At 35.6% G+C, this 57,671-nt stretch carries 42 protein-coding genes and 3 pseudogenes (2 of these 45 running past the window's edge); 38 read left to right on the top strand and 7 right to left on the bottom strand.

What is annotated here, in order from left to right; translation table 11 throughout:
- The 3 genes and pseudogenes from BTR25_RS08110 to BTR25_RS28065 form a co-directional block, all read left to right on the top strand.
- A protein-coding gene (locus BTR25_RS08110) for an ATP-dependent nuclease (RefSeq protein ID WP_075687558.1) crosses the window boundary here: on the top strand, positions 1-1,712 show its 3' portion. Its footprint begins 61 nt before the window's first position; 1,712 of the gene's 1,773 nt are visible here — the last part of the coding sequence; the start codon falls outside the window, past its left edge; it ends in the stop codon at positions 1,710-1,712.
- Positions 1,705-3,351 (top strand): UvrD-helicase domain-containing protein, encoded by a 1,647-nt coding sequence (locus tag BTR25_RS08105; RefSeq protein WP_075687557.1) that lies wholly within the window; start codon positions 1,705-1,707, stop codon positions 3,349-3,351. Before BTR25_RS08110 ends, BTR25_RS08105 begins: the two co-directional genes overlap by 8 nt.
- A gap of 227 nt (positions 3,352-3,578) precedes the next feature.
- Positions 3,579-3,668: pseudogene (locus tag BTR25_RS28065) on the top strand (NADPH-dependent oxidoreductase); the annotation flags it as partial.
- A 493-nt stretch (positions 3,669-4,161) separates the two neighbouring features.
- Here BTR25_RS28065 and BTR25_RS08100 read toward each other — a convergent pair.
- From BTR25_RS08100 to BTR25_RS27490, 3 genes are all read right to left on the bottom strand, one after another.
- Complete coding sequence (locus tag BTR25_RS08100; RefSeq protein ID WP_075687556.1) at positions 4,162-5,007, bottom strand: site-specific integrase; 846 nt, start codon at positions 5,005-5,007, stop codon at positions 4,162-4,164.
- A gap of 2 nt (positions 5,008-5,009) precedes the next feature.
- Positions 5,010-5,789, bottom strand: coding sequence for a ParB/RepB/Spo0J family partition protein (locus BTR25_RS08095; protein WP_075687555.1), 780 nt, complete (start codon positions 5,787-5,789; stop codon positions 5,010-5,012).
- Positions 5,790-6,667: 878 nt separating this feature from the next.
- Positions 6,668-6,826, bottom strand: a complete 159-nt coding sequence (locus BTR25_RS27490) for a hypothetical protein (RefSeq protein ID WP_175596729.1) — start codon at positions 6,824-6,826, stop codon at positions 6,668-6,670.
- Positions 6,827-7,452: 626 nt separating this feature from the next.
- Here BTR25_RS27490 and BTR25_RS08080 point away from each other — a divergent pair.
- The 18 genes from BTR25_RS08080 (at position 7,453) to BTR25_RS07990 (ending at position 35,591) form a co-directional block, all read left to right on the top strand.
- Positions 7,453-9,273, top strand: coding sequence for a GmrSD restriction endonuclease domain-containing protein (locus BTR25_RS08080; protein WP_075687552.1), 1,821 nt, complete (start codon positions 7,453-7,455; stop codon positions 9,271-9,273).
- A 66-nt stretch (positions 9,274-9,339) separates the two neighbouring features.
- Positions 9,340-9,555, top strand: a complete 216-nt coding sequence (locus BTR25_RS08075; RefSeq protein WP_075687551.1) for a hypothetical protein — start codon at positions 9,340-9,342, stop codon at positions 9,553-9,555.
- Between the two features lie 90 nt (positions 9,556-9,645).
- Entirely contained in the window at positions 9,646-11,517 is a 1,872-nt protein-coding gene (locus BTR25_RS08070; RefSeq protein ID WP_075687550.1) for an N-6 DNA methylase, read from the top strand.
- 388 nt (positions 11,518-11,905) lie between these two features.
- Entirely contained in the window at positions 11,906-13,072 is a 1,167-nt protein-coding gene (locus BTR25_RS08065) for a hypothetical protein (protein WP_075687549.1), read from the top strand.
- Positions 13,044-14,942 carry a DEAD/DEAH box helicase gene (locus tag BTR25_RS08060; RefSeq protein ID WP_075687548.1) on the top strand — a complete coding sequence of 633 codons (1,899 nt, stop codon included), beginning with the start codon at positions 13,044-13,046 and terminating at the stop codon, positions 14,940-14,942. The genes BTR25_RS08065 and BTR25_RS08060 overlap by 29 nt, the downstream gene beginning before the upstream one ends.
- A complete protein-coding gene (locus BTR25_RS08055; RefSeq protein WP_075687547.1) occupies positions 14,942-15,841 on the top strand; it encodes a protein NO VEIN domain-containing protein in 900 nt (299 codons plus the stop codon). The genes BTR25_RS08060 and BTR25_RS08055 overlap by 1 nt, the downstream gene beginning before the upstream one ends.
- 186 nt (positions 15,842-16,027) lie before the next feature.
- Positions 16,028-18,448 carry an N-6 DNA methylase gene (locus BTR25_RS08050; RefSeq protein ID WP_075687546.1) on the top strand — a complete coding sequence of 807 codons (2,421 nt, stop codon included), beginning with the start codon at positions 16,028-16,030 and terminating at the stop codon, positions 18,446-18,448.
- Positions 18,441-19,943 carry a type I restriction-modification system subunit M gene (locus tag BTR25_RS08045; RefSeq protein ID WP_075687545.1) on the top strand — a complete coding sequence of 501 codons (1,503 nt, stop codon included), beginning with the start codon at positions 18,441-18,443 and terminating at the stop codon, positions 19,941-19,943. Before BTR25_RS08050 ends, BTR25_RS08045 begins: the two co-directional genes overlap by 8 nt.
- Positions 19,918-21,102 carry a restriction endonuclease subunit S gene (locus BTR25_RS08040; RefSeq protein ID WP_075687544.1) on the top strand — a complete coding sequence of 395 codons (1,185 nt, stop codon included), beginning with the start codon at positions 19,918-19,920 and terminating at the stop codon, positions 21,100-21,102. Before BTR25_RS08045 ends, BTR25_RS08040 begins: the two co-directional genes overlap by 26 nt.
- A gap of 46 nt (positions 21,103-21,148) precedes the next feature.
- The gene (locus tag BTR25_RS08035; protein ID WP_075687543.1) at positions 21,149-24,055 is read left to right on the top strand and encodes a type I restriction endonuclease subunit R; all 2,907 of its coding nucleotides are present in this window, start codon (positions 21,149-21,151) and stop codon (positions 24,053-24,055) included.
- 592 nt (positions 24,056-24,647) lie between these two features.
- A complete protein-coding gene (locus BTR25_RS08025) occupies positions 24,648-24,974 on the top strand; it encodes a nucleoside triphosphate pyrophosphohydrolase (RefSeq protein ID WP_075687542.1) in 327 nt (108 codons plus the stop codon).
- Positions 24,967-27,396 (top strand): DEAD/DEAH box helicase family protein, encoded by a 2,430-nt coding sequence (locus BTR25_RS08020; protein WP_075687541.1) that lies wholly within the window; start codon positions 24,967-24,969, stop codon positions 27,394-27,396. The genes BTR25_RS08025 and BTR25_RS08020 overlap by 8 nt, the downstream gene beginning before the upstream one ends.
- 126 nt (positions 27,397-27,522) lie before the next feature.
- Entirely contained in the window at positions 27,523-28,203 is a 681-nt protein-coding gene (locus tag BTR25_RS08015) for a hypothetical protein (RefSeq protein WP_075687540.1), read from the top strand.
- An 85-nt stretch (positions 28,204-28,288) separates the two neighbouring features.
- The gene (locus BTR25_RS08010; RefSeq protein ID WP_075687539.1) at positions 28,289-29,779 is read left to right on the top strand and encodes a hypothetical protein; all 1,491 of its coding nucleotides are present in this window, start codon (positions 28,289-28,291) and stop codon (positions 29,777-29,779) included.
- A gap of 39 nt (positions 29,780-29,818) precedes the next feature.
- Positions 29,819-31,000: a methyltransferase domain-containing protein gene (locus BTR25_RS08005; protein WP_075687538.1), complete on the top strand. Its 1,182-nt coding sequence runs from the start codon at positions 29,819-29,821 to the stop codon at positions 30,998-31,000.
- 290 nt (positions 31,001-31,290) lie between these two features.
- Positions 31,291-33,867, top strand: coding sequence for an McrB family protein (locus BTR25_RS08000; protein WP_075687537.1), 2,577 nt, complete (start codon positions 31,291-31,293; stop codon positions 33,865-33,867).
- On the top strand, positions 33,860-35,062 hold the full coding sequence (locus BTR25_RS07995; protein ID WP_075687536.1) for an McrC family protein: 1,203 nt from the start codon (positions 33,860-33,862) through the stop codon (positions 35,060-35,062). The genes BTR25_RS08000 and BTR25_RS07995 overlap by 8 nt, the downstream gene beginning before the upstream one ends.
- Positions 35,063-35,276: 214 nt before the next feature.
- Positions 35,277-35,591: an Ada metal-binding domain-containing protein gene (locus BTR25_RS07990; RefSeq protein WP_075687535.1), complete on the top strand. Its 315-nt coding sequence runs from the start codon at positions 35,277-35,279 to the stop codon at positions 35,589-35,591.
- 538 nt (positions 35,592-36,129) lie between these two features.
- Here BTR25_RS07990 and BTR25_RS07985 read toward each other — a convergent pair.
- Positions 36,130-40,947, bottom strand: coding sequence for an AAA domain-containing protein (locus BTR25_RS07985; protein ID WP_075687534.1), 4,818 nt, complete (start codon positions 40,945-40,947; stop codon positions 36,130-36,132).
- A gap of 1,084 nt (positions 40,948-42,031) precedes the next feature.
- Here BTR25_RS07985 and BTR25_RS07980 point away from each other — a divergent pair.
- The 8 genes from BTR25_RS07980 to BTR25_RS07945 all read left to right on the top strand — a co-directional run bounded on the left by BTR25_RS07980 (position 42,032) and on the right by BTR25_RS07945 (position 46,910).
- The gene (locus tag BTR25_RS07980) at positions 42,032-42,526 is read left to right on the top strand and encodes a hypothetical protein (RefSeq protein ID WP_075687533.1); all 495 of its coding nucleotides are present in this window, start codon (positions 42,032-42,034) and stop codon (positions 42,524-42,526) included.
- A 258-nt stretch (positions 42,527-42,784) separates the two neighbouring features.
- On the top strand, positions 42,785-43,201 hold the full coding sequence (locus BTR25_RS07975; protein ID WP_075687532.1) for a hypothetical protein: 417 nt from the start codon (positions 42,785-42,787) through the stop codon (positions 43,199-43,201).
- 75 nt (positions 43,202-43,276) lie between these two features.
- Positions 43,277-43,474: a hypothetical protein gene (locus BTR25_RS07970; protein ID WP_075687531.1), complete on the top strand. Its 198-nt coding sequence runs from the start codon at positions 43,277-43,279 to the stop codon at positions 43,472-43,474.
- A 239-nt stretch (positions 43,475-43,713) separates the two neighbouring features.
- A complete protein-coding gene (locus BTR25_RS07965) occupies positions 43,714-44,484 on the top strand; it encodes a hypothetical protein (RefSeq protein ID WP_075687530.1) in 771 nt (256 codons plus the stop codon).
- On the top strand, positions 44,484-45,341 hold the full coding sequence (locus tag BTR25_RS07960) for a hypothetical protein (RefSeq protein WP_075687529.1): 858 nt from the start codon (positions 44,484-44,486) through the stop codon (positions 45,339-45,341). Before BTR25_RS07965 ends, BTR25_RS07960 begins: the two co-directional genes overlap by 1 nt.
- Positions 45,342-45,426: 85 nt before the next feature.
- Positions 45,427-46,128 carry a BRCT domain-containing protein gene (locus BTR25_RS07955; RefSeq protein WP_075687528.1) on the top strand — a complete coding sequence of 234 codons (702 nt, stop codon included), beginning with the start codon at positions 45,427-45,429 and terminating at the stop codon, positions 46,126-46,128.
- A gap of 225 nt (positions 46,129-46,353) precedes the next feature.
- On the top strand, positions 46,354-46,530 hold the full coding sequence (locus BTR25_RS27485; RefSeq protein WP_175596728.1) for a hypothetical protein: 177 nt from the start codon (positions 46,354-46,356) through the stop codon (positions 46,528-46,530).
- Positions 46,521-46,910: a hypothetical protein gene (locus tag BTR25_RS07945; protein ID WP_139311198.1), complete on the top strand. Its 390-nt coding sequence runs from the start codon at positions 46,521-46,523 to the stop codon at positions 46,908-46,910. The genes BTR25_RS27485 and BTR25_RS07945 overlap by 10 nt, the downstream gene beginning before the upstream one ends.
- A 430-nt stretch (positions 46,911-47,340) precedes the next feature.
- On the opposite strand, the gene BTR25_RS28620 is transcribed toward BTR25_RS07945, so the two are convergent.
- Entirely contained in the window at positions 47,341-47,589 is a 249-nt protein-coding gene (locus BTR25_RS28620; RefSeq protein ID WP_368482975.1) for a flavin reductase family protein, read from the bottom strand.
- 29 nt (positions 47,590-47,618) lie between these two features.
- Here BTR25_RS28620 and BTR25_RS07935 point away from each other — a divergent pair.
- The 8 genes and pseudogenes from BTR25_RS07935 to BTR25_RS28060 all read left to right on the top strand — a co-directional run.
- A pseudogene (locus tag BTR25_RS07935) lies at positions 47,619-47,753 on the top strand (hydroxyethylthiazole kinase); the annotation flags it as partial.
- Positions 47,754-48,042: 289 nt separating this feature from the next.
- A complete protein-coding gene (locus BTR25_RS07930) occupies positions 48,043-48,390 on the top strand; it encodes a heterocycloanthracin/sonorensin family bacteriocin (protein ID WP_075687525.1) in 348 nt (115 codons plus the stop codon).
- Between the two features lie 168 nt (positions 48,391-48,558).
- Positions 48,559-50,478: a putative thiazole-containing bacteriocin maturation protein gene (locus BTR25_RS07925; RefSeq protein ID WP_075687524.1), complete on the top strand. Its 1,920-nt coding sequence runs from the start codon at positions 48,559-48,561 to the stop codon at positions 50,476-50,478.
- 8 nt (positions 50,479-50,486) lie between these two features.
- Complete coding sequence (locus tag BTR25_RS07920; protein WP_483295242.1) at positions 50,487-52,421, top strand: TOMM precursor leader peptide-binding protein; 1,935 nt, start codon at positions 50,487-50,489, stop codon at positions 52,419-52,421.
- Positions 52,422-52,444: 23 nt separating this feature from the next.
- Complete coding sequence (locus BTR25_RS07915; RefSeq protein WP_075687522.1) at positions 52,445-54,019, top strand: SagB family peptide dehydrogenase; 1,575 nt, start codon at positions 52,445-52,447, stop codon at positions 54,017-54,019.
- Positions 54,020-54,471: 452 nt separating this feature from the next.
- Positions 54,472-54,702: a hypothetical protein gene (locus tag BTR25_RS07910; protein WP_075687521.1), complete on the top strand. Its 231-nt coding sequence runs from the start codon at positions 54,472-54,474 to the stop codon at positions 54,700-54,702.
- Between the two features lie 406 nt (positions 54,703-55,108).
- On the top strand, positions 55,109-55,237 hold the full coding sequence (locus BTR25_RS28400; protein WP_303046819.1) for a hypothetical protein: 129 nt from the start codon (positions 55,109-55,111) through the stop codon (positions 55,235-55,237).
- A gap of 136 nt (positions 55,238-55,373) precedes the next feature.
- Positions 55,374-55,556: pseudogene (locus BTR25_RS28060) on the top strand (tyrosine-type recombinase/integrase); the annotation flags it as partial.
- A 58-nt stretch (positions 55,557-55,614) separates the two neighbouring features.
- On the opposite strand, the gene BTR25_RS28055 reads toward BTR25_RS28060, so the two are convergent.
- Entirely contained in the window at positions 55,615-56,319 is a 705-nt protein-coding gene (locus BTR25_RS28055) for a YetF domain-containing protein (protein ID WP_075687519.1), read from the bottom strand.
- A gap of 77 nt (positions 56,320-56,396) precedes the next feature.
- On the opposite strand from BTR25_RS28055, the gene BTR25_RS07895 reads away from it, so the two are divergent.
- A complete protein-coding gene (locus tag BTR25_RS07895; protein WP_075687518.1) occupies positions 56,397-56,759 on the top strand; it encodes a DUF4363 family protein in 363 nt (120 codons plus the stop codon).
- A 588-nt stretch (positions 56,760-57,347) separates the two neighbouring features.
- Here BTR25_RS07895 and BTR25_RS07890 read toward each other — a convergent pair.
- Positions 57,348-57,671, bottom strand: partial view of a DMT family transporter gene (locus BTR25_RS07890; RefSeq protein ID WP_075687517.1) — the 3' portion only. Its footprint extends 141 nt past the window's final position; 324 of the gene's 465 nt are visible here — the last part of the coding sequence; the start codon falls outside the window, past its right edge; its stop codon occupies positions 57,348-57,350.

The following is a 57,671-nucleotide window of genomic DNA, read 5'->3' as shown; positions in this document are numbered from 1 at the left end:
TTGCTAATCAGACACTAATAATAGGTGCCAATGATGTTGGAAAGACGAATTTAATTTATGCCTTAAGGATTCTGTTCGATAGAGGCCTAAGTGATAAAGATTTAGAATTACATAACAGTGATTACAATGTTTATACAAAGACTGAATCAATTGAAATTACAGTTAAAGTAACTGAAGTTAATCAGGACTGTCTAATTAGTACTTTTAAAGGGGACATAAAGGATGGTACAGTATTTATTCAATATAAAAATACAAAGACTGGTGAATTCCAAATCTTAACGGGTCATTCCGAAGAAACGTTAGAAAACAAACTATCACGCTACTATATAAAGAGATTAAATATGGAATACGTTAATACAAACCGCAATTTATCTTCCTTTATGAAAAGAGAAAAAAATCAGATTCTTGAGGATGCGAAATCAATTTTGGGAGAAGAGTTGAAAAAAATCGATGAAGTAGCAGTTTCTACTATGAAGGATGACCTAAAGATTTTAAATGAAAAGATTGATAACTTGAATTACATAAAAAGATCTTTAGAAAGTGTGAATACTGAGTTAGCAAAGTTAGCTATCCATAACGAGAACCAAACTCTAAATTTTAAAAATGCTAATTCTGACATAGACAGCTTACTTGATAATCTAGAATTAACTTATGCATCAGATGGTGAAACGCTTACTTTAGGTGGGGATGGTCGTAATAATCAAATATTCTTAGCTACTTGGGTCGCAAAACAAAAAAATAAAAAGACACTTGAAAAAGTAACCTTTTTTGCAGTTGAAGAGCCTGAAGCTCATTTACACCCACATCAACAAAAGAAACTTTCTAACTATTTACTAGAGAACTTTGAAGAACAGGTATTCATAACAACTCATTCACCACATATTGCTTCGGAATTCAGACCAGATAAAATAGTAAAGTTATATTCTAGAAACAAGAAAACTATGGTAGCAAAAGGTGGATGTAGTGAAGAATTAAAATTGAATTTTGATGATTTTGGATATAGACTAGATGCAATCACAGCAGATGTGTTTTTTGTTAATGCAGTTTTTCTAATTGAAGGTCCATCAGAAAAGCTTTTTTACACAGCATTAGCAAAAAAATTAAAAATTGATCTTGACCGTTTAAATGTTTCGATAATTTCTGTCAACGGTGTTGGATTTAAACCTTATATTAAAATTTGTTTAGCGTTAGATATTCCTTTTGTATTAAGAACGGATAACGATATTTTTAATAAGTTCAAAAAGGTATCCGATACAGAGACCATTGAATTATCATATCATGCTGGAGTATCTCGCGTTATGGGGATATATGAAGAACTTCTAAAAAATGAAGAGACTAACCCTTTAATTGAATATTGGAAAGTGAACGGGAAATACAATGAATGGGACAGTGGAGATAAAGTACCTGCAAAAGCTAACAGCATTTTACAGTATATTTCTAAAGAAATAGAAAAAGATAATATTTTTTTATCAAGTGTGGACTTAGAACATGATTTAGTAATGAGTAATTTATTCAGCTCTTTAAAAAACTATTATAATACGAGAACAGAAACAAGTACTGTAAAGAAGATGCAACAAGCTAAGGCGGAAAATATGTTAAGTTTTTTAAGTAACAAATTTGATACCCTCGATTGTTTAAAAGAGGATAAGGTTGCCGAACCTCTAAAAAGAATCCAAGCATTGGCTGAAATGGTTGTGCGTGTGAATGAATAAATCAGTCCAACCCACTAAAGAACAAGTAAGAATTATCGATGAAATCGGAAACCTAGTAGTAACTGCAAAACCTGGAAGTGGGAAAACCTTTACAGTAGTTGAAAAGATCGGAGTTATTTCTGAAGGTTTAATGGAATTCCAAGGGGTTATTGCAATCTCTTTTACTAGAAAAGCTAGTCAAGAATTAGAATTGCGTTGTAAAAGAAAAGGAATATTAAGAAGAAATCATTTTTTTGGAACTATTGATAAATTTTATATATCTGAAATAATATTGCCGTTTTCAAAAATACTTGCTGGTAAGAACATACCATTAGAAGTAAAAGATTCTTTTAGTGACTTTCCAGAGTATGAAGCATTAAAAGGACTTAAGGTGGATTTCAGGAATAAAGAATTACAAATATTATTAGAGAAATCTTTATTAGATGGCCACATTTTTTTAGAAATATGTGGAGAAACGGCATTTTTTATTATGAATAAGGTTCCAGAATGTTTATTTTACTTAAAAGCAAAATATACTCATATTTTTATTGATGAGTATCAAGATTGTGGGGAGATTCAACATGAGATCTTCTTAAAACTTGTCGATTTAGGAATTTTTGGTGTTGCTGTTGGGGATTTAAATCAGGCAATTTATGCATTTAGTAATAGATATTCAAAATATTTATTTTCATTAATGTCTGATAAAAGATTTACTCACCTAGAAATAACCCATAATCATAGATGTCATAAGACTGTCTCTGACTACTCACTAGCTCTTATGGGAGTTCCAAATATTACTTTAGAAGGTGATTCAAGGGTATTTAAGGTTAATGTAATAGGCACTGATGAGAATGTAATCAATTCAATAGAGTGTAATCTACCTATTCTGAAAGAAAAATATGGATTTAAAAATAATAGTGACTTTGCCATTTTGTGTAGAGGTAACGAAACTGCTAAAAGAGCTTCACTATTTTTAAAAACTGAAAATAAGTTATTTGTCGATACAGCACTTGATAAAAGTAATTCCTACTGGGGTATGTTGTTTAATGATATGTTAACTTCATTTTTTTTATATAAAAAGGGCTTAACAACAATCTTAGATTTTGTAGAGAGCCGTATTAATGAAGAGTATGAAAAAAAGAGGTTTGAAGAAGGATTAAAAATTTTGACTGAAATTTTTTCGTTAGAAGAAAATCAGTTGGGAAATCAAATAGACTTATTTATAAAATTCGCACATTTAACATATCCAGAACATAAAGGTGAAAAAATATGCAATGATTTAAAACGTATAGTAGAAGATGAGCAAAAGCTAGATAGTTTTAAACCTGCTACTAAAAATGAAGTAAATATTATGACTTTGCATAAATCAAAAGGTCTAGAGTTTAAATGTGTCTTTTTACTTGATGTTTATAAATGGATATTGCCACCTGAAGGGAAATGGGTTACTAATGAAGACTATACCCAATCTCTAAATCTCTTCTATGTGGGGGTTACTAGAGCTATTGAAGCTTGTTATATTATGCAGGGAACTATGAGATACAGAGCTAAGCAAAAGGATTTTTGGACAGCAGAAGAATCTCCTTTTTTATACCTGAACAATACACAGTTGCTGAGGAAAGACCTTCTTTGGAAAGATGAATTATTAGTAAAGCAAAATTGAATAGCAATTGTATAAGAGTTCATGTTATTTTAGTTTTTGCTTTGGTTCGTTTTCAAAGTGGGGGGAATAATACAAGTATTTGGTTATAATGTATTTAGCAATGACGCTTTGGCCACTGTGTGATATAGGTGATCCACCCGAAATCTACCACAGGGATTTGGGTGGATTTTATTTTGGCATTTTTTATAAGTGACATTGGGTAATGTTTTATTTATTCAAAGGAGTATTTTTATACAGCTGAATTACATCTCCCTAATGTAAATTTGATGCTTCACCAAGTTAACGCTTGGAGCGGTGCATTAAAAACATTGAGATAATAACCATAAATGATAAGTGCAAAAATCCGAATATCAGACCCTACCAATTATGGTGTCTGATATTCTTTTTTATTTAAGGAAATTCCAAAATGCTTTATAAAAAATTGTGAACCGTTGAACTCAAACTATCGGTTTTTGTTAATTGAACAAGGAGTGCCATTTTTAACAGGATCTTTTTGCTGCGCAGTACAAATCTACTATTCAATAGACTAATGTGATGTTCAACAATTGGCTTGATAATGGTATAACTTGCTCTATTCTTCTACAACTATCGCAGTATAACACAGCAAGAAATGATATTAATCTTTTAGAATATTAATGTTTTTATACAGAACCCCCCTCGTAATAGGAGGGGGAAGTAATATTAATCATTCTCAGAATAAGGAGCTGAACCGAGGTAAATTCGAGTAACATCATCTCGTCCATGACCCAATTGTTCTGCTACTAATTTACGAGATGTTTGGCGTGAAAAACCTTTACCAATAAATTCTCGTTATCTTTCTCGGGCAAAAGAATGGCGGAGGCCATGGTATGTTAGTTTTGATTGTACGATGTAATCATTATTACTATCTAATTGGCCTTGTACCGGGTCATTCTGCTCTGTAAATTTAGAACGATTATTTATTATCCAATTTTGAATACTTTTCTTAGCTTGCATATGATTGTGTCCAGGGGAAACAAAAATCTTTTCATACGAAGTATCTTTTAAAATGTTAGAGATAATCATTTTAGCTTCAGAATTGAGTGAAATATCTCTTAATATTCCGTTTTTAGTATTTCTCAAGGATAAAAATCCTTGAACTAAAGCTTCTTTAAGCTGAGTTCTAGTCAAAGCAGTACATTCTTCTAATCGGACACCACAATTCCCTGCTAGCTTAAGAGACCATACAACATCATTTCGATTCATTAATAGTGCTAGATTAATAGCAGCATTGTACTCTTTTTTATTCCAAGCACGATCTATTTGCTTTTTCGCTCGTTTCTCAACACCTAACTGATCATTTCCAACGGATAGCTGATACCTTGTTTTAGGTATCAGTTTGTGAAGTTTCCTGATTGCTGATAGATCGGTCTTTAATGTTGATATATCTATACCTGCTGCGATAGATTCTTCAATAAAGCTAATAAGATGCTTATCTTGTAAGTTTTTGAAGTTTTGAGCTCGGTATTTAATAGCGAGATGCTTACAAAAAGCCCTTAACCCATTCCTATACCGTTCTGTTCTTCTGTAACCTTGTTGATGATTAGTGTAATTAAATATTGCTACTATCTGATTCCACAGATTATTAAAAAAGGCCAGATCTTTTGCGGTAAGTTTCCAGTTGCGTTTCTGTGACATGTTTAATCCTCCTGTAGTTCGTAGTCCGTTAATAATGTTGTTAATAGTTTAATAAAATCCTGAGCATCATTTTTGCTCTCGGTATCCCTAAATTGATGGCAGTGATCGTCTATTTCCGATAAATACTTCTTGTTTTGCTTTTGAATTTTCTTCTTCAAGTCCAACCATGACAGTGCTTCTTTCACATGAGAATCTTCTTCTATATATTTGACATGATTTTCATTGATTTTAGGGAGATGGGCTAGCTGCTGATGATATTTTTTCTGAGTTTCCAAATCTTTTGTAGCAAGTTCATATCCAGCCCCCATTGTTAACTGATTACACCCCAGTAAATCCTTAAATTCATCACTTAAGTTGGATAATTTTCTATATCGCTCGAATTTTGATTTGGCGATTCCCATAGTGGTGGCTCCATCCCGTATTGTCCCAGTTTGGGACAGCTGATTAGCCTGTTCAATCAAACGTAGAATGTTCTTCTCAGTCCCACGTCGCAAGGAATTATCTGCAATCATAAATTGTACTAGTTCAGATGAACTGCCTTGAACTATTTTGCAAGAGACAGCGGGATAATTTAAGTCTTTTGCAATTCTTAATCTATTATGACCGCATAATAGAATTGACTCATCTGATATCATTAATGGTTGTAAAATCCCGTGAACTCTTATATTTTCTTTAAGTTCATTGTATAAGTGATCATTTAGTGGAGAGAAAAGCGAAAAGTTGTCCTTATGCTCGCTAATTTCCTCAACGGGTACTTCTATTACTTCATTTTTTATTTGCATTATTTTTCAGCTCCAGTTCCAATTTTCTAAAAAAGGGCATACTTAACCCACTGACAAAATGACTGATTTCATGTCTAACTCATGGTATATACCTTGGAAACTCCTTGATAAATTAGTAATCTATGAAATCTATCTCAGTCTATATATTTGTAAGTAATTAAGTACGAATGTCGACACCCGCAAATGCAAGTGGTTGATTTTTATCATCTTCCATCGACGTAGCAAATCAAATATGAACCCGAATAAACAGGTGACTAATGTCTCTGCTAAGTGCATGATTGTATCGTTTAGTGCACCACTCAATAAAACGATCCCTGCTTTTTTTTAACCGCCCAAGGAAGCGATCGGCTCTCGAATTTAAATGGCTGCCTGCAATTCCATTAACCTTACTATCCGTCAATCTATTTAAGGTCTTCATAGATTATGGATCCGATGTATAACAAAGAGGATGACTTGTCTTATCATCCTCTTAACTCCCAGAAAATATGGTTATTAGCTAAACTCTCTTTTTCAAAAAACAAAAACGGCCTGTATAAGGACATAGGTAAACACACTCAGTTCGTTGAGTACGTTACACTAGTCTTTACACAGGCCTATATGGCTGATTATCGACTTTTAAGATTATATCTTACTATCATGCATTTGCATTTTTGGCATGGTTAGCCTTGGTTTACATACAGGAACTTGTCCAGTTTTACTGCATAGCAGCAACGATACATCCTATCGTATGATAGAAATGACAATAAAAGATTAAAAGAAATGAATATACTTAAATTATATACAATACCTGACCTTAATGATAATGGTAATATACGGTATAAAGTGATGAATATAGTCTAAATTACGAGCTTATCCTACGAATTAATTATCAAATAAAATTAAATTCTTGGTTCTTCATTTTCGTCATAGAAGGTTTCAAAATGAGTTAGTATGGTATGGAATAATCTCTTTTCAAATTCTTCATTTACTGTATAGATGCTTACAAGAAGGCTTACTTTATCAATTAAAGCTTCTTTACTTATATTTCTATCAATCATATATTCTACATCCTCATATAGTTTGGGATATTCCGCCTCAATAATCCTAGAGAGATTTTTAAACACTACGTTTTTACTTCTCTTATCAAGATCATCTCTAAATTTCGGGAATATGTTCCTTTTATTGTCGTGTTTCAAAATGCTTCACCTTCTTAGTTGTTATTTAGAGTTAGCAAACTCTATAAAAGGAGATTAATTGAAAGTTAGGGAGGTGTCGAATTGGTCAAGGGGTAGGATTTTGTAATTTGGCTAAGGAACAAAGACAATAACAGGAAGCTTTCCAGAAATGGGCATTCAGATGTTTGATGTAAAAAATATCCACAAATAATATTTTCCGTTATAATATAGTTAGCAGTGAAGGCGTTCACTGTGGGATATAGGTAGTATCCACCCGATTCACTCTTCCACAGGCGGTCGTCGGGTGGATATTTTTTTATTTTGAGTTAATTTATGTATTTCTGATTATCATTTTTTTGGTGGCTAGGTAGTCTTAACATTACATATGACTGTTCTAGTTATTAGTTTGGTTACAATTGAATAAAAACATGAGTTATGCAAAGATAGATTATGACAGCTAATCCACAAATGAAGCTTGATAAACAAAAATGTTATAGAGGAGGATTTTCATGGGGAGCACGTTTAAATCCAATGATACGCCAGTTTCTGAAATATTACGTTCTATTGAAAAAGGTATAATCCAATTACCTGATTTCCAACGAGGTTGGGTTTGGGATGATAATCGAATTAAAGCTCTAATAGCGAGTATCTCAAATTCATATCCAGTTGGAGCATTAATGTTCTTAGAATATAGTGAGGGCGGAAATGTTCGTTTTAAATATCGTCCTTTTACAGGTGCAACTGCTATACATAATCCTGAAGTATTAGTTCTTGATGGACAACAAAGAATGACATCAATCTTTAATGCATTGTTCTCTAGACAGGCGGTATTGACGAGAACAGATAAAAATAAAGAAATAAAACGATTTTATTATTTGGACATTGAACGTTGCTTAAATAGTACAACTGATCGAGTCGATGCAATTATCTCAGTACCTGAGGATAAGATTGTTCGTTCAAATTTCGGAAGAGACATCGAGCTTGATTTAAGTACTAGAGAAAATGAATGTAAAAACAATATGTTCCCTCTAAATATTGTGTATGATCCTATTGAAGCTCAAATGTGGATGAATGAATATCAAAAACACTACAATTACGATCCTATTATTTTAGCAAAGTATGCACAATTTTTTGCGGAAATATTGGTACCTATTCAAAGTTATAAAGTTCCGGTTATCACTTTGAGTAAAGATACCCCTAAGGAGGCAGTTTGCCAAGTATTTGAAAATGTGAATACGGGTGGTGTCTCGTTGACTGTTTTCGAGTTAATAACAGCAACCTTTGCTGCAGATAATTTTGAATTAAGAAAAGACTGGGAGAAACGATTTAAGAAATTAATCGAAAAGTCTGCCTTATCAGTTTCAAACCAAAAAGAAGCAATATTGTCAGTAGTGTCATCAACGGACTTTTTAACTGCTATAACATTACTGCATAGATTTTACATTAAAATAAATGGTGGAGAAGCCATCAGCTGTAAGAAAAAAGATGTATTAAAACTTTCTTTATCTGAGTATCAGCAATATTCGGATGTACTGACAGAAGGTTTTATTCAAGCAGCCAGCTTTTTAAAAGAACAGAGAATATTTTCAGCAAGAGATTTACCATATAGTACACAGTTAATACCTATGGCTGTTATATTCTCAATTTTAAAAACAAGAGCACAAGATAGTACCATAAAAGAAAAAATCTCAACTTGGTATTGGTGTGGAGTATTCGGTGAAATGTATGGTGGTGCTAATGAAACTAGGTATGCTAATGATGTAGGTGGAATGATAGATTGGATTAATGGTGGAAATGAACCAGATACTGTACAAAGAGCGTATTTCCAACCTACGAGATTATTATCACTACAAACCAGATTAAGTGCGGCGTATAAGGGTGTTATGGCATTAATTCTAAAAGAAGGATGTCTAGATTTTATTAGTGGCAGTGCAATGGATTTTACAGTTTATTTAGATGAAAATACAGATATTCATCATATATTCCCTCGAGCTTATTGTGAAGCGAAGCAATTTAATAAAAACAAATGGAACTCAATCGTAAATAAAACGCCATTATTCGCAAGAACAAATCGTATCATAGGTGGAAATGCACCAAGTGAATATCTTATAAAAATTGAAAAAAGCAATCATGTAGATCGTTTAAATCTGGATCATTATATTAAAACTCATAAAATTGACGTAAATGATTTGAGAAACGATAACTTTGATGAATTCTTTATAAAGCGTGCTAAATCATTATTAGGATTGATTAGCGAAGCAATGTCAAAACCAATTTCTAATTTAAATGGAGAAGATATAATAGCTGGTTTTGGTGGAACGTTGGATTAATGGAGGACTAATATATAGATGTTACTTGATTTCATCAAGCTATAAATAGGGGATAACAGTATACAAATGACTACAAGGATGGCTGAAGTTTCATTTATTAAAGGAAACTTATGTTATCAGGTATTAATCTTAAGAATCCAATTGTACTTTGAAGCCTGTGCCATTAGAGAACGGGGAACAGGCTCTTTTTTATTACATTTTAAAGCTGAATTTATAACAACAACACATTTAGTAACATTATTACTAAATGTGTTGTTGACATATTACTTAGTTGAGTTATAATCTAATTAAGTATTTAATAGCTTTTTTACAAACGATTTAAATTAGTAATTAAGTTACTAAGTTGATAGTAATTATAAACGAGGTGTTTTTATGAGTTTAGACAATTTATTCTGGAACTTCAATGATTTAAATAGGAATGTTTTGAGTCCTACTGAAATGAGAAAGGTAAATGCTACATTATCTGCTTTAAAATTATTGTGTAGTAAACGAGAAAAGTTTAATTTACCAGCTTCTTGCAGTATTGAACATATTTTGAGAAGTCAGAATGATGTTAATGATGCATTAATTTTTACGTTAAAAACTATTGAAGAACATGTTGATATTTTAAGAGATGTATTTGAGCAATATGAGGCCTTTAGAAAAATCAATAGTAATGTTTTGCTGAAATTTCTATTTGAACTTGAAAGTGTGCAAATTAAAGATGAGGAATGGTCATCGATATCTGACTTCTTATTTGACTTCAATGAGAATTTTCGAACTCCCAACACTGTTAATGATCTTGGTGTTCAAATTTTAAATATAAGAGGTGGAGAACTATATGATGGTACATTAGGCATCGGGGGTTCACTTGTGTGCGCATACCGAGTTGCGAAAAGTAAAGGTTTAGACCTCCATCTATATGGCCAAGAAATAAGCAAGGAAACATGGTCGTTAGCTAAATTAAATTTGCTTATAAATGATGTTGATAATGTAGAGGTTGAATTAGGTGATACACTGCTTAACCCTCAGTTTACTAATGGGAATTCACTTAAGAAATTTGATTATGTATATATGAACTACCCATTTGGAATGAAATTAAGTAGACATGAATTTCTAGAATATGATTCATACAATAGGTTTGTTTATGGACCAGTGCAAAAGAGTAGCGGGGACTCTGCGTTTATCCAGCATGCTTTAGCTTCTTTAAATAATGAAGGAAGAGGCGTACTAGTTGTTACGAATGGTGTACTATTTAGGGCTACAGAACAAACGCTTCGAAGAAATTTATTATCAGCAGATTTAATTGAAGCGGTAATTGCACTCCCAGAGAATTTATTTGGGTATACAGCAATTCAAACAAACCTTCTGGTAATTAATAAGAATAAACCACAACAACGTAAAAATAAGGTTCTATTTATTAATGCAGTTAATGAATTTGGAGAAGAAAGAAAAAAGCGAGTTCTAAAGGATCAAAATATAAAGAAAATTAGTGAAGCCTACCTAAAAGGTACCGAACATGAGAAGTTTAGTAAGTTTGTAAATCTACCCGAAATTGATAATTCGAATTTATTATGTAGTCGCTATGTAGAAGATGATGAAGTTATAACAGATGAGTTTGGAAAAGTGACAGTTTATCGAGAACAACTTGAAAATCTTCCTAATTTACAAACTTTAGGGAATATAGCTAAAATCTATAGAGGGATTAATCTTACACCTAAGCAAATTGAAGAAGGAGAAGGACCTTACAAAATAATAAATTTAAGTGACGTTGAAAATGGGGTTGTTCTTGCTGATGAGATTATTCCTTGTAATATTAATATACAAAAAGGCTTAGATTCTTATGTCGTAGAAGAGGGAGATATTATTATATCTAGTCGAGGAGCAAATATAAAAGTTGCTATAGTTCCTAATCATGCTGGAACACTAATACTATCCCAAAATTTCCTTGGTATCCGTGTTGGTAAGGAAACAGATTCACATTATTTAAAAGCCTTTTTTGAGAGCCCAGTTGGACAGTTTTTACTTACTGGGATTCAATCTGGAACTAGTATTAAAAACATCAATGCAAAGGATCTCAATGAAATAAAAATTCCTTTTCATACTATAGAAGAACAAAAAAAGATTGGGGAAAAGTACCGGATGTCTGAGTATAAATACTTAGAAATACTGAAAAAAGCTAAAGAAGAACAATTAGAAACATTATTAGAGATATATCAAAATATGGGTATAAATCAATCAATGAATTTAARTAGAGCAAAATAAAAAGTTATAATTTTGTTGATAAAGGGATTATAGGAGGCTTCGAAAAATAGAGGCCTCTACTCGTTCATTTGTAAATAATAATTTTATTATTKAATTGACAGCCGACTTAGTAATTGGTATACTAAGTTAAAGAAATACAGTGCATATACTTAAATGAAGAGAAGCAAAGGAAAAAGCTATATTTTTTTACGGCACGAAATTTAGTAATCTATATACTAAATTATAGATAAAGTTTTACTAATAATTTTGTAATATTGTTAAATACAATGCATACAATTAAATGAAGAGAAGCAAGGGAAAAAGCAATATTTTTATACGGCTTATAACTTAGTAACAAAAATACTAAGTTGTTAGTATATAAAATTAAATGGAAAAGGTGGAATGTATTATGTTAACAACTATTAATTATGAGCGTCAGGATGAGATATCACGTTATATTTCAGAAAACGAAAATGCATTTGTTGGAACTGAATCACATCTTATACTGGGTAAGATTCAGGAACTTCCTAAATATGARGTTCCAGTGGAGATGCTTTATTTTAATGAAACCAACGGTCGAATATTTACTGCTAAGCAAATGATGGAATCAAAATTAGGATTTATTTTAGATAGTAAAAATCCAGCCCACGAAAAGTATTTTATAGAAATGTTATTACCTAATGAAGCTGATACTACTCGTTTAATGAATAATATGAAAGAACTAGGGCAACATCTAGCTGGTTTAATTATGCCTGACGGTAAACTAATTAATGGCAATAGGCGTTTTGCAACGAAGAAAAAGTTGAATCAAAGAACAATGATTGTGTCAATTCTTCCATCAACACTTACAAGGAAAGAACTATTTGAAATAGAATTTGGTTTACAGGTAGCAGATGATTTTAAGAAAGAATACACAGGAATTGACCGACTTTTTATGATTAGAAAAGGTTTAGAAGTAGGCAAAACAGTTAATGAAATGAAACGTGATTTTGGTGTGAGCGCTGCGGAAATACGAGATGCGGAAATTACTATTGAAAAAATTGATATGTTTTTAGAACACTGCGGACGCGAAGGACAATATAGTGCAGTTTCAAATATGTTAGAGCATTTTAAGGATTTTGTGAAAGAACTAAATAAAATCGAAAAGATTGATGAAGATACTTTTGAAGTTGAGCAAGTTTTTTGTAACTTAATGGAGTTAAATCTAGATAAAAAGGAGAATGTGGTTGCGCATAGAGATATTCGTGATACTTTGTATTATGCTGCATTTGATGAAAGAGTAAAAGAGGCATTGACACGAAATCTTGATAATGAAGATGCTACAGAAGAAGATATTGTAACAGATCTGTCAATAGCAAAATCTCTAGCTATGGCTCGAAAAGATAATGACAATATATTAAAAACAACCTATAAACTAATTAGCCAGATTAAGGGGGTAAATGTGAAAAATTCAACGTTTGACTTTGAAGAGAATGGTTACGAAAAATTAATTCAAGCATTAGACCAGTTAAAATATGCTACAAAAACATTTGTTGCGGAGGTGCAATATGAAGCTAATGACCGACTTAATGATTAATGTAATAGACGATTTGCTATACCTGGATGCTTCTAACCATCTAGGTATAACAAAAGGGGTATTTGGTAGTATGTTTAGGAATGCTGGTTTAATCCTTAATAAAGAAAAACAAATATATCACGCAGATATGAATTTATTAAAAAAAGAAAAACTTATAACCCTAAAAGAACGGCTCTATTCAAGAGGCTACAATTTACAATGTGAAAATGACTTATTAATTGAGGCAGAGCAAGCCCAAAGAAATATAGTAGATGATATAAGTCGAATAGATACAGGAAAAGAAATAAAGCAGAATCCTACGTTAACAAAATTAAATTTACCTTTCTTCACTCGAAAGTTAAAGGATTTTCAGGAAAATGTAGTAAAACACAATATAGCCGTAAAACATTGTGCAAACTTTTCTTGTCCAGGTTCAGGTAAAACAACAATGATATATGCCACTTTTTCACATTGGAAGTATGTAGAGAAATCCGTAAATAAGCTTCTAGTAATTTGCCCCATTAATGCTTTTGAAGCGTGGGAGACAGAGTACAAAGGTTGCTTCGGTTACTTCCCAAAAGTGGTCCGATTAAATGGGGCAAATAGACATTATGGCTATAAACATCATAGTAAATTTGAGTTATTTACCATTAATCATTCAACATTATGTAATGATATAGACAAGGTTATTAGACTATTAAAGAATGATAACTTCATGGTTGTGATTGACGAGAGCCACTATGTTAAAAGCTTTTCAGGGGAAGCAGCCTGGGCTAATGCTGTTTTAAAGATTTCCGAGTATGCAAAGGTTAGATTAATTGCTAGTGGTACTCCTGCACCAAATAACGAAAAGGATTTTTGGAGCCAATACACCTTTTTATTTAGTGGAGAACATATTCTTGGAAATAGAAAAAGATTTCAGGAAGAACTTAATAACGATGCAAGAAAGAGAGAGATGATGAGTGTCGTTAATGCGTTAAGTCACAGAGTTACAAAAGATGATTTAGGTTTACCACCTTATAAAATTAATAAAGTAATAGTTGATATGGAACAGGTACAGAAAAAAATCTACGATATGGTCGCAGGAGAATTATGTGAGGAAGTCCTTTTAATGAGTCACAGTGAGGCCCAAATTTATTTGGAGTGGAGAAAAGCAAAAATGATTCGTTTAAGGCAGATATCCTCAAACCCAGCTTTATTAAAAAATAATGTAACTGAGTATATAGGCAAGGAATTTAAGAATAATGGAGTTTCGCTCACTAATTATATTGAAAATTATTATGATTATGAGTTGTCTTCAAAAGTAACTAAGGCTATTGAAATTGCTAATAGACTATTAAAAGAAGGTAAACGTGTGTTAATTTGGAGCGAATTTGTAAAAAACATTATTGACCTAGATAAGTACTTTACAAATGCTGGTGTTAAGTCTTTCAAAGTATATGGTGATATACCTAAAGAGGCTACAGACGAAGTTGGTGATCAATTAACACGTGAAGGTCAGATTGCAAGCTTTAAAGAAACAAAGGCTAGTGTATTAATTGCTAACCCGCAAACAATGGCCGAAGCAATATCGTTACATCGAGAATGCCATGCAGCTATTTATTTAGATAGAAGTTTTAATTGTGCCCACTGGATGCAATCGAAAGATAGAATTCATCGTGTAGGACTTCCGAAAGATATATTAACTGAATATTACATTATCGAAAACGAAGGTACCATTGACGAAGTCATTGATAAGCGTCTTAATTTAAAGGAGGCGAAAATGAATCAAATATTAAATAGCGAAGTCCCAGTAGCAACTGGTGAATTTAATGGTAAAGATTTTGACGAAGATGATGACTTTGAATCAGTATTACAACATATCCAAAAGAGTAGAGGGGTTGTTGTCTAATGAAGATATTTAAGGAGATCAACTGGGGATTACAAGAAGTTAGGAGGTATAAATCTAAATATGGCTCAGATATTCGTGAGCCATATTTAGATAAAGTTCTTAAAGATAGCTTAATCTTTAGTAATAACAATATAATTTCTAATATGTTGAAGTATCATTTTATAATTATTGATAATGGTAAGGTGGCCTTAACAGAGACTGGAGAACAGATGACCAAATATACCAATGATAAATATGAGTTATCAGATAAGCAAAAAGGTCTTGTTACTGGTATTTATATCCAAGTTAATACCAATCTAGCAAAGCAGTGGTTTTCTTTATTTGTGAATACAGAAAAGTGTATTGAGAGAAGTACTATCGAAAAGTCAATGCTACAATATACAGAAGATATGATTAGCCTTGAAATTGCTATACAGGAAAATGATTTAATCTTTATTAATAAGGATTACTATCAACTAGTTGATTTGCACATAAGGAAGGGTATTACTGAAGCTGAATTATTTACTATACTTGAGAATAATAAAAAGCTAGGCGATTTAGCAGAACAGATAGCTTTGGGATACGAAAAGAATAGATTTAATCAAATGTGTGAAAATTTATTAGCAGAAAAAGTCCAATTAATTTCAAAATCAAATGTAAGTGCTGGATATGATATTATATCTTTCAAAGATACTAAATCACAAACTCATGATGCGTTTATAGAAGTGAAATACTTTAATAACAACCATTTTTATCTGAGTCAAAATGAATATAAGACTGCAGAATTACTAAAGGAAGATTATTATCTTTATCTTGTTAATACGGATTCAAAGGCAATTAAAATAATTAGGGACCCATTTAAAAATTTAGAGAATTTAGCTAAATCAATAGAAGTAGTATGTACAAAATATACATTATGATGGCTAGGAACCCAAAAACTCATTTTTGGTTCCTAGTCTTTTTTTAATAGATGTCTTTTATTTATACTAATAAGTATGGGAGTATTAAACTTCCAAGGCTTGGAATCCAATAGAGTAAAAATACGTGATATAATTAAACTGATTATAAGTAAAAGGGATTTATAAGAAGTAGATGGGGTGTAATTTATGTTAGGAGCAATAATTGGCGATATTGTTGGATCGCGGTTTGAATGGAACAATAATAAAACAAAAGAGTTTGATTTTTTAACATACAAATGCTTTGTGACTGACGATAGCATTATGTCTTTAGCGATTGCTAAAGCTATTCTTGACTGTAAAGGTGATTATCATAACTTAAACGAACTTGCCGTGTCTTGTATGCAAGAAATTGGACGTCCATACCCCGATTCCGGGTATGGTGGAATGTTTAACGAATGGATGTATTCTGATAATCCTCAACCGTATAATAGCTTTGGTAATGGAGCAGCCATGCGTGTAAGCGCATGTGGTTTTGCTGCCTCGACGTTAGAAGAAGCAAAACAACTATCTAAGAAGGTAACCGAAGTCACTCACAATCACGCAGAAGGAATGAAAGGAGCAGAAGCTACCACTGTTGCGATCTTTCTTGCGAAAACTGGAAATAACATACTTGAGATCAGAGACTTTATTAATGATCATTACTACCCAATGAATTTTACCCTAGATGGTATTCGTGAATCATATGAGTTTAATGAAACTTGTCAAGACACCGTACCTCAAGCGATTATGGCATTTCTTGAGTCTATTAGTTTTGAGGATGCTATTCGCAATGCTATTTCTATCGGTGGCGACAGTGATACACTAGCAGCCATAACAGGTGGAGTAGCAGAGGCTTACTATGGCATTCCTACAGATATTCGGAAACATGCACTCACTTTCCTTGACGAGCGTTTAATGAAAATTCTAATAGACTTTGAAAATGTATATGCTCCAAAGATAGAGACAATAAATGGAGACAAGTCAGTCGCCATCAAAAAACCTAAAAATGGTAAAAAGGTAAACACCGGAAGTAGAGAAGAAATGATCGCCTCAGCTGTTGATGTGGCTGATGACGATTTGAACATGAGTTTTGCTAAGAATGATAAGACATCAAGCCAAACATTATTCTCCCACCTTTATGAGTGCTGCAATATCCTTCGTGGCCCTATTAACCAAGATGAATATAAAAGCTATGTAACACCCATTTTGTTCTTTAAACGGTTATCAGATGTTTATGATGAAGAAACGGCAAAAGCACTTGAGGAATCTGGTGGAGATGAAGAATATGCTTCTTTCCCAGAAAACCATAGTTTTATTATTCCAGACGGTTGTCATTGGAACGACGTACGTGAACAATCTGAAAATGTTGGAAAAGGAATTGTAGACGCAATGGTTGGCATTGAACGTGCCAACCCAGACACGCTCTTTGGTGTGTTTTCTAGTTTTGACGATGCGAATTGGACTGATAAGAACAAATTATCAGATGAACGCTTGAAAGACCTTATTGAACATATGTCCAAAATCAAAGTTGGCAATAACAATTATTCATCCGATGTGATGGGTGATAGCTATGAATACTTAATTAAAAAGTTTGCAGACCTTTCAAAGAAGAACGCTGGTGAATTCTATACACCTCGTTCGGTTGTTAAACTAATGGTTAAAATTCTCGATCCGCAACCAGGGGAGTCCGTATATGACCCAGCCTGTGGTACTGGTGGAATGTTAATCGAAGCCATTCGTAATATGAATAATGATAGAAGAGCTTATGGTAAAATCTACGGCCAGGAAAAGAATCTTGCTACTTCCGCCATTGCAAGAATGAACTTGTTTTTGCACGGGGCTCGTGATTTTAAAGTAAAACAAGGGGATACCCTACGCTCTCCAGTATTCCTTCATCGTGGTGGACTACAAACTTTTGATTGTGTAATAGCTAATCCACCTTTTTCTTTGAAAAAATGGGGAGCAGATCAATTTGCTTCAGATGTATATGGAAGGAACCTATGGGGGAGTCCAACAGATTCCAGTGCCGACTTCGCGTGGCTGCAGCACATGGTTACATCTATGGATAAAAACAATGGTCGATGTGCAGTTGTGCTACCACAGGGTGTACTGTTCCATGGAGGAAGAGAAGGGGAAATACGGAAGCAACTGATTGAATCAGACAAATTAGAGTGCGTCATTTCTCTTGTCAGTGGAGTATTTTATAGTACAGGTGTGTCAGCTTGTATTTTAATACTAAATAACAATAAGCCTTCAGAACATAAAGCTAAGGTTTGTTTTATCGATGCTTCGAATATCTATACAGCACAGCGGGCACAAAACATTATGACAGAAAGAAATGTTGAGGAAGTATTTGAACTTTATCAAAATTATGAAGATGTATTGGAAAAGGTAAAAATAGCTACTATTGAAGATATTAGGGTAAAAGACTATTCACTTTCAGTTAATAGTTTTATCGAAAAAGCTCTACAGGAAACTATCTCTCCTAAAGAAGTGAAAAATGCATTCTTATTAGCGTTAGATGAAGCAATCGAGGCAGAAGAGAAATTTAAAAGATTGTTAGTGGAAGGAGGATATATCAGTGAGTAATCGGATTACACTTGATGAACTGAAATCATATCTATGGAAATCTGCAGTCCTTCTTCGTACACATATTGATGCAGGATCATATAAACAATATATTTTTCCTCTTATGTTTTTTAAGCGAATTTGTGATGTTTATGATGAAGAATGTTCAGAGATTTTGAAAGAATATGACGGGGATGAAGAAGCCCTAGAATGGGAAGAAAACCATCGATTCATTGTTCCAAAAGGATCCCACTGGAAAGATGTCCGCTCTGTATCTGAAAATGTTGGAGTTGCAATTGTCAATGCCTTTCGTGCAATTGAAAAAGCAAATGTTGAAAAATTACATGGTGTCTTTGGTGATGGTGCTTGGACTAATAAAAACCGTCTGCCCGATGAATTGCTGAAAGATCTAATTGAGCATTTTTCTTCCAAAACGCTTTCTATGGAAAACTGTCCTGAAGATGAACTGGGACAAGGCTACGAATATTTGATTAAAAAGTTTGCGGATGATAGTGGCCATACAGCTCAAGAATTCTATACGAATCGAACAGTAGTACATCTAATGACAGAGTTGCTTAAACCACAATCTGGTGAAAGTATTTATGATCCGACATGTGGTAGTGCAGGAATGCTTATATCATCAATTTCTTATTTGAAACAAAAGGGGCTTGAATGGAGAAATGTAAAGGTCTATGGGCAGGAAATAAATGCACTGACATCTGCTATTGGTCGAATGAACCTATTCCTTCATGGAGTAAAAGATTTTAACATTGTAAATGATGATACATTAAAGGATCCTGCGTTTGTCGAAAATGGTCAACTGATGCAATTTGATTTGGTTCTTGCTAATCCGCCTTACTCCATTAAACAGTGGGATCGGGAAGCTTTTTCGGCGGATAAGTATGGACGTAATTTCCTAGGAACGCCACCACAGGGCCGTGCTGACTATGCGTTTTTTCAGCATATATTAAAAAGTCTCAATCATGAAACTGGTAGATGTGCGATTTTATTCCCTCATGGTGTTTTATCTCGTAATGATGAAAAGGATATGCGAGAAATGCTTGTAAAACAGGACCTAGTTGAATGTGTTATTGGGATTGGTAAGAGTTTGTTCTTTAACTCTCCAATGGAAGCCTGTATTGTTATTTGTCGTATGAATAAAGTACCTTCACGTAGAGGGAAAGTATTATTTATTAATGCAAAAAATGAGGTTACCCGAAAAAATGCAGAAAGCTATCTTGAAGAGGAACATATTCAAAAAATAGCTGAAACATACCGTGATTTTTCTGAAATGGAAGGTTTTTCAGCAATAGGTACAGTAGAACAGATTTTATTAAATAATTCTTCATTAGGCATACCGATGTATATAGCAAATTCTACAATTTTGAGTGAAGACTTTGAGGGTACAATTACTGACAATATCAGTGAATGGATGATAAGTTCACACTTATATAAAGATAGTTATTCGAAGTTGAGGGAGTACATTGGAAATGAAACAGGTGAGAAAAATGAATAAGGTGCTTTTAGGAGAAGTTGTTAAAAGAGTTAAGGATAAGGTAGACAAAAATAATACAGATTTAGAGTATTACATCGGTGGAGAACATTTCGATAATGGTGAAGTTAATATTCTCAAAAAAGGAAGGATTCAAGGAAGCACAATTGGACCCGCATTTCATATGCGCTTTAAGCCTGGCCATGTTTTATTGATGTCAAGAAACCCCCATTTACGTAAAGCGGGTGTTGTTAACTTTGAAGGTATTTGTTCAGACGTTAGCTATGTTTGTGAAACTAAGGATGAATCGATTTTAAAACAAAGTTTTTTACCTTTTCTTTTTCAAACTGATCATTTTTGGGGCTTTGCGGAAGCAAACAAAAAAGGCTCAACTAACTTTTTCTTAAACTGGTCGGATTTTGAGAGATATGAATTTAACTTACCAGATATCAAAGAACAGGACAAGTTAGCTGAACTCTTATGGGCAGCAACAGGAACTAAGGAAGCATATAAGAAGTTACTAAAATTAACTGATGATCTTGTTAAGGCCCAATTTGTAGAGATGTTTGGCAATCCTATAACAAACCCACACAAGTGGGAAATGGTAGAGTTGTCACATTGTTTAAATGACATTGAAAGTGGAAAAAGCCTTAGATGTGACAACCATAGTAGAATTAACAATAACCCCGCAGTGTTAAAACTGAGTGCAGTTACTTATGGAGTGTTTAATCCAGATGAAAACAAAGCCTTACCAGAAGAAAATTTATTTTCCGAAAAAGTTGAAGTTAAAAATGGAGATTTATTATTTACACGAAAAAACACATATGATTTAGTAGGAATGTGTGCATATGTTTACGATACACCACCGAGATTAATGATGCCAGATTTGATATTTCGCTTAAATACGAAAGATATTTGTAATAGGATTTTTCTATGTCAACTAATTAATCATGATTTGTTTCGAAATAATATTAAAGAACTAGCGAGTGGTACTGCTGGCTCTATGCCAAACATTTCTAAAAAGCGTTTATTGAAATTAAGGATTCCATTACCACCGTTAGATAAACAAAAGCAATTTGCCTCCTTTGTAAATCAAAGTAATGAGTCAAAAATTCAATTACACCAAACTATCTCTAACCTTGAAAGTACAATTAAATCTCTTTTGCAAGAACATGTTGGTTAAAGGTATCTTATAACCCTTTATATAAATCTATCTCGGAGGTGAAAACATGTTTACTGAACACGATTTCGAAAAGATGCTAGTTGAAAAAATATGTAACAATGGTTGGAAATACATTCCTGCTGAAGATCTTCCGCGCCAACATTCTGATGTAATGGTTGAGCCTATGGTCCGGGAGGCACTTATTCGGCTCAATCCTGAAATTTCTGAGGATCCAACGCGCGCTGATGAGGTGATCTATAAGCTGCGTACGGTCATTCTATCTGTGCAACCACATAACTTAGTTACCCAAAATGAGTTATTCAAAAAGTTAGTTTTTGAAGAAAATTCATATCCATTTGGTAAAGATGGAAGAATGGTCCCAATCCGTTTCTTTGGTACGCTTACAAAAGAAAATATGGCTCTTAATGAATATGTTGTCACCAATCAATGGGTCTTCCCCAAGGAAGATGGCGGGAAGAGACTGGATATTGTATTGCTTATTAACGGGTTCCCAATTGCTATCGGTGAGCTGAAAACACCTACTAGAGGTGCTATCACATGGATGGACGGGGCTGGGGATATTTCTGCCTATGAGAAAAGTATTCCCCAAATGTTTGTGACAAATGTTTTTAATTTTGCCTCCGAAGGAAAGCATTATCGTTACGGTTCTGTTTGCATGCCGATCAATTTATGGGGCCCATGGCATACTGCTGAAAATAAGGCTGAAGGCACACTTGCTGATGTTGAACGCAGTATTCTATCCATGATTAAACCGGAAATCATCATGGATGTTTTCCAATTCTTTACGATATTTGCTACGGACAAGAAGTATCGGAAATATAAAATCATTTGTCGCTATCAGCAATTTGAAGGGGCAAATCTAATTGTTGAACGTGTGAAAGCAGGCTACCCAAAAAAGGGTCTTATTTGGCACTTCCAAGGGAGTGGGAAATCACTTCTTATGGTATTTGCGGCACAAAAACTTCGTATGATTCCAGAACTGAAAAATCCTACTGTTGCTATTGTGGATGATCGAATTGACCTTGAAACTCAAATTACTGCTACCTTCAATGCTTCTGATATCCCCAATTTAGCGAGTGCAAGTAGCAAAGAAGATCTGGTTAGCTTTTTCAAAGGGGATATGAGAAAAATCCTCATCACCACTATATTTAAGTTTGGTGAAGTGGATGGTGTTCTTAATCAGAGAGATAACATTATTTTAATGGTAGACGAGGCTCACCGAACACAAGAGGGCAATTTGGGAGAAAAAATGCGTATGGCATTACCGAATGCATTTTTCTTTGGCTTAACTGGTACGCCGATTAACCGTATTGACAAGAATACCTTCTACACATTTGGAGCAGAAGAGGATAAATCCGGCTATATGAGTCGATATTCATTCTCTGATTCAATTAGGGATAATGCAACTCTACCATTACATTTTGAAGCGGTCCCAGTCGATTTACACATTAATCAAGAGGTGGTTAATTTAGCTTTTGATGAATTGACAAAAAACCTGACAGAACAGGAAAAAAGTGAACTCGCTCGTCGTGTTAAGATTGAAGCAGTCATGAAATCACCAGACAGGATTAAGAAAGTCTGTAAACATATTGCCAAACATTTTAAAGAAAAAATTGAACCTAGCGGATTTAAAGGACAAGTTGTTTGTTACGATCGTGAATGCTGTTTGTTGTATAAGAAAGAGCTTGATAAATTACTAGGTGAAGAAGCAACAACAATTGTCATGGATACAAATAATGACAAAGAAGATAAATACAAAGCATTTCGCCGAGATCGTGATGCAGAAGCGAAACTTCTCGACACCTTTCGAGAAAAAGATAGTCCGCTTAAACTTGTAATCGTTACGTCTAAACTTTTAACGGGTTTTGACGCACCTATTTTACAAGCCATGTATCTAGATAAACCTATGAAAGATCATACACTTTTACAAGCAATATGCCGTACTAATCGCATATATGGTTCTGATAAGACACATGGACTCATTGTTGACTATATTGGCATATTTGACAATGTTGCAAATGCTCTTGATTTTGATGAGAAAAGTGTTCAAAAGGTCATTACAAATATTGATGACGTCAAAAATGAATTACCGAAACTTATGAAAAAGTGTCTTCAATATTTTTATGGAGTTGATCGAACGGTTGAAGGATGGGAGGGGCTTGTTGCAGCACAAGAATGCCTTCCTACAAACAAAGAAAAGGACCAGTTTGGAGCAGATTATCGGGTACTCAATCGGGCATGGGATGCACTTTCTCCAGATCAGTTTTTAGTTCCATATAAATACGATTATTTATGGCTCACCAAAGTTTATGAATCGGTAAAACCAACAAATGGTACAGGTGCACTCATTTGGGCAGCTCTTGGTTCAAAAACAATCGAATTGGTACATGAAAATGTAAGTGTATATAAGGTTCATGATGACTTAGACATTTTGCGTCTGGATGCGGATATTATAGATGAATTTCTTGAAGGGCGCAAGGATCCGAACAAAGCGGCTAAGAGAATTGAAATTAATCTTGTTGCCCGAATTCAAGAACATGGAAAAGACCCAAAATTCATTAAATTAGGCGAAAGACTCGAAGAAATAAGAGAAAGACATGAGCAAGGCTTAATTACTAGCGTTGAGTTCTTAAAAAGACTTCTTGAACTTGCAAAGGATGCGGCAGAAGCAGAAAAAGAAACTGTGCCCGAAGAAGAAGTTGATAAAGGGAAAGCAGCCCTTACAGAACTATTTAATAGTGTGAAGAATAGGAATACTCCTATTATCGTTGAAAGAATCGTAAATGACATCGAAGATATTGTGAAAATTGTACGTTTCCCAGATTGGCAAAGTACAACAACCGGTAAGCAAGAAGTTAAGAAAGCTTTGCGTAGTGTAATATGGGTGAAATACAAGATTAAGGATAAAGAATTGTTCGATAAATCATATAGTTATGTAGAGATGTACTATTAATAATTAGAATAACTTTACAATGATTAAACATCCAATCATTTTACACAAATTTTACACATTAACCCCATAAAAGCTTACTATATAAGCTTTTATGGGAACTATTCGACCCCGACCACCGGTATCGAAGTAGTTTGAAGAAATAAAAAAGAACTAGTAAGTGTTCAGTTTAATTAGCTGGGCACTTTTTTTTTGAGGAGATTTATTTGAAATCAATGATAAACCTATAAATGGAATGTTGTATAATTATATTATAAGATAAAGAGCTAGAGGGTGTTGATAGGTTTAATGTGGAAAGTTACTAAGTAAAGTGATTCTAAAAGATATATAATTGCTTGGAGCTGCTAAACCACCCTATGAAAGTAATAACTCAGTACTTATGGAGGGCATCGTAAAAGCAAGATCTACGGAACAATGAATTGTCCAGCTGCGATTCGTGTAATAAATAAATGTGATAAGTATAATACCGAGTGTTTTTTGCAGATGAGGAAACTGCTATCACTGCAGGATTCAGACCATTTGTTGTATGTCTCCCTGAAAAGTATGTGATGTAGGAAAATCAAAAAGATAATACTAAAAAAGGAGCTGTAATTTTATGCCAGTATATAACAAACTTGTTCGAGACAGAATTCCAGAAGTTATTGAAAACACAGGTAAGAAATTTTCAACACGACTACTAGAGAATGAAGAATACATAAAAGAACTAAAAAACAAAAGCTTTGAAGAACTTAATGAGTACATAAATACAAACAATGATAAAGATGCCATTGAAGAACTGGCCGACCTGTTAGAAATAATCCACGAACTGGCCGAGTACCATGGTTCCTCTATCGAAGAAGTCGAAAAAGTTCGCCAACAAAAAGTAGAAAAGCGTGGTGGCTTTAAGGACAAAATCTTCTTAATTGAGGTTGAGGATGAATAAGGTTCAGTTAATTACCAAAGAGTTAGGCGGACATTTAATAGTGAAGATAGAAGGGGCAGTAACTGTCTGTATTCTGTCTTCTTTTGTCATGAAATCTGGGGTAAGTTACCTGAAAACAGCCTTAAAGCAAGCGGCTCTAAATGGGGCAGATATCAAGATTTGCACTGGTGACTATTTGTATATCACGCAGCCTGAGGCTCTAGATGAGTTACTAGCTATTCATGATAAGATTGAAGTACGAATTTGGAAAAGCAATGGAACTTCTTTTCACCCAAAGGCTTATATATTCCAGTCCACAGAACATGATGTACTGTATATCGGATCGTCTAACCTCTCTAGATCAGCCTTATATCATGGTGTTGAATGGAATGTAGCGGTTAGTGATGTGAAAGAAGTATTTGACGAAGCACAAGCCGAGTTTTTGAAACTCTTTTATGCTGAACAAACGGTTCCCTTAAATAAAGAAACACTGGAAGAATACAAGGTGAATTACGATAAGTATCATCAGAATCATCCTAATTTCGCAAAAAAATGGAGCGAGCTAGAAGAACTAGAATTGATGCTTCCTTCTAAAAAAGAAGACCCTAAACCAGCTGAGATAATCATTGACCCACCAGTGGACTATGGGATTATCCAACCAAGATTTGCTCAAATTGAGGCCCTTGAGGAGTTAAACAAAACCGTAGAAGAAGAGTACAATAAGGCATTGGTTGTAATGGCTACCGGGTTAGGTAAAACCTATTTGGCGGGCTTTTTCTCTATGAATTTTAGTAAGATTCTCTTTATTGCTCACCGGGAAGAGATACTCTATCAGGCAAAAGAGTCATTTAAGAAAATTATGCCTGATAAACAGTATGGTATTTATAATGGAAAACACAAGGAAAGTAACGCTGATGCCATCTTTGCTTCAATCTACACCTTAAGTATGAAAACCCATCTAGAACAGTTTCATCCGGATGAGTTTGATCTTATTATCATTGACGAATTCCATCATGCTGCTGCTGACTCTTACCAAAGGTCATTAGATTATTTTAAACCAAAGTTTCTACTAGGGATCACAGCAACACCAGATCGGAACGACAACAAAGATGTGTATGCCATTTGTGATGGCAACGTTGCTTTCAGACTTGACTTCTTAGATGCCATTGAACGGAAGTGGCTGGCACCTTTTAAATATTTTGGGGTTTATGATGATACGGATTATTCTCAGATTACCTGGTTAGGCAATCGCTATGACGAAGAGGAATTGCTGCAGGCACAATTAAGAGACGGCTTGGCCCTTAAGATTCTTCGTGCTTGGGAAGAGAAAAGACAGACCCGAACATTAGCCTTTTGCTCATCGATCCGACAGGCAAATTTCCTATCCCATTACTTTAATCAGCATGGATATCAAACGGTCAGTCTGCACTCACAGCAGGTAGATGTCAGTAGAAGCCAGGCAATCGCACAGCTGCAAAAGGGTGAAATCGATGTGATTTTTACGGTTGACCTATTTAACGAAGGTGTCGATATTCCGGCTATAGATACACTATTGTTTGTTCGTCCGACGGAATCCTTAACAGTTTTCACACAGCAAATCGGCAGGGGGCTTCGATTACACCCTGGTAAAGAAGCCTGTGTGATTATCGACTTAATCGGAAACTACCGTAATGCTGACATTAAGCTAAGTTTATTTGATACCAATCCAAGTGAGGGGAAGCCGCGGAACCATCTACCATCGGTGCCACAGTACTGTGAACTAGATTTAGATATTAATGTCATCAACCTTTTACAAGAAATGATGCGTAAGCGGCAACCTCGGAAAGAAAAGCTATATAATGATTATTTTGAACTCAAACGTGAACTAGGCAGAAGACCTACGTATTTGGAATTGCACCTAAAAGGAGCCTCAGACTCACCTCAATATAGACAAGAATTCCAATCCTATTTTGGTTTCTTAAAATGGGCCGAGGAGTTATCAGAGACAGAAGCTGAGGTCTATAGTCGATACGGAAATTGGTTTGCAGAGGTTGAAAGAACGGGCATGACAAAGAGTTATAAAATGGTTGTACTGCTTGTTATGCTAAAGCGTGGAAAGGCAAAATGGTATGAACCGATCACATCAAAGGAAACAGCACCATTTTTCCATCACTACCTAATGGAAAAAGAACATAGAAAACGGATTGATTTCTCTGATAAAGGTGCCAAGAAATTGTGGGATTATGATGAAAAGGGAGTTAGCAAACTGATTGTCAATATGCCAATGACGAAGTGGAGTGGCAGCTCAAAAGGGTTAATCTCCTATGAAAATGATGTGTTTCGATTAAACTTTGATGTTGTTGGGGAAGATGAAGAAATTCTTTATCATTGGACAAAAGAAATATGTGAATATCGCCTTCATTATCATTTTGAGAGGAAGGGCAAACAAACCATTATCCATTAATACGGATAATGGTTTTTACTATCCGCAAGAATGTATCATAACTATAGATATTCAGAGTATGTTCACCATTTGGGGAATAATAAGCATCATATTAAGATCATAATAACATTTTATTTGGGAGGAATTATGAAACAAAGTAAATACTCGATCTCGGAATATTGGAAGTCAAAAATTAGTCAGAATGAGCGTTTTTGGAGTGGATTATTTGAAAATCAACCGATTCATCAAGATTCAGTTATCATCAGTCCAGTAATATTAAATTCTTATAGCAATCAAGATGAAGTTGCTTGGGCAGTTTATCCAAATTCACAAAGTGTCCTCGGTTTTATTAAGTTTATTTATTTACCTACAGCTTATATTGGTTTAATTAAACAGGATCTGAATAGCAGATATTATTTTCAAGAGGATTTAGGTCTGATATTGGCAGAATACAAAGAAGAATATCCTGATAAGATCGATTTGCTCTCAAAAATGGAATCGTATTTCTACGACTTGGATAACATCTGGGACAATAGTAACAATGTATGCCTGGAGAAGTTAAAGGAATGGACCATTCGGTTTAACGAGAGTTGGAACGAATTGAGTGGTGTTTCTCTAACTTTTAATGTATTCGGATCACCGAAAGAAGCAGCAAATTTCATCGTTGCCACATATGAAGAAGATTTAGGAATTGAGTCATTAGTAGATGATATTGGATTGACTAAAGAAGAATTTCTAAAGGTGGCTGATGATGATATTTTTCATAATGAGTTTTTGAATAGGAAATTTACTGACATATTAACCAACAGATTGAATGTTACCTTTTAAGAAGGATTGTAACTCACATAGAAATTAATTTTCAAAAGTTTATGAATAATGTTAGAAAAGTTTTGGAAGAAATGGAGTATTTCAGATGTCAAAAAACAAAAAGAAGAAAAGCAATCACAAGCAGCAGGAAGCAGCGCCTTCAGTATCAAAAGTGGCAAAGCGGTACATTAAAAATAATATTATTGGAGATTATGGTCTTTACTCATTTGGAACCTGTCCCTCATGCAAAAAAGGAAATGCACAATTAATTGCTGATGCAGAAAATGTTCCTATTGTTCTTTTTATTGAAAACCTGTATCAAGTAAACTCTTTTGATTATATAGATTGTGAAATTTGTGAAACACGATATTTTCCTAAGTTTATGCAGGTTCGAAATATGGATACACAAGAAGTGATATTAAATGATCCTTTAAAAAATATCGGTAAGAAACAAGAAGTTTTTCCTTCTAATGATCCAACCGATTCGATGTTAAATAATCTCATCGAAAATCAAGAGTTTTTCAACACTTTTATTGATATTTGTCTTGAGTATTATGACAGTATTATTAAAGAGTTAAAAAATGATGAAATAAAGGCTGCACTTGAAAGGATGAAACCCGATGCCATCTTACCAAGTAATGCAAGTTTATTAAGAAAATATGTAAAGAACTTTATTCTGGAACAGGATGAAAAGGTTCAATTTCTACAACAGGTATGCCAGGAGTTTTTATTAGAGCTGTTTAGAAGGAACCCTGTTAGTGGTTGGGTGACAAATAGTTTCATTAGTGAGTATGGTTTTCATCGTTTATTTATTGCGCTTGCCTATGCACCTCTTCCACTGGAATTAGAGATACACCGATATCGAGCCCTTCGTCAGTTGCAAGAAACTAACGCGAAACCTTTTGATAAGTTGGCTGGCACTCTTCCTCATATTCCTGTTGTTTTATCCATGATGAGCGAACAGGAGTATTGGAGCAGCACAGCGACCAAGTTTGAACAGGAAAATGAACAATTAAAGGCACGTCTAAAAGAATTAGAAAGTAAGTTAGGTACCGCTTATGATCAAATTGAAAGAAACAAGCAAATCACTGAAAGATCTGAGAGAAGCTTAGAAGATATCCAAAAAATAAAAGAATTAAAAGGATTTATTAATGAGTTAAAAGAAGAGCTCGATCGTTTATACAGTATCGTTGAGAAAGAAGAGGTCCATGATGCAATAGAGGAAGAAGTCCAAGTGATTGAGGATAAACCGGAAACAGACTTTAATCCAAACTCACTATCCATGCTTCAAGACAAGACTGTTGCCCTCATCGGGGGAGTTCGAACAAAAGAACATCAAAGTAAAATTGATTCCATTACTATTCTCGCACATGACGGTAGGAAGCTCGATCCCACCTATCATCAAACCATTCAGCAGGCAGATATAATCATTCTTATTACAACCTACTGTAGTCATGAGACTATGTGGCTGACGAAGGCAACCGCTTTGGCTAACGATAAAGTTATATTATTTGAAAAAAACATCAATGTTCCCTTGCTATTACAGAAAGCAAACGAATTTTTAATGAAGAAAGAAAATGTCATTTCAAAAGATTAGTTCGCACAAAATTCTTTAGATTAAATTGGAGCGTACAACATGACAAAAGAGACAAAAAGGAAGAAACCGAGCTTAACAGCCTTTTTCAAAAACTTGGGAATAAAAGAGTTCAAAAGTGAGCACGGCTTCTGGAAGCACGTCACAGAGATTGACCCTGTATTAGCAAAGGAACTGGAACCTCTCATCAGCCGTGAAAGAAAAGGGAATCTATATGATGTGAAGAACGACACTTTACTGTTCAGTTTAGCGGTGGAATCGTGGACGTTTTCCTTCCATAAAGCGTTCCTCAAATGGGTAAACAATCAAAAACAACTCCGCCCACAGCGAATTTTGGAAATCGGATGTGACAACGGTCTGTTGTCATGCTGGTATGCGACTCTTTTTCCAGAGGCTGAAATAATCGGAATCGATCAGGGCAGAACCGTAATTCAACGCGCAAAAGAATTATCCAATCAGCTAAATTTACATAATGTGACCTTTTATCAAATGGATTTTAAAGAAATAACCGGGCACTTTTCAGAGAATGATTTTGATCTCATCATTTCTGTCCGGTGCTTTCATGAAATCATGGGGCCTTTACCTATTCCTCAATATTGGTCACTCCCAGTCTATTTGGAAAAATATCCGATATTTGGTGATAGTAGTTATGTAAAGCCATTGCATACCTTATTAACTGAGGATGGAACATATCTCTCTTGTGAAAGATTAGAAAATCCTGCTGATGTGGGGAAGTGGGCAAATGTGCTGAAAGAAGCGAATCTGCATGTGCAATGGGAAGAGAGCAATGTGATCACCTATCATGAATTAGGTTCACACAAGCGGTCTCCTGCTATCTTAACCACCAAACGGGACTTAGGGATGACAACCTGGGAAGGAATGGAACTCCTTTATACAAAGGGCAATCCAATCACGTTGGAGGTTGGAACCTCCTACAGCGGTGCACAGGCTGAATTTGCCTACCAACGACTGGGTAAGAAATCGTTCCATTCTGGTATACATTTAAAAATGGAGGACCACTGGTATGTGTTCCGATTTGAAATTTGGGAGACCGAAGAACTGCTACTTGTTTATAGTTACGGTAACATGGGGCATCGTCATTTAAACATTCTTGCTGCCGGGACATATAAGGATGCAGAACTGTTACGGGAAGAGGCATTAGGACAGTTCAGCCATCTAGGGTCGGTTACACCGTACGACAGTCTGGAAGAGCGGCCAGTGTAACATGTGCAACATAAACTAGTAACTACTGTCTTTAATATTTATTTGAAATATATATAGGATCCCCTCCAAATAAACGGACTGGGGATCTTTACTTTATGCCACTTACCAATTTATACAAGATGATTTTTTAGTTTGAATTCACCTATAAACAAGATTAATATCTCTTGAGACATATAATGCGGTGTATTACCGACTTGCAGAATCTAAAATAAGGTATTCCTTTAATCCTTTCATAAATTTCCAATAAATTCTATAATAAAAGCAAATGATTTATACGGAGGAAACAATAAATGAAACTCCAAACATTACTGGATAAGGGCTTACAATACAGTGTTGATCGTAATATGGTTGAAGATAAAGAAAATGGAAGGCTTTCATTTATTGAGAGGTTTCCGCTAGAGTCGCTGTCTAAGTTGACAGTTGAAGAATACGCTGATACTAAAACAAAGGATAGTTTTATCTATTGGCTAGAGCGAAAGCATATATTAGCAGGGATAGGTGGAGGTAATTCTGCTAAGTTTGGCATATATCGCGCTCAAAATGGGGAGTATTGCAAGGGCTATGGAAAACACAAAACAGTTCTAGAAGGGGAAAAACTCCAAGAAGAATTTAGGTTATTAAAAGAAGGCATAGGAAAGGCAATAACCCTTGCAAAAGAAGATAGAATTTCAGAGATAAAATCAGTAGAACTACCCCTATTTAATATGGTTTTATTAAAGATATTGAACATTTATGTTCCAGAAAAGTTTTTTAATGTTTATTCTCCACCAATTTTGCTTGAGCTTGGTAAAGAATTAGAAATATCAAGTGAATTGCTAATACCACAGAATTCCATAGAGTTAAATTATGAAGTGCTTATTCGCCTTAGAAGAAAAGAGCCCTTTACAAATTGGTCTAATCAAGGAATTGCTTTCTTCATATGGGATACATTTTCTGAAAGAGACAAGTCGTTGGACGATAATGTGCGAYACTGGCTCATTGGACATACATATGGAGAACGGTCTATTCAAGAATACTTAATTCAAAACAATTATATAGCTGTTGGATTTCTTAGCGAGGATTTATCTCCATATCTAGGAGAAGAAAATATTGATGAAGTCATAGAGGAAAAAGAAAAAAGTCCAGGAGGACAAAAGGCACTAAAACAATTCTTTTCTTTAAAAGAAGGGGATTTTGCTGCATTAAAATCTAGCTTTACTCGAAAAATAGATGGCAACACAAAATCTGTCCTTAGGATTACTGCAATTGGAAAATTGAAGGCGGATGCATTTGATGGATATAAATATTCTGATCAATATGGACACCTATTACCAGTTGAATGGCTGAATACAGAAGAAAACGAGTATATAGGTTATGGTGGTTACCGTAGTACAATTAATGAAGTGAAAAACAAAAGTGCTATTAACATGGTGTTTATGCAAGGGGATGGAGGTCGAGATGAATCTATGGAAGTAGAAATACATGAGGATAACCTTCCGAAGAACTATGTCCTTTATGGACCTCCTGGTACAGGTAAGACTTACCATGTTGTAGAGCAGGCTCTTAAAATCATGAATAAAAAAACATTTGAAGAGCTGGAAGTGAATGGACGTGAAGCACTACAACAGGAGTTTTCCCGGTTAGTCAAAGAAGAGAAAATTCATTTTATCACCTTCCATCAATCATACGCCTATGAGGATTTTATCGAAGGATTGAAATCCGATGGGAAAGGAAATTTTGTCCCTACCGATGGAATTTTTAAAAGGGCCGCAATTGAAGCGATGTACGAAGGAATACAAATGAATACCAGTGATTTTACTGAAGAAGTAAGGTTTGAACAATTTTACAATTACTTGGTAGTGAATGGTATAACGCAAGCCATTGAGTTTGAATCCAAAACTGGCGGGAAACTTATTATTTCACATATTTCAGCCAATGATAACTTAGTTATCACCAGTGAAGATGCGAAAACCAATTCCATCGTTTCAAAAGAAAGGTTATTACGAATATTCCGCTATATGCAATTACATAGTATTGATTGGAAAAATAATGTTAGCTTTATTCATGATGCCATTGGTGGTTCAAATCAAACCAGGTATTGGGCTGTATTAAATTGGATTTTAACTAAAATGGAGCAAGAAGTGGAAGAAGATAGTATTGTAATTGAAGGTGATGAAAAAAAGGCAATTGTATTAAAGGCATTGGCTGAAATGAATTCTTTTGACTTTACAAATGCAAAAAGGCATATACTTGTTATAGATGAAATGAACCGTGGAAATATCTCAAAAATTTTTGGTGAGCTACTTACCCTTTTGGAAGAGGATAAACGATTAACTGAAGATAATGAACTAATCGTAGACCTGCCATATTCTAAAGAAAAGTTTACTCTTCCCCCCAACCTATATGTAATTGGAACCATGAATACTGCAGACAGATCCATTGCTTTATTAGATACAGCATTGCGTCGCCGATTTGTGTTTGAAGAGATGATGCCAAACCCTGACTATCTTGATTCGATAGGTGACATTGATGTTGCAGCGATGCTTTCAATCATGAATCGGAGGATTGAAGTTTTATATGATCGTGATCATATGATCGGACATGCCTATTTTATTAATGCAAAAACAGATGAAGAAATTATTACTATTGTAGAATCAAAAATCATCCCACTCTTACAAGAGTATTTTTACGATGACTGGGAAAAAATTGGTCTTGTTTTGGGCGGTATTGGTACATCCAAAGAGGATTCATACATCGTTTATAAGGAAGTAATTAATGTTAATGAGTTATTTAAAAATAGATCTGCTATCTCATACCTACAGAATCGATCAATATACCGTGTTAAACGAAAACTAACTTCACAGGAGCTAATCGCAATCTATGAATAAGACGATCATCGTACGTGAGTCATTTGATTGGATTACAGAAAAGCAAATTACTCCTGCACAATTTAATGAACTGGTCAGATACATTGATGAAAAATATCCTAATGATAACGTATTGGACATAAAGTTTCAACGGTTAAGGTTTATTAATTATGTAGGGGTAATACAGTGCTCTGATGTTCGATATGAGATCCTCCCCAAAATTAGTCTTTCTGTAAATGATGACCGTAAGGCTCTGTTATCCATGTTATCTATTACTGGATTTCTGCCTATTTCATTCTATGAAGTAATCTATAATGGTGAGGAAAATAGTGAATTACTGACGGCAGTACTTAGAGCCTTTCTTGTAAAAATTTTAAGTGAATTAAAGAAAGGTTCATACAAAACATATGAACGCCAAGAGGAAAACTTGTACACTTTGAAAGGAAAACTTGAGATTAGTACTCACATTCGTACAAATCCTTTTCAAAAGGCAAGAGCCTATTGTAGCTTCGATGAACATACAGAGAATAATGACTTAAATAAATTGTTTAAAACAGCGTTACTCATAGTAAAACGACAGACGCAATTACATTCTTTTCATCTGCATATAGACCGTTGTTTAAACTATTTAGAAAATGTAGATTTACTCAATTTGTCTTCATCGAAACTAGGCAATATTGCATGGAATCGACAAAACCAACGATTCCATGATGCGGCGTTATTTGCGAAATTAATCATAGAACGAGCCTCTTTTTATAGTAAAGGACAACAGTCATCTTCATTTTCGTTTTTATTTCCAATGAATTTACTGTTTGAAAAATATATAGAAGCAGCACTTAGAGAGGCTGTGGGCAATAGGGAAGTTATAAGTCAGCATGCGGAAAAAAGACTGGTACGAAATAAAAAGAGCGGGTTTGGCAATATCTTATTAAAGCCGGATTTTGTTATTAATAATAAAGTGATTATTGATACCAAATGGAAGAGTGCTACATATAACGGAAGAAGTCATTATAATCAAAGCGATGTTTATCAAATGTATGCCTATGTCACAGCATATAAGGAAGTGGATCGGTGTATTCTACTATATCCAAAACAAGAGGGGGAAGAGGAACTTCCAGTTTGGGAAGTTGTAGATACAAATAAAACGATTGAAATGAAGACTGTCAGAATTGATGATTTTTTTAGGACTGTTGATGGACTGAGGGAGATTCTATAAAAACAAACTTCCCTCTTTGCCTTCCTATTGCTTCCCCTTTTAAGGCAAGATACGGGATGGGGTCTAAAAGAGATAGAGATTCCTGGATTTATACCAAAACAAGGATTAAGCTTTTTCTCCATCTCAAAGGCTGAGTATCTTGACCTGTAAAAGAAATTATCGTAAATGGATAATCTAAGGTGGAAATTAGAAAAAGAGATTTAAGGAGATGAATATGGTGGGAAATTTCAATAAGAGTTCAGAAGATATACCCAAAACCTATACACTTTTGGGAGTAGATAATCTTCCATATGTGAGTGAGATTCCAGGTTTATTGGGAGGAAATCGCAAAAGCAAAATTTATGGGAGTTTTGATTGTGGTGCTGCAAACCGTGCTTTAAAAATTGGTGGGTATGAAGAATATCGAGTATTCTTTGCCGATGAGGAGATTGCTATTTCGGCTGGTTATAGACCTTGTGGAACATGCATGCGTGAGCAGTATACAATATGGAAAAATCAAAAAAGCAAGTCTCTGAACAAAAATCTGTAGGTACACTAGACAATGCGAGTAATTTTAATTTATTTTCAGTAATTACCTACTTCAATATTAAACGGTTATAAAATAATAATCTTGATGATATTAAAGGAACTGGACTTTATAATTCCATCTCTGATATTCATGACAAGTTAGATCAAATTAATGAAAGTGTTGAAGAAATAAAAGGTGCTGGCTTATATAATTCTATTACRGATGTCTGTGATAAATTAGATGAGGTTGTATCAACCTTAAACTCAATACATCTCGAAGTAATGTAACAACACTTAAGCACGTGTACACAAGTAGAAATTATCATCAAATAAAAAATACTTAGCCCTGTATACCATTATAGGGCTTTTAGGAGTACAAATAATAAAGTTTTTATTACTTCCTGATGAACGATTAATTCAATAAAAATAAAACTAATATGATAAATGATTAAAGAAAAAATTGACAGGTTTAAGTCCGGGATAATACCGTATCTATACCTGCCAATTAACTTATAGTATAAATCTCTACTTTCGCGGCTCACCTGAATGGTGTCCTACTATTATCCATGGTAAGTAGTATACCATCCCGGTCTGCGGTTGGTTGATTTACTGCCGTTTGGTGCGAATGAGAAATATATTTTTTGCTCTTTTAGTTTGGAAATTAGTTCAGTTAATTCATGATCTCCTAATAGCCAAAAGGCGCCTCCTTTATCACGCAAATCAATCACTTCGTATCCAAAGTTCTCCAAATATTTTTTCAGTCCTGATTCAAAAATGTTTACTTGTTTCTGTTCTAACTCCATCTTCATTTCTGTCACGGGATTTTTCTCTTTAATCAATGTTTTAGATTGAATTAAATTTTCAACACTTGTAGTAGAAGTGTTAGGTCGATCTGATTCCTTTGAATCCAGGACAGGATTAGCTTTTAATCCAGCATGATCACGGGATTCTATTTTTCTTGTTAGTGAAATAGTCATCGTTTTAGACCTTTTCTTTTGATCAATTGTTCCAACTGGTTCAATTTGATAGTGTTGAAGTGTAGCCCATAGAGATTCAAGTGCTTTTTCTGGGTTGTAATAATAATCGCTGCCCCGAACTCTCCAAAATCTCCACCCACACCTCTCTAAAATCCGCTGGCGATTCATATCATAGTCATATCGGTCAGGACCATGCCATTGATCGCCATCACATTCCACGGCAATTCGCCCTTTTTCTCCTTCAACAACTAAATCTATTCGATAACCTGCTACTTCAAATTGAGGAATAATTCGATATCCTCTTGAAGCAATTTGATCATATACACTACGCTCAAAGTCGCTTTCACATTTGTCACGATTCGTTGAGTGGATTTCCTTCTCAGGGTTCTCGCAATAAGAAATCAGCTGATAGCGCATGTCTTCCTTATTTCTAAGATCATTAACGGTAGGAGTATGGAACAGCCATAGTTGGTCTTTCGCTCGGCTAACGGCTACATTATAGCGGCGCTTGTCTTTCTCAGTAGTAAGAGCTCTCAGTGCTGTTTCTCCGGGAGCTGCAACCATGCTTAAAAACATAATATCTCTTTCATCACCTTGAAATGCGTAGGCGTCGCCACAAATAAGATTTCGTTTTTCCATTTCTTCAGGACCGATAACTTGTAAAAGTTTGTGCTCGATTAGCTGTGCTTGCCCTTCATTTTGAAGGCTAATTACACCCATCGTTTTTCCCTTATAAAGTGGATTCTCAATACAAGCTTTAATTTCTGCTACAACCGCATCTGCCTCAAGCCTGTTAAAAACCTTTTGACCAGAACCTTCCCGATAGCCGGAAGGGATATGCCTAGTCTTAATAGGATCGAGTCGATTGGGTGGATATTCCCTTAATGGAATTAATGGCGTGTGTGTATAGCTAATTCGGTTAGAAAACTGTATGATCTCGGGCATGCAGCGAAAATGTTCACGCAGTGTGATTCGACCGCCAAATAACACATTCGCCAAATCGAAGAACGAGTTTTCTATGTCTAATAAATCTGCAAGCTTAAAGTCATATAAAAATTGCCTTCTTAAAAATTGAATTTCTTCTCTTTTTATTCCTACATATTCAGGACTAATCTGTTTATCATCACCAACAACAATAAGTTTTTTAGCAATATACTGGAGAATAACGGCTTCAGGTCCAGATTGACTAGCCTCATCGATTATGACTACATCGAATAGGTTGGGCTTAATTTCGAATGTTTCAAAGATCCGATACAACGGCATAATCCAAGCCGGGATCGCATCACGGCAATATGACATATGATATTGGGCATCTCGTAAGTGAATGGGAGCGTTCTTTCCAGTACCTTTACCTACTTTTCTCATTGAAGTCGTCCAGGCGAGCAGGTGCTGCCGCTGACCTTCTGACATAGTTGACAAAGTTGAATACCAAGCTTTTAATGCACCAAGTTCTGTAATAATCCGCTTCATTAATTTATTATTTTCTTCAAGTTCATTTTTTAATTTGCCTTCGTCTGTTTTCGAAAAATCTTGAAACCAAGTATCAACTTTGGCCCAATGTACGGCTTCTTCGAAGTGTTTAAATCTCTCCAAGATTATTTGAAAATCGAATTGGTGTATAAGTTGCTCATACAACTTTGGCAAGACTCTTTTCAGCTTTTGCATGTATGTTTCGCACCGCTCAAATTTATGACTGTATTCATCTAAATTAACGATAACAGATACAGAGGAAACATATCCATTAAAATCCCTAGTCTTAATGGCTTGTATAAGAGTAGGTACTATAGGATGTGAAGAATTTAGATCAATTGAACCTTCGATTGTATTTATTAACTTCTTGAAAGAATGTTCAATTTCTAATAAATCTTCCTTTAATGATAGGTAGTCTAGCTTTCGAATTAATACATCCAAATCTTCAGTACTAAATGTAGGGAAGGAAACTGCTGCTTTTAGTTGTTCTGTTTCTGAAATTTTTTCATATTGTCCTACCATTGTAAAAAGAAGGGTGAATGAATCTAGTATATCTAACAATTGAGCAATTTTCAGCGATCGAGAAGACTTAGCTTCAGGTTGTATATTGAGTTGCTCAGAGATCATCTGTTCCACTTTTTTAATGGTAGAATCAACCCTTACAGCTTCTTCTAACAGTGATATTGCCTCAAGTTGATCACATTTTCGGCCATCAATTCTAACGTCCTTAATGATATACCAAGTGTCTTTCACAACTTTTGGACGCATTAATGGGACACCTAAACCATTTCCGCTTTCCAAGTGCTGCTTTAACAGGGTTACATCCGATTGCAATTGTATTAACGAAACACTGCCTTGGCCGCTAATTTCAACAAGATTATGCTTTTTAGCAAGGTCTTGGATTGAGTCAATATAACTCATGCTCTGCTGATAAAATTCTTCCCAAGGGCGAAATTTACCACTGAACAAGTCTTGTTTTGCTTGGTTTACCCACTTTTCATTAACGCTTTCAATGGTTAAAATGGTTTGACGGATATCCAATAAGTGGTTTTGTAAATTGAGACGCTTAGCAGCAGGGATTTGTAAGTAAAGATCTAGTCCCAAATTAATATTCTGATCAAACTGTTGTAATTGTTCATTTTTAGTACGTTCTTTTTCTAAAAGGTGTTTAAAGACACTAGCTTCAAGTAGTAGATCAGAAGGAGGTATAGATAATTGAATTTGATCTTGTATATCCTTATCTAATTCTCCTAATAATGTTGCAAGCTCCACAGCTTCAGCATTTGTTAAGGGAAGGGGAGTGTCCATTTCAATTCGATCCGTTACCCAATTGTACTCTGTCTTTTCTTTTTCCAGCTTTTTTGCAATGGTTTGAGCTGTCCCTTTATAATTTCCATTGAGAAAATTATGTTCATACGTTTCTTTTTCTCGAATCGTCCTAAGCTGCTGCTTAAGTAATGCGTCTTTTTCTTTCCTTTTTGTTAAGTCAGCTGTAAGATCATTGACTTTTTTGATCGTGATATCAGGATTCCAGGAATCTCTTTTATTAGAAATAACTTGAACTACGCTTTCTAGATCCTTATAAGATTTTGAATCAGCTCCAAGTAAACTTACACATAAAGCCTGTAATTCAGTAGGAATTTTATTCTTTAATACCTTTAATGCTCGGGGTGTCTGACTAGTAATTAGTACACGCTTTCCTGTAGCTAATAGATGGGAAGTTAAGTTGGCAATGGTATGGCTCTTACCCGTACCAGGCGGACCCTGGACGAGTACCCCATTTCGAGTTTCTAAGTTTGTAATAATTCTTTGCTGCTCATCATTCGCTTCAAGAGGGAAATAGATTTCAGAATCTTTTACATCGAAATTTGGACTTGTAGAACTGGTTCCACTTTCCTTGTAATCATCAATTTCGTTAAAAATACGAATAATTCCAAGTGGAATATCCATTGTCTCATTACTAGTATTTTCGATTATCGTGTTACAGGCCAGTTGGAACCCTTTTTCATTTCTCTTTCTTAAAATAAGAGCGGGACTAAATGAAACAGCGGGGTCTTTTGATGCATTTAGAATACTGTGTCTAACATCCTCTGCATATTGACCATTTGCAGATAGCGACTGAACAAAGGAACGCAAAATAGTGTCCAATAATTCTTTGTTCCATACATTTTCATGAAGTGAACTCATTTTTTCTAATATAGGTTCCATCGCTTTATTGTCTAGCCGATCTTCTAGTTCCAGCATATCTTGTTCGATTTCCGGCTTAATACCCTCTGCAGATGGTATAACTCGGATCACACCATTATTGGAATCAAATTCAAAAGAACATGTTACTGTTAACAAATGGCGATGCACTTTATGTGAGTTTGCTGTCTCCCAATTCAATAGTCCTATTCCAATAACTAATTCGAATTGTTCGCCAAGCTTCTTTTGTTTTTGGTAAATGGTGAATAGCTTCTCGTAGATTTCTTGTATTCTTTCAGCGCGAAGAGCTTCACTTTGCCAAGGCTTCCATTTGCTACTTATGTAATAGTCAAAGCTACTAGTAATATCAGGGTAATCTTTAAGGGATAGAAGCTTTACCTCATCTAATCCATCTTCTTGATAATTAGAATTAGGTATTACTTCTTTAAGTTTTGGTTCTATTTTTGTATTGTCAATTTTTTTCGTGGTCTCAAGCCATTGTGAAATGGGTGCAGGAGGTTTTGGAAACACAGGTAGGGTTGGCTTTTTTACTTCCAGCCATGTTTCCTTCACTCCTTCGTCATTAATGGGTGATAAACACTCAGGTTCATCAGGGATATCTCCAATCCAAAAGATATTTTCAAATTGCTGTAAATCAAGTATTAAAGGTGCCTTCAATAACGAAAGCTCTTTTAAATAATGAAAGAGCCTAACTGTCCGATCCTTATTTAAAGTTGCAGAGTCCAAATAAATTCATCTCCCAACAAAAAAATCATTGCTGTTTATTTTATGTTACGACAATTCATTATATCACTTTAGGCTAGGACTTTAGAAGGAGTGTTGGAAATCTTATACAGAACAAAGTGTCAGGCACCATCCATGTTTTGGTCGATGCCTGGCATTTGTTTAGTTTTTAAATATCCCGTATTTTCTTTCATAATATACTTCTCAAATGTTAATTTATTTTTCCCACCCAACTAACAAATTTAGTCCTGTTTCTCTCATACCAATCATTGCAAATAAAGTATTTCACCCCATTAATCTTAAAAACTTTACTCCAATATCGCGGATATCCATTGATCATTGTTCGTCAATGAGTGATTGTTCACCTCAGTTTTTTGAGGATTGGGTAGTTCCCATCAAAGGTCTGCCGGAGTATTTTGAATCTAGCAAATGTTCGACCATGTCACTTGTGAGTAAGCCCTTCCTTGCTAAGCATTMAAATTCTGATCGGATGAATATGGTGGGAATGATCAATAAGAGTTCAGAAGATAAACCCAAAACCTATACACTTTGGGAGCAGGTAATCTTCCATATGTGAGTGAAACTTCAGGTTTGTTGGCAGGTAATCGCAAAAGCAAAATTTATTGGCGTTTTGATTGTGGTGCTGCGATACGAGCTTTAAAAGTTGGTCGACAACTACTAGGATATAATTCTTATTAAAGGATTGGATTGGGGGACATAAAGACCTACATAGTAATAAGTTTTCAGATTTATAAAGATGATGAAGAAATTATTTAGAAATGAACAATGGAAATCATGAATTACGTCTTCATTTTCATTTTGAGAGGAAGGCAAGAAACCCCTAGCCAAAATGCTAGGGGTTTTGGGTCTTTGATAAAATTCAGCAATTAACTGAAATGAACATACTTTTAAGAATGGTAAGCATAGAGAAATCTAAGCAGTCTGTATTATCAGTTTAGTTATCGCAATTCTAGACCAAGAAATACCATCTTATAAAGAATAATTTACTCAATATAATAATATCTTACTAGAGGAATATAACGGAGTCCTGTTCTTTTACGGAGAAAAGATAATGGGGTGGGATAGAATGGATTTTAATACCCTCAGTTCGATTAGAAAATATGGTTTTGAAGGATTTATTCCTGTATACAAAATGACCTTAGATCAATCGATTATTCCTGAAACAAAGGGGGTTTACATGGTTCTTTATAACAATCCAACACCTGAATTTCTTACGAAGGGTACAGGAGGATTCTTTAAAGGGAAAGACCCAAATGTATCAATAGAAACGCTAAAACAGAATTGGGTTAATAATACAAAAGTTGTGTATATAGGAAAATCAGGTGGAGTCGACAAATCAGCCACACTGAAATCTCGTATAAAACAACTTATAAAATTTGGCCAAGGGAAAAATGTTGGTCATTATGGTGGAAGACTGATTTGGCAATTAAAAAACAGTAATGAACTAATTCTTTGTTGGAAACAACTTCCTTATGATGATCCAAGGGAAATACAAAAATTATTAATTTGCAATTTCGATAAATTATACGGAAAAAGACCATATGCTAATCTTAAAGATTAAAAGTAAATAGTGAAGTTAAAAACTATATGTAGAAATCCCCGAGTTCCACTAGTGGAAACGGGGATTTTTTGGTATTCATTTTTTCAAAGGCCGTTATTCTTTCGCTTGATAGTGTTTTAGGAGTCATCATTAAATACAGTAAATTAACCAGAACATATGGGGGACTTTTTAGGAATTCCAAATGATCTTGCATTAATTGTTAACAGTTAAGGGAAATTTAGGTAAAATTAAATTAATGAATGATAGGAGAGTGAAGAAATGAGAAAAGCATACATAATAAATACTAATCTATCCAATCGACCAGGTGGAGAAACTGAAAGAGACATGCTGGAAAATGAAAAGTGTGCAGCCTATTTCTCTCCATGGAAAGAGCGGTTACATCAAATACAACCAAACGATTTAGTTTTTCTTTATAGTAATGGATCAGGGATTATCGCAAGAGGGATGGCAACGGGAGTTGTTGAGATAGCAAACTATTGTAATGAAGATGGTTTACATGTAGACGAAGAATATTACATGCATCTAAATCGATTTGAAAGGTTAAATCATCCTGTTCCATCATCACATATAAATGAAATTGTAGGTTACAGTGTGGTCTTAGCACCCACAATGGTAACAATGGAATATAATCGTGGTCTAAAAATATGGCAATCTATCACAAAGAATTATCTATAATAAGGTCTCTTCCTTATGTTTCTATAAGAATTTTCCCAAACAATTCAAAAGATCTAAATGATAGGAGAATTAGTTATGGCAAAAACTTATCAAAAATCAAAAATTGAAGATTTTCGGGGTTTGGTCCATATTCTACTTGACCAATCGAATGAAAAATATAATAACTCACGGGATCTTACAGATAAAAAGTATTTAAGCGGACAAAAAGACGCATATCATTTAGTCCTTAAAATTCTTGAAAGAGACTTTGAGTTAACCCAAAAAGAACAATAGATTTATTTTTTAGCTGAATTGGATGAAATCTCTAGGTGCAAAAGTGTCAGTGAAGTATTTATTCACAGACACTTTTTTTACAGTGATCACTAGTATGATCCCGGACCACCAAAGACAAGTAAAATGCATTGAGCTAAAGTCCAAAAACCTGTTTAACAGAGCCAAAATAAAAGGAATAACAGCTGTTTTGTTGAATTTACTTAATTAAGATGATTTTATTTGAATAGGAGTTGAGTAGTTTGCTAGATCAATTAGCTCATGCTTTAAAACTAAGAGGGTTTTTAATTTCCCAAATGGATGATCATATTTATTTTAGTAGGGGAAATCATGAAGCTGAACTACCCGAATTAATAGAGATGTTTAAGACTGTAAATATTGCTGTCAAAGTGGATGGCAGAAAAATATACTTACTAGATGGTAATTTGAATAAAACAGATTTGGATCAACTTATTTGGTATAGCGTTCAGCAAGAGTCGGGTGGAGGAAATGGTTGGAGGAGCTGGAGATATTTTATTACTAGAGATCATGGCCCTAAAGTGAATACGTTTATCCTTGAAACAGGCGTGGCATTATTGGTGAAAGCGTTAAGTGCAGCAGGAATCGTGACGGTTATGAGCTGCGATGGCCATGGGCAAGGAAGACCATTCATTACTCTTTGTGGAAAACAAAATGCGATTTGGTTTGGTATTTTATTTGATGAGATGAAAGATACCTTGAAATTAAATTATGAATGGGTTTTTAAAGATGTTGAAAATCTAGACATTCATTTTATTGCAGATAAGAGACAAAAGCAGTGGAATCTGGATCTGATTCTTGAAGATACATTCCAGATCGCAGATTACTTTCTCAATGAAGCAGAAAGACTATCAGCACTAAAAAAAGCTATTTTTGGAGGGAAATACAAAAGCACGCGGAGACTGGTTCATGAAATGGATCATGACCAGATGAACGAATGGATGAGAACCAAGTATAACAACTATTTTCACACTCAGCCAGAGGTGAAGGTCTGATGAATTTCTGGAAAGAAGCAGAGTGGTCTGAAATGCTATTTTCCTATTTAACGGCAGGATGGTATGACTGGACCGTATCAGAACATTTATATAAAAATAATACACATTGCTGGTCTGTTACCGCAGGCTATTACTCCCATTATATTTTAGCAGGTACCATGCTGCAACTCTATTTATCGGAAGATGAAAGCAATAAAAGTACAGTTAGTGGTATTGCTGAGTCACATGCAAAGCTTTGTCATTTTTTACGCGGGAGGCTCGAGCCTAATCTAAGAGAGAGATTTGTAGAATATCTAGGCAGGGTCACTGACCAAGATTCTAGTTTATATGATAAAAAATTACTCCAAATCGGTGATGCTCTCTTTAATGCGAAAAAGGCACGGGAATCTCATACGTACCATGTGCTGGTTGTTTCACATCAAACACTATCAAATGTTACGAGCAGCAGTGGGCAAACCATTAATGTCAGTGAAACGGTAGAGGATATCAATAAATACATATTACAATTATCAGCCATCATTAATAAATTTGTATTAGATCTGGTCCTCAAAGTAGTTATGAATCTAGATGAGTCAGTAAAACATTATCACTTAAAGCATTTTATTGAGGAAATAGATGACTTTCATAGACTAGTTGAAAAAGAGAATGTAGGTCCAGTACCGAAGTTGTTATTAAAATCCTTGGAACAAGTGAGATTTGAAATTGAAATGGTACTTGATGAAAGAAAAGTATTGGATTACCGAAGATTCAAGGAAACCATTTCTTCTTTCGGGGACAAATGGCGGTCCTATAACAATTTAAAAAGAAACCTTCGGAATTTGGAAGAAACTCTTAACATTCTAAGTAGTGATCTATAAGGTGGGATTAAAAGGAAAATGAAAGTACCTGTCAAATTTTTTACGTAAACAAATGGAGAACAAATACTGCAAGGCACGAATAAAAGTGCCAGGCACCATCCATTTTGCACATAATGCTCAGTTTGATATGAGTGTACTGCATTCTTGTTTAACAGAGTACGCATTACACCATCCGGATTTTAATTACATCTGCAGTATTCCATTAAGTTCAAGAGTTTGTAGAGGAACTGGCATAGGAAATTCTCTTAAGGAGCGGTTAGCCTATTTTAATATGGAACTAGCTAATCATCATCATGCTATGTCAGATGCTAGAGCATGTGCTGAGCTAGTCATTGCCTGTATGAAAGCGAAGAATAGGAGAGCACTTCAAACATATGTGAACTCATTTGGACAAAGGATACCTGTTCGACGTTTTGAGGAGTTAAAACCACAAACTGAATTTAGAAAGAATAAATTTAAGAGTAATAAGGTTACCATTTCGGATATAGCTGTAACGGTTGAGACGATTAGTACAAATCATCCTTTTTTTCAAAAAAATATTGTATTTACGGGTGAATTGAGTACCCTGGAGCGAAAGGAAGCTATGCAGCAGGTGGTGAACTCCGGAGGAATGATTAAGAGTGGTGTAAGCAGCAAGACGGATTACCTAATCGTGGGTACTCAAGATAAGACCTTAGTGGGGGAAAGTGGCTTAAGTACAAAGGAAAGTAAAGCGTATGAACTGATTAATAAGGGGAAAGCTATTAAAATATTGAAGGAAGAGGAGTTTATTGAATTGCTTAAGTAATTCGTTAATGCACACTAGACTGAATAATAAAATATTGGCTGTATAAAAAAGGAAATGTTTGCAAACATCCATGTCCGGTCTATTAGTTATATTTGCAAGAAAAGTATGGTTACAGTTAGCTTCTCAATTTATCTCGATGTTATAATAGAAGGAGAAATTGCATATACTAGCTACTAACTTTTAGTAAAGGCGGTTAGTTATATGTGTGAAAAGGAGGAAAATGAAATGGCTACAGAAACAATTTTTAATCGCTACACTTTAAACGAATCAGAATCAAAAAAAATAATTTCTGCACCAAGAACTACAATTAGTGACTCAAACGTATTTAATGACGTAAAACTAAATAAATCCGACAGAATTGCTAATGCAGCAAGAATTTTGAATTCTAGAAAATGCAAGTAATCAATTTATCTAGTTTATTTGAAGCTAGTAATAATGAAGTAGACGTTTTCCATTACCTTTCTTCTTTCTACTGCCTAAATAATAAAGATGTGGAGTCCTTTTTGCATAAAAACGCAATTCCAAATGAAAAAAGAGCACTTACTCGAACAAGTTTAATTATTGATGAAAATAATAATAATAGTAATGAAATAATTGGGTATTTCACTCTACTGATAAAATCATTTGACTTAACAAAAGAAGTCTCCAATGAATCCAGAAGAAAACTTACTGGAAATAAAAATGCAACCGTATTTAATACGATACTTATTGCCCAGTTAGGACGATCAGATCAGTATAAAGGGAGAGTTTCAGGGGATATCGTATTACATTTTGCGCGTTAGAAAACTGTGTGCTAATCTATCATTTAGCAGGATTACGTATTGTAAGTGTTGAATACGACGATATCCCTTATCTAAATGACTTTTATTTAAAAAATGAGTTTAAAATACTGCAACTAAATGATTTTGGTAAAATATTTGCTTATATAAGGCTATAATAAGATCCTGCTGTTTTAGAGGTCTTTTTTTATTTTAAAGTATGCGTGGGGACGGTTCTGATGTGACCCCAAGTAGTAAAGGCAGAAGAGGCTCGAATCGTTGAAAGAGTCGTAACAAATTTGGATAAATAGTCGGTGTGCACTTTTCTTAATCAATATTCTCTCAATGAGAAATGAAAGAGCTATTATCCACGGTAGTATAGATGGAGCGCCCTATATATTGCGGGATTGAAATTTTATTAAAATCAGGTAGTCCGTCTTCTTTGAATTTTTCACTATCTCGATAAAATTGTACCTACAAACAAATCATGATCTCCATATGTATTCACATCCATCACTTCACATTCATAAGAAATGTACTCATCCTGTAAGATAGGTGCCTTTGTAGCTATTCCTTGATCAAACCCCATTTGACCTAGTTCGAACTTATTTACATTTGCTCCTGAAAAAACCCCAGCTTGTTGAATAAAACTTGATTTTTCAAATGGAAGGAAATTGATAGCAAATTTACCAGCCKCCTTGATTAAAGGATAGGTATACCGCTCGTGTCCGATTGCTACTCCATATATTGGCGGTGGTGGTTAGCAATTTTACGGCAAACGGGCTTCTATCCCTTGGGGCGTCACCCGTCATGACCTATGCACTTGATGAAGTAGCGGATATGGTCCGAATTTCTCGTGCCCGCGTATCGGGCACCGCTGGTGGACAAATGTCCAACAATGATGGCGGACACTATATTTAGAATTATAGGGACCCCATAGCTGTTGCCTCAATTACCATTTATCATGAACATTCTTTTCTCATCCTTGATGGTTTTTTGAAACTATAAAAATAGGCTTTTATATCAGTAGCAATACCCACCTATGGCACATATTTTGTTGGGGACGGTAATGCAGTGTATTTACCTTTAACAAGTTTTTTCTTTGCCCATTTCAAGTAGCTGCAGCCCTATTTAAATATATAAGGAGGTAATAAAAATGTATGATTTCCAAAGTCAACTCCAGGGGTTAAGTCTTGGGGATTTCCAAGCGACCGAGGCAGTTCCTTTTGACCCAAGCATGTACTACACTGATCCTACTCGATTTGGCGGTATAGGTGGTATTGGTGGTATTGATGGTATTGGCGGTATAGGTGGTATTTGGCGATGTTTTAGTTGCTTTAGCTGTTTTAGTTGCTTTAGCTGTTTTAACTGCTTCCACAATTGCTTCCACAACTGCTTCCACAATTGCGGCGGACATCGCTGCGGAGGACAAAATTGCGGTGGTGGTGGACATCGCTGCGGAGGACACAATTGCGGTGGCGGTGGCCATCGTTGCGGCGGTTGACAACTATAGATTTTTAACCAAAACTTCACATAGAATTAAAGAGGAGAAGAGCCCCTACACTTTGTTGGGGCTCTTTTTTACAGAATAACATATGGGACAAATTGCGATACATAGGATTATAGTGATGAAAAATATAAATGAAAAAAGCTTCGGCTAAGGAGGAGCGAAATGACGAATATGAACCCTTCTATGCGTTTAAAAGTGAAAAGGGACACGTTTTTTCTCCCGGAACCAAACAGAGGTGTGTATTTTCGGAACAATGAAAGCTCGTTCCGTATGGAAGGCAGTATGATCGATCAATGGGTTGAAAAGCTGATACCAATGTTTAATGGCGAGTACACCTTGGAGTATCTGACAAACGGTTTGCCGGTAGCATACCGAGATAGAGTGTTTGAAATAGCAGAAGCACTCTACCAAAATGGGTTTGTTCGAGATGTGAGCCAAGACCGTCCGCATCAATTGAAGGAACAGGATCTAAAAAAGTATGCTTCACAAATAGAATTTGTGGATAATTTGCTTGATTCTAGTGGGTACCGTTTTCAGAACTATCGTCAAGCGAAAGTGTTAGCAGTAGGATCTGGTCCTTTTTTTGTTTCGTTGGTTGCGTCGTTACTTGATTCCGGATTGCCTAAATTCCAAATGCTGATCACTGACAGGGTTCAGACCAATAGACAGCGGCTAATGGAACTCGTGGCACATGCCCGTAAAACAGACGCTGATGTGGAAATAGAGGAGGTCACACTAAACAAGCAGGGGGAAAGTTCCTGGGAGGAAATATTGAAACCGTTTGATTATATTTTATATGTGTCAGAAAAGGGTGATGTAGAGGAACTCCGGCTTCTTCATAGGGTTAGTAGAGAAGAGAAGAAAGTGTTTCTCTCCTCTATCATTTTAGAGCAGGCGGGTTTAGCAGGACCATTCGTGCATCCAGACTCAGGTGCGGACTGGGAGTCTGCGTGGCGCCGTATTCACAAAGAAGCTCTCTTCAAAGACCAGAAATTTTCAACTTCTTCTGCTACACCCGGAGCCATGTTGGCGAATGTAATCGTATTTGAGTTGTTTAAAGATATTACGGGTGTGTCCGAAAAGGAACAGAAGAATCAATTCTTTCTACTAGATTTGGAAACGTTAGAAGGAAACTGGCATTCTTTCCTGCCATATCCACTGGTGAAAGGACAAACATCAGCTAGATTGGTTGAAGATATAGATATGAAACTAGCACAAGGAACGGGCATAGGAGAGCCGGGTAAATTACTCCTTGCCTTCAACCAGTTGACTTCGAAGGTAACCGGAATTTTCCATAGTTGGGAGGAGGGGGATTTAAAGCAGCTGCCTTTAGCGCAGTGCCGAGTTCAGACAGTCAACCCATTGGCAGAGGGCCCAGCTGAATTGTTGGGTGTTATTGTCTGTTCAGGTCTGACACATGAGGAGGCAAGAAGGGAAGCGGGTTTGTCCGGAATTGAAGCGTATGTATCACAAGTAGTCAGTTTGCTCGATCTACCTCCAGAAGTGGAGGTTGGAGCAGGTGAATCATTCGCGGAAAGCGTTGGCCGAGGATTGCAAAAATGTTTGGATGAGGAGTTAATCATACAAAGTCTTAAACAGGAGTATTCAGTCTTTCCGGTGCAGTTAAGTATGGTAGAAGATGAACGTTGTCGTTTTTATTTGCAGGCACTGACGACGTTACGAGGGGCACCAACTATAGGGATTGGAGAGGAAGTTTCTGGATTCCCGGTTGTATGGATTGGTACAAATGACGGATGGTATGGAAGTGTCGATTTGAATATAACAATGGCATTACGAAATGCGCTACAACAGGCAATTATCAATGTCCAAAATGAAGAAGATTGTGATATGGCACGATCCTTGGAGGTTTCGTCCATGATTCTGGATGAAAAAGTGCCGCTAACCATTGAAATTCCTGCTTGTGAAGAGAGGATACAAACCGAGAACTTGCTAACTGCTATGGAAATCTTGGAACGGAATGGGCATCAGCTCTTGGTGTTTGAACTAGGACTTGAACCTTTTTTGAAAGAGGCATTGGCGGGGGCATTTGGGGTTTTGGTTCAAAAGGAGGGGTTAAGGTGAGTGCTGCCATGTTGGTTGTAGGAGAAGGGCTACTGGCAGACCATGTGTGTGAAGAACTGTCATCACAATACTTGGTATTTCGTCAAATCGATTTCGGGGCATTTGTACCGGAAAGGATTGATTTGGCATTGGTTTTAGATGATGCCTGGAACCCCATTGTTCATCAAAAAGCAGAAGAGATGTTTCGCCAAACCAACACTCCTTGGCTGCGAGGCTTTGTTACGTTTGGAGAAGGGGTTGTCGGTCCTTTTGTTCAGCCAGGTACAACAGGTTGTACTCAATGTGCTGAAATGCGGCGTACTATAACAGCACGCGACCGTACAGAATTGTGGGAGATCCAAAAGAGGTTGGAGTTATCCGGAGGATTGCGGCAGGAAGCTTGGGCATCGCGCTCGGGAATATTACAGATGGCCTACTTAATCGGGGCTGAGGTACAAAGAATTATGAATGGTAATGATGCTTATTCTGAAAGAAAGGTTTGTCTCATCAATCTGAAAACATTGAAGAGTTCCTGGCATAGGTTTCTGCCCGTCCCCTTGTGTCAGGTTTGTGGTCAGTTACCTGACGATTCACCAGCCATGGCTCGAATTTCACTGCAGCAAAGTCCGAAGGTTACCAGCGACAGCTATCGGTGCCGTTCATTAGATGACCTGAATAATGTTCTTACAAAAGATTATCTCGATCAAAGAACAGGCCTTTTAAACGATAAAATGGTTAACCTTGTGCACACATTTGCTGATGTAAGTGTCAATTTGCCTTTGTTCGAGGGGGATGAAGGAACAGCAGGCCGGACTAACTCATTCGCGGTAAGTGAGTTAACGGCGATTTTGGAAGGGTTGGAGAGGTACTGTGGACTTGAGCCCCGTGGCAAAAAGACAGTTGTCCATGATAGTTATAACCATTTGAAAAATCAAGCACTCCATCCAATCGAGGTTGGTGTACACGCAAAAGAACAGTATGAGAGACCTGGTTTTCCATTTACAGAATTTGATCCAGATCGGCAGGTTGATTGGGTATGGGGATATTCGTTTTTGCAGGAGCGTCCGATTTTGGTTCCAGAGCTGCTTGCCTATTACAGTTTGGGCTGCGGGTCAAGGGGATTTGTCTATGAAACTTCCAACGGATGCGCGTTAGGCGGAAGTCTAGAAGAGGCCATTTTCTATGGTATTTTGGAAGTGGTGGAGCGTGATTCGTTCCTGATGACTTGGTATGCGCAGATGTCCCTCCCGCGTCTGGACACAGCCTCCATTGAAGACCAAGAGCTTCAGTTAATGATTGAACGGATGCGTGCGGTTGCGGAATATGATCTATATTTGTATAACTCTACGATGGAGCACGGTATTCCAAGTATTTTGGCCATAGCGAAAAACAGAAAGGAAAAAGGGATGAATCTTATCTGTGCGGCCGGATCTCATTTGGACCCAGTACGGGCAGTGAAAACGGCGGTTCACGAGTTAGCTGGTATGATGCTGTCATTGGATGAGAAATTAGAGACGAACCAGGAGGAGTATGTAGGGATGTTGCAAGATTCTTCCTTGGTGCAACAAATGGATGATCATGGAATGCTGTACGGTTTACCGCAAGCAGAAGAGCGCCTGAAGTTTTTGCTGGACGATCATCGTCCCTTGCAATCGTTTGACAAGGCATTCAAATGGAAGTCAAAACATTTAGATCTTACTGATGATCTTCTGGATATTCTTCAAGTGTTTCGCCGATTAAATCTCGATGTGATTGTGGTTGACCAGACTACACCGGAAACGATCCGAAACGGACTGTATTGTGTAAAAGTGCTAATACCGGGGATGCTGCCGATGACATTTGGACATCACCTTACTCGCGTAACAGGGCTGGAGAGGGTGTTCAGGGTACCTATGGAACTTGGATATTCAAATGATCCGCTGACAGCAGAACAGCTCAATCCACATCCGCATCCGTTTCCATAAGCGCATCACTAGGAGGATAGAGTATGATTCTTGATCAGTTTCTGCACAATTTACATTTTGATATAGAAAAGGCAAGCATACCCAATTGGGAAGTAGATTGGGAAGATAAACCACTTCCCTATAAACTATACCGCGGATTGCCTGTGGTCCCATTATCTCTAGAAATACCACTGACACTTGAAGGACTGAAGCAACCCTTCATGCCTGACCTGCGTACAATCGGACATTTTCTTTGGTATGTTTACGGTCTTACTCAATTTAGCCAATCTGTCTTCAGCTTGGATTCTACAGACCATTCAGACGTCATGCAATCGTACAGGAGGTTTGCCCCTTCGGGTGGAGCACTGTATCCAAACGAATTATACGTATATTTGAAAATCGAGGACCTACCAATTGGTGTGTACCATTATGATGTGGCACACCACCGCTTAGTACTGCTGCGAGAAGGAAATCATGATTCTTATATTGCTAAGGCACTTGGAAATCGCTGTGACGTTTCATCATGTTTTGGCACCGTTTTTGTATCGACGATGTTTTGGAAAAATTTTTTCAAATATAATAACTTTTCATACCGTCTGCAGGGATTGGATGCAGGTGTATTGATGGGCCAATTGTTGGAAGTTTCGAAACGGTTCGGCTTTGAATCGGGGGTATACTTCCAATTTCTTGATCGGGCCATGAATCATTTGCTTGGATTGTCTGAACGAGAGGAGAGCGTGTATGCAGTCATCCCGCTATCGGTGGAAGCTACCATTTGGTCAGCCAACGGGAGTGAAAAGGAAAGAATAATTTCTGCTGCTGAGTTGTGCCGAGAATTGCCATCGATTGAGCCCAATCATTACCTTCGATCAAAGAGGGTTAAAGAGTATCCATTGATAAGCAAGTTAAATGAGGCGTCCATGTTGGATTCTACAACATCGTTTTCGTTGATCGAGGCTAGGCAGGATGGGAATTGTGAGGATCAAGCGGTAGCTCTCCCTCATGCGGAAAGGTTGTTATATGATCTTGCCTCTGTTTGTCGAAAACGATTTTCTCCAGATATGGATTTCATTTTGGGTAAGGTAAGTCAACTTCAATTGGCAAATCTTCTACACGAGGCGACGGATTCCTTTTTGTATCGAAATGATTTGGAGGCAACTTATCAGAAGCACGAGCCGCGTGTCTCACTAAATATCTGTCTTTATAATGTTGAAGGAATTCCTAATGGTGCGTATCAATATGACAGCACTGCTCATGCATTACATCTGGTCCAACTCGGAGACCATCGACTCCTGCTGCAAAATGGTATGTCATTATATAATGTGAATCTGCTTCAAGTACCGCTTTGCATACATGTCACAGGAGTAAAGAATTATTATAAAAATACTCTCGGTTACAGAGGATATCGCATTCAACAAATGGAGGCAGGTATGCTCGTGCAACGATTACTCTTATTGGCAGCAGGCAGTGGAATGGGAGGGCACCCGCTCCTCGGATATGACTCCAACCTGTGTGATAAAATTTACAAGATGGACTCACAAGGAAAAACCAGCTTAATCCAAATTCCGATTGGTCCCTATCGGTCTCGCCCTTGGTTAAAAGGAGATTTGTGTAGTTAATAGGCAAGGGTAATTATATAGATATTAGTCCCCCAGTGAACTAAAGATTTAATGCAACGGGGGATCCCAATGTCCCTAAGTTAACTATAAATATATCAATAAACAATCCCCATCTTCAGGAAAGATAGGGATTTTTTTGTTTACTTTGAGAACAAACAATTAAAAACTCTTTTATTTTCAATAATAACCATTATGTATATGCTGAGGAAAAAGGGTAGATAAAATACGTGCTTAATAAGCGAATGGAGCAGATTAGCAGAAAAAAGGAATTTAAAAAATATTACTTTTCAAATATAATAAAAATAGAAATATAGAAAATATATCCATATTTAGGACGATATATCTAATTGCACTAAAGGGACAGGTAGTAAAAGAGTAGAAAACATAGAAGTTTGTATTAGATAGTAGTGTACTAAAACACAGAAAAAGGCTTTCTAAAGGGGAGAAGAAAAATGAAAAAAGGAAAAATAGTAATGTGGTTGGGCTTACTCTTAATGGTAGTAGGGGTATATACTCAAACGTTTTTATCACCTCATTGTTTTATGATCGGCACAACAATTGCTTTATTTGGATGTCTTTTAGGAGGGATTAGCTTATATCTGCCTAAGTCTAATGGGGGTTCAGGAATAAAACTTAAAATAACAAATGTCTTAGGCTGGGTAATTTTATACCATGGAATATAAGTGTGTACTTTTTTAAAGAAGAACTATCTATCATTACGACTGGGTTGGGTGGACTTATTTGTCTGATGATGGGGACGGGGTTAATACTTTATAAAGGTAAGATAGGATTAAACAAAAATTAAAATCATTATTGTATATCATACTTTATTTTCAAGTATCGTTTCTTAAACTAAAGGGGAAGTGATGTTGAACAAGAGCGACGAATACAATAAGCTATTTGCTGCGCAATACAACCATACTAGCTATACACAACCATTAAGAGACGATTACCCAAAAAGTAATCGCCTCTTTCTTATTTGAAGGATAAAATCTAAAAAATAAAAAGCTGTTCATACTCAGTTGGTAATTTTGCTGTTTGAATAGGTAATCCTTAGTTACTAATAAGAACTAAGGAGAGTTGATTATTATGAATCTAGGTGAGCAAATATTATCAGATTTAGTGGCTGCTTTAAAAGAATTGTATCCTAATATTGAAGTGGAAAGTACAAAGAATAAATTGTCTACAGTTCTAACAGAGTTTTATTCAAAGAGTTAAGTTAGGGGAGGTACATCCTGACCTTGAGGATAAAATACAATTGTTCATCTCAGCAAAAAAACTAGAAGGTTCCAAATTAAAAGCTCCAAAAGATGAATACCGACTTCCAAAATCATTATCAATCGAAGAACTAGAAATGTTAAGAGAATCCTGCGATACAGTCAGGCAGCGTGCTTTTCTAGAAATATTGTATGCAACGGGTTGTAGATTGTCTGAAGTTCATGGATTAGATAAAGCTGATATCAATCTACAAAATATGAGCACAGTAGTTATTGGTAAGGGTGATAAACAAAGGGAAGTCTATTTTTCGATTAGAGCAATGTATCATTTAGGTAAATATATAAAAGGAAGAAATGACAATTATGAAGCCTTGATGGTTACAGATTTAGCTGCTGGTTTACGTTACCATTCCAAATATCGACATAAAGGGTACCATCAGGCTGTAGCTGTGCGATTAAGACTTCCTGTAAACTCGTTGCACCTTTTTTCTTTAATTCCTTTAAGAGCCAGTCTTTTGAAAGATTGAGTTCTATTAATGCTCCCTCTAAAAGGTAGCCATCAATTATTAAAACACGAGGCTCTTTTTGAGATTGTTCAGTTTGCTTTAGATCCTGGACCGTGACATTTCTGGCACTTTTCTTCTGGATAACGCTAATATCTCCGTTCGTCTCCAATATTGCTAGCTCGATATCTTCGAGTTTAAAATTACCGCCTTTACGTAATAGTAGCATAATATTGTGGGCTGTAAGATTCTCTTTAATTAAGCCTTCTGTACGAAATTTTCCATTTTCAATTACAAGGGTGGGACTACCTTCCAATAGTCTACGAAATGAAGATCTTTTTCTACTCAAAAAACTCAGGAAAATTGGAAGTACCCCCCAGACAGTAATTCCGATGACAGCATCCATCGTACGAATTTCAGGTTCGATAACCATACTAGCTGTAAAGTTACCAATGGTGATACCAACGATATAATCAAAATAGGTGAGTTGGGCCAATTGTTTTGTCCCCATTAGACGTGTCAATATAAATAGAAATAAGAAGCTAATTATCGCTTTTATTAAAAAAATAATATCAAGCAAAACTAAATTCCTCCCCAAAACATATTATTACTATTATTGGATAAAATACAATAAATAAAACTATAGGAGGATTTATTTTGAGGAAAAGTAAATCTAATATGCCTAAAGTCATTTTACTTATTATTATTATTTTTAATTTAAGTGTAATTCATACAATGTTAAAGGGTATTGACAACCCTTTAGCAAGGCAAACGGAGGAAGTCAGAAAACAAATCGAATCAGAGAATTGGCAGGAAGCAAAAAATGATGTTGTTAAACTTAATAATATATTTGAACAAAAGAGGTGGATGCTTGAATTTTTTGGACCTATTGAACATGTAAGTAATGTAAGACAAGAGGTACAGGAATTAGTACAAGAAGTTAAATTGGAAGAAAAAAACGATGCACTTACAACATTAACAAGAATAGAGGCAAGGTTTAGAGAGTTTGTTGTTTTGTAATTAACTTAAAAAGGGTCTGCCCAAAAGTGTGTGAAAGCTGACTTTTTGGGTGGCCCTTGTTTTTTGTATTTTTTCCAAAAAAAATAAGAGTTTCACGATTCGCAATGGTGCTTGGACAATGTGAAAGAATAATATTGGCATGTAAATACTTGTTTATAAATAAATGAGATTAATAAGAGGGAAATAATTTTTTGTAATTCAATAAAACGGATGTTATTTTCTGAAGGTCAGTCACTTATTGTGCTAACGAGCCGCATTCCTGTAATGATAAAAAATGGAGTTTGCACAAAAAAATAACCTCTTGGTATGATATTTTTGGCTATCTGCGGGCAATACCTTCAAACGAGAGTTAGTCACGTTTGTTGAACGAGTTCAAGAGCTAGCCACATTGGCTACAGCTGAAGCTTATAATTCTGTAATGCGTAGTAGACTTTATACTGCGAAGCAAAGGTATTCATCTTTTAGCGACTTTTGTGAAAAAATGCACATATAATAACGAAGATGTAAGTTCAATGGGGTATTTTAGCCAACAAAAAACGCTGCAATCTTATCTTTAACGATTGCAGCGTTTTGAATTATTTTACTATATTACGCAGAGAGTTCTTCTCTGGCACGTTTATTTCCTTTATAGATAAAATAAAGAGCAATAATCATAAACAGTAATGCAAAATAACGTTTCATATCTAAAGGAATGACTAAACTATTGAACCAGCCGAAATTGTCAATAACAATTCCGATTACAAGCTGACCAATGATAACGGTAATATTGGTTGCAATAACCCCAATTTTAGGAACTGCGGCGATAATGAAAAGTAAAAACAATACCCCTAAAAATACCGCGCTTAATTGCCATTTAGGTACCTCTAAAATGGAAAACACATTTCCATTACCAAAAAAGAGAATAAAAATAGC

Source organism: Bacillus sp. MRMR6 (assembly GCF_001940785.1).
GTDB lineage: Bacteria > Bacillota > Bacilli > Bacillales > Cytobacillaceae > Neobacillus.
The sequence above is the reverse complement of the archived record's forward strand: the minus strand, read 5'-3'. Positions and strand labels throughout refer to the sequence as shown.

Excerpts from the sequence above, each read along its gene's own strand:
- BTR25_RS08105 (WP_075687557.1), top strand. The coding sequence starts at position 1,705 with ATGAATAAATCAGTCCAACCCACTAAAGAACAAGTAAGAATTATCGAT.
- BTR25_RS08100 (WP_075687556.1), bottom strand. The coding sequence starts at position 5,007 with ATGTCACAGAAACGCAACTGGAAACTTACCGCAAAAGATCTGGCCTTT.
- BTR25_RS08095 (WP_075687555.1), bottom strand. The coding sequence starts at position 5,789 with ATGCAAATAAAAAATGAAGTAATAGAAGTACCCGTTGAGGAAATTAGC.
- BTR25_RS27490 (WP_175596729.1), bottom strand. The coding sequence starts at position 6,826 with ATGATTGATAGAAATATAAGTAAAGAAGCTTTAATTGATAAAGTAAGC.
- BTR25_RS08080 (WP_075687552.1), top strand. The coding sequence starts at position 7,453 with ATGGGGAGCACGTTTAAATCCAATGATACGCCAGTTTCTGAAATATTA.
- BTR25_RS08075 (WP_075687551.1), top strand. The coding sequence starts at position 9,340 with ATGACTACAAGGATGGCTGAAGTTTCATTTATTAAAGGAAACTTATGT.
- BTR25_RS08060 (WP_075687548.1), top strand. The coding sequence starts at position 13,044 with ATGAAGCTAATGACCGACTTAATGATTAATGTAATAGACGATTTGCTA.
- BTR25_RS08055 (WP_075687547.1), top strand. The coding sequence starts at position 14,942 with ATGAAGATATTTAAGGAGATCAACTGGGGATTACAAGAAGTTAGGAGG.
- BTR25_RS08050 (WP_075687546.1), top strand. The coding sequence starts at position 16,028 with ATGTTAGGAGCAATAATTGGCGATATTGTTGGATCGCGGTTTGAATGG.
- BTR25_RS08040 (WP_075687544.1), top strand. The coding sequence starts at position 19,918 with ATGAAACAGGTGAGAAAAATGAATAAGGTGCTTTTAGGAGAAGTTGTT.
- BTR25_RS08035 (WP_075687543.1), top strand. The coding sequence starts at position 21,149 with ATGTTTACTGAACACGATTTCGAAAAGATGCTAGTTGAAAAAATATGT.
- BTR25_RS08025 (WP_075687542.1), top strand. The coding sequence starts at position 24,648 with ATGCCAGTATATAACAAACTTGTTCGAGACAGAATTCCAGAAGTTATT.
- BTR25_RS08020 (WP_075687541.1), top strand. The coding sequence starts at position 24,967 with ATGAATAAGGTTCAGTTAATTACCAAAGAGTTAGGCGGACATTTAATA.
- BTR25_RS08015 (WP_075687540.1), top strand. The coding sequence starts at position 27,523 with ATGAAACAAAGTAAATACTCGATCTCGGAATATTGGAAGTCAAAAATT.
- BTR25_RS08010 (WP_075687539.1), top strand. The coding sequence starts at position 28,289 with ATGTCAAAAAACAAAAAGAAGAAAAGCAATCACAAGCAGCAGGAAGCA.
- BTR25_RS08005 (WP_075687538.1), top strand. The coding sequence starts at position 29,819 with ATGACAAAAGAGACAAAAAGGAAGAAACCGAGCTTAACAGCCTTTTTC.
- BTR25_RS07995 (WP_075687536.1), top strand. The coding sequence starts at position 33,860 with ATGAATAAGACGATCATCGTACGTGAGTCATTTGATTGGATTACAGAA.
- BTR25_RS07990 (WP_075687535.1), top strand. The coding sequence starts at position 35,277 with ATGGTGGGAAATTTCAATAAGAGTTCAGAAGATATACCCAAAACCTAT.
- BTR25_RS07980 (WP_075687533.1), top strand. The coding sequence starts at position 42,032 with ATGGATTTTAATACCCTCAGTTCGATTAGAAAATATGGTTTTGAAGGA.
- BTR25_RS07975 (WP_075687532.1), top strand. The coding sequence starts at position 42,785 with ATGAGAAAAGCATACATAATAAATACTAATCTATCCAATCGACCAGGT.
- BTR25_RS07970 (WP_075687531.1), top strand. The coding sequence starts at position 43,277 with ATGGCAAAAACTTATCAAAAATCAAAAATTGAAGATTTTCGGGGTTTG.
- BTR25_RS07960 (WP_075687529.1), top strand. The coding sequence starts at position 44,484 with ATGAATTTCTGGAAAGAAGCAGAGTGGTCTGAAATGCTATTTTCCTAT.
- BTR25_RS27485 (WP_175596728.1), top strand. The coding sequence starts at position 46,354 with ATGGCTACAGAAACAATTTTTAATCGCTACACTTTAAACGAATCAGAA.
- BTR25_RS07945 (WP_139311198.1), top strand. The coding sequence starts at position 46,521 with ATGCAAGTAATCAATTTATCTAGTTTATTTGAAGCTAGTAATAATGAA.
- BTR25_RS07930 (WP_075687525.1), top strand. The coding sequence starts at position 48,043 with ATGTATGATTTCCAAAGTCAACTCCAGGGGTTAAGTCTTGGGGATTTC.
- BTR25_RS07925 (WP_075687524.1), top strand. The coding sequence starts at position 48,559 with ATGACGAATATGAACCCTTCTATGCGTTTAAAAGTGAAAAGGGACACG.
- BTR25_RS07920 (WP_483295242.1), top strand. The coding sequence starts at position 50,487 with ATGTTGGTTGTAGGAGAAGGGCTACTGGCAGACCATGTGTGTGAAGAA.
- BTR25_RS07915 (WP_075687522.1), top strand. The coding sequence starts at position 52,445 with ATGATTCTTGATCAGTTTCTGCACAATTTACATTTTGATATAGAAAAG.
- BTR25_RS07910 (WP_075687521.1), top strand. The coding sequence starts at position 54,472 with ATGAAAAAAGGAAAAATAGTAATGTGGTTGGGCTTACTCTTAATGGTA.
- BTR25_RS28400 (WP_303046819.1), top strand. The coding sequence starts at position 55,109 with ATGAATCTAGGTGAGCAAATATTATCAGATTTAGTGGCTGCTTTAAAA.